The organism is uncultured Sphingomonas sp. (assembly GCF_913774285.1).
In the GTDB taxonomy this organism is placed as follows: Bacteria; Pseudomonadota; Alphaproteobacteria; order Sphingomonadales; family Sphingomonadaceae; genus Sphingomonas.
In genome coordinates this window covers 1-54,584 of sequence record NZ_CAJYHX010000020.1, presented here as the reverse complement: position 1 = coordinate 54,584, position 54,584 = coordinate 1, and the positions used below count along the sequence as shown (strand labels likewise).

Here is a 54,584-nt window from a genome sequence, read left to right as displayed (position 1 = left end):
GTTCATGCTGCTGCGCGAACGCCCCTTTGGCGAGGTACGATCGCAGACGCTACGGGCGGTGGCGAAGGGCGGAGAGGCCCAGATCGGCCAGAAGGTGGAGATTGCCGGCAGCAAGCTCGTCATTACCGACGCCCGCCGGGCGCTGTGCATCAGTGCCGAGGGCGAACTCCCCTTCGTCGCGCCGAGCGGCTGGCAGGTCTACAATGTCGATCTGCGCGGGTCCGACGGCGAATGCGTCAGCCTGCAGCGCGACGGCGCCACGACGAGCTTCTACCAGGGCCGCTATGTGGCGCTCGCCGAACTCGCGCCGCGCGGCCTGCGCGCGATCGAAGGATGGGCGCTGCCCGATTATGCAGCCTGAAGCGCCGCTTGCCCCGCCGCCCGCACCGGCGGTGCGCGCGCTGTCCTGCCCGAATTGCGGCGGCACGGTCGAGCTGCGCGCGGCCGGCCATACCGTGCACGTCGGCTGTCAATATTGCGGCTCGATCCTCGACACGACCGATGGGCTGGTGAAGCTGGTCACCCAGGCGCATGCCGCGCAGGTGCCGCCGGACATCCCGCTCGGCAGGCGCGGCACGCTGTTCGGCGTGGAGTGGGAGGCGATCGGTTATCTCCAGCGCTCGCAGGACTATTACCGCTGGGACGAATATCTGCTGTTCAATCCCTATCACGGCTATCGCTGGCTGGTGAACGCGCGCGGCGGCTGGAGCTTCGGCACCATGCTCACCCGCGTTCCGATCTGGCAGACGTTCAGTAGCTACACGCTGGGCGGTGCCGCCTATACGCGCTTCTTCGCCGGGACTGCGACCGTCGATCGCGTCGTCGGCGAATTCTACTGGCGCGTGGCGGTGGGCGAGACGGTCAAGACCGGCGACTGGGTTCGCCCCGGCTTCATGCTGTCGCGCGAGACGAGCGACCGCGAGGAGAGCTGGACGCTCAACCAGTGGGTGCCGGACCGGGTGATGGTTCGGGCCTTCGGCGTGGCCCCCGCAGGCAAGGTCTGGCCGCCGCTGCCGCACCAGCCGTCGCCCTGGGGCACGTGGCTGAGCGAAGGTGCGATGATCGGCGGGATGGCGCTGGTGTTCCTCCTGGCCTTGTCGATCGTGCTTGGCGGGACGCGCTGGATTACCTCGCAGTCGCTGCCGGTAGCGGTGGACGGACGCGAGCAGAACGCAACGATCGGGCCCATTCATTTGAGCGGCAGGTATCAGCGGGTGCAGGTCCGCACCACCGTGCCGCGGCTGGAGAATGGCTGGGTCGACCTCGACTATAGCCTGGTCGACCGGCGGACGCAGCAGGTCTTCGCGGCCTCGGGTGCCGCGGAGCGTTACGAAGGCAGGGACTCGGATGGTCCCTGGACCGAGGGGTCGCGCGACTCCGACGTGTCGATCGCCGCGGTGCCGGCCGGGGATTATGATCTCGTTGTCGATTACAAGGGCAATCGCTGGAGCGAGAACGGCACCTTCTACCCCGAGGGCGGCTGGATGGAGCCGACCAACGCGCCGCAGATCGTCGTCGAGGTCGGAAGCGGAACGCTCTACGGCTCCAATGTCTTCCTCGCGATGCTGATGGCCGCCTTGCCTTGGATCATCGGTCTGCTGCTCCACCTCCGCTTCGAGAAGGCGCGCAAGGGCGAAAGCGATTTCCGGCCGAAACCCAGCGAGGGGAGTGACGACTGATGAATAGGCGCAGCATTCTCTACGCGTTCTGGTCGATCGGCATCGTCGGCCTATTCCTTGCCGCGACGAGCTATGGTTGGTCGCCGTTCGCCGAGGGTGGCCGCACCGATAGCGCCGCCTATAGCAGCGGCGACCATGGCGGGGGCCATGCCGTGTTCTACGGACCGCATCACAAGTAGGAGGACGCATCATGGTCACTACCCTTCCGGCGCTGCTCGCGACGCTGCTCTATGCCGTGGTCGGCATCCTCGTCTTCGTGGTCGGCTTTGTCGTGCTCGACCTGCTGACCCCGGGGAAGCTGTGGGAGGAGATCCGCGACAAGCAGAATGTCGCCGTTGCGATCTTCTCCGGCGCGGTCGCAATCGGGCTCGCCATCATCGTTGCCGCCGCCATTCATGGCTGAAGGCGATCCTGCGCATCCCAGATCCCGCGCGTCGGCACCCGCCGCCGCGCTGCTTGCGTCTGCGTTCGTCGTTTCCACCTGCGGGCTGATCTACGAACTGCTCGCCAGCACGCTGGCCAGCTATCTCCTCGGCGACAGCGTCACCCAGTTCTCGACCGTGATCGGCACCTATCTATTCGCGATGGGGCTGGGCAGCTGGTGCTCGCGCTATGTGACCCGCGACGAACTGCGCCTGTTCATCCGCGTCGAGCTGCTGATCGCGGTGCTGGGCGGCGCCTCGGCCGCGGCGCTGTTCGTGCTGTTCCCGCTGGTCGAGCATTTTCGGGTGGCGCTGTACGGGCTGGTGCTCGGAATCGGCTTCCTCGTCGGGCTCGAGATCCCGCTGCTGATCCGCATCCTCCGCGGCTTTGATTTCCGCGAGACCGTGTCGAACGTGCTGACCTTCGACTATGTCGGGGCGCTGGTCGCCAGCCTGCTGTTCCCGCTGCTGCTGATGCCGCACCTTGGCATGATCCGCACCGGCTTCCTGTTCGGCATCCTCAACGCCGGGGTGGCGCTGGCGGTGCTGCTCGCGCTGCCGCGGGCGAGCCGGTATCGCAGCGAAACCGTGTCCGCCGTGATCGTGCTGCTGGCGCTCGCCGCGGGCTTCGTCGCGTCGGACCGGCTGCAGCGCTGGGCCGAAGTGGCGAGCTACGGCGAGCCGGTGATCTACGCGGTCAGCACCAAGTACCAGCGGATCGTGCTTACCCGCCGCGGGGACGATCTGCGGCTCTATCTCAACGGCAACCTGCAATTCTCCTCGCGCGACGAGTACCGCTATCACGAGGCGCTGGTGCAGCCCGTGTTGGGACGGGTGGCGAACCCGCGCAACGTGCTGATCCTGGGCGGCGGGGACGGACTCGCCGCGCGCGAGGTGCTGCGGCACCCTGAAGTGCAGCATCTTACGCTGGTCGATCTCGACGACGAGATGACCGGCCTGTTTTCCAAGACCTCGATGCTGACCGCGCTCAACAAGGGCGCGCTGACCGATCGCCGGATGACCGTGATCAACGCCGACGGCTTTCGATGGGCGCGCGAGGCGGCGGCGACACGGGCGGGATCGTTCGACGCGATCATCGTCGATTTCCCCGATCCGGTCGATTACTCGGTCGGCAAACTCTATACCGAGACCTTCTACCGCGCGGTGCGCCGGCTGATGGCGCCCACCGGCGCGATGGTGGTGCAGAGCACCTCGCCGCTGGTCGCGCCGATGGCCTATTGGACCGTGGCGACGACGCTGGAGGCAGCCGGGCTGCAGACGCGCGGCTATCATGTCTATGTCCCCAGCTTCGGCGAATGGGGCTTCATGCTTGCTGCCGCGCACCCGATCCCGGATCGCGCGCGCATTCCCGCCGGCGGGCGGTTCCTGACGCCCGCCGGCGACGCCGCGTTGTTCGACTTCCCGCCCGACATGGCACGCCGCCCGACCCCGGTGAACCGGCTCGACAACCAGGTGCTCGTCCGCGAGTTCGCCGATGCCTGGAGCCGCTATGAAGGCTGACCGGCGGAGGGTGCTGGGGCTGGGGGCAGGGGCGGTCGCCCTCGCCGGCGGCGGACTGGCGGCGGCGCTGGAACGCGGGGCGCCGCTGCCGCCCGGCGCTTTGGGCGGCGCCGATCTCGCGCGCGGGCATCGTCTGCGCGACGGCGGCTTTCCGGCACCCAGCCGGTTCGAGGAGGTCGATCTGGTGATCGCCGGGGGCGGCATCGCGGGGCTGTCGGCCGGTTGGCGCCTGCACGATGCGGGGTTCACCCGCTTTCGCCTCCTGGAACTGGAGGATGCGGTCGGCGGCAATGCCAGGGGCGGCCGCAATGCGGTGTCGGCCTATCCGCTGGGCGCACATTACCTGCCGGTGCCCAATCGTGAGGCGAAGGCGGTGCGGCATCTGCTCGGTCAGCTGGGCATCCTCGTCGGCGAGCGCGACGGCGTGCCGGTCTACGATCCCGAGCAGCTCTGCGCCGATCTGCAGGAGCGGCTGTTCTGGCAGGGACGCTGGCAGGAAGGGCTGGTGCCGCGCACCGGCCTCACGTCCCAGGACCGCGCCGACCTCGCGGCCTTCGAGAAGGCGATGGCCGGCTATTCGGCGCGGATCGGCAACGACGGCAAGCCGGCCTTCGCGGTGCCCCGGGCCTATAGCTCGGGCGATCCCGACCTGATCGCGCTGGACGCCGTGGATTTCGCGCGCTGGCTGGATCGACAGGGATGGCATTCGCCGGTGCTGCGCGCCCATGTCCGCTACGCGATGCGGGACGATTACGGCACCGAGCCGCACGAGGTCTCCGCCTGGGCGGGCGTGCATTATTTCGCCGGTCGGCGCGGCTGGACGGTCGACGGCGCGGGCGACAATGAACTGACCTGGCCCGAGGGCAATGCCCGGCTGGCGCGCGGTATGGCGGGCTTCTTCCCCGATCGGATCGCAAACGGGCATATCGTCCACCATGTCGCGCAGGACGGGCAAGCCGTGCTGGTCGACAGCTTCGACGTCGCCGCGAACGCGACGGTGCGGACGCGCGCCCGCGCCGCGATCCTCGCCATGCCCCACTTCGTTGCCGCGCGGGTCTGTCCCGCCGTGGCGCCGGACAAGGCGTTCAGCTACGCGCCCTGGCTGATCGCGAACGTCACCGTCGATCGGCTGCCCGGCGGACGCGGGGTGCCGCTCGCCTGGGACAATGTATCGAGCACCAGCGAGTCGCTCGGCTATGTCGTCGCCACCCACCAGGCGCCGGAGGCGCACCCCACCGCGTCGGTGCTCACCTGGTATCTGCCGCTGTCGGACATGCCGCCGCCGGTGGCGCGGCGCCTGCTGCTGGAGCGGCCGGCCGAAGAATGGAAGAAGATGGTGCGCGACGATCTGCTGGCGATGCACCCCGATCTGGAGGAGGCGATCCTGCGCATCGACCTCTGGCGCTGGGGACATGCGATGATCCGGCCGACCCCCGGCTTCCTCGCGCGCGGCGGTACGGCGAGGCCCAAGCCACCGCTGTTCCTCGCCCATTCCGACCTGAGCGGCCTCTCGCTCTTCGAGGAAGCCCAGTATCAGGGCGTGGCCGCGGCCGAGCAGGCGATGGCGCTGCTTGGACATCCCCATGAGAGCCTGTTGTGATCGGCCATCACCTCATCGCCGATCTCGCCGATGCGACGCAGCTCGCCGATGCGGCGCAGATCGAAGCCTGTCTGGTCGCGGCGGCGGCGGCGACGGGCGCCACGCTCCTGGAAGTGCGACTGCACAGCTTCGGGGTGGGGCAGGGCGTCACCGGGGTGGCGCTGCTGGCGGAATCGCACATTTCGATCCACACCTGGCCCGAATATGGCACCGCCTGCGTGGACATCTTCCTGTGCGCGGCGGCGCATGACCTGCAGGCCGGGCTCGATGCGATCGTGCGGCGGCTGGATGCCAGGGTCGTGCGATCCACCGTGATGGAGCGGAGCTTCCAGCGCTAAGCAACACGCATCGCACGCAAAAACCCTGAAGCCTTGGCAGGCCTGCCAACACTGGATACGGTTGCTGCGTGGCCCGATTTCCGTTCTTCCAACGCGTATCCGTTGCTCCGACCGTGCCGAGATCGGCGCCTGTAGCCCGGAATTTCGATGTCGCCGATCTTTACCAGGGGCCCTTGGCCGCTGCCGCGACGACGGAGCCCGACGCGGTGCGGCTCGACGAGAAGCTGCGCCAGGCCTATTTCTGGATCGTCAACACCGCGATCATCAGCCCGCATTACGACATCGAATATCAGAACGGCCCGTCGCCCGAATTCCGCGTCGGCGACAGCCGGCGGCTGCTCACCCTACCGTCGGCGCAGAGCTATTCGAGCTATGTGCTCCTGCCGCTGCTTGCCTTCGCGACGCGCTCGAAGTGCCTGTTCGTCGGCGGCCCGGGGCGCGGCAAGACCTCGAGCGCGCTGCTGATGGGCGTGCTCGCCGGCTATCCGGTGCGCGAGGTGCGCCGCGCGATGCAGCACGGCCACCCGCAGATGACGATCGCCGATCTGCTCGGCAACCCGCTGCCCGCCGACCTCGTCGCGGCGCAGAGCGTCGAGGCGATCCGCATCGCCTGGCGGCCCTGGCTGGGCATGCGCGTCAAGATCGTCGACGAGTATAACCGCATTCCCACCCGCACGCAGAGCGCGCTGCTCACGGTGATGGGCGACAATTATGCCGAAGTGCTTGGGCAGATCTACGAATGCCCGCCGGCGGCCTGGTACCTCACCGCCAACGACGACGCCGGCGGCGGGACCTATCAAGTGATCGAGGCGCTGCGCGACCGTGTCGACGTCGTCGTTCAGGCGCTGTCGTTCAACCCGCGCTTCCTCGACGATCTGATCCTGCGCATCGAGGAGAATGTCCGCCCCGAGGACGTCGTCCCGAAGGAGATCGTCTTCGACGAGGACGAGGTCGATCAGCTCGTCGCGGCGGTGCGGGCGGTACCGCTGCCGCCGGAGGTCCGCCGCCGCATCGAATTCTTCGCCAGCCAGTTCGAGCTGATGGAGCCCGCGGGTGCCATCTTCGAGCATATGAGCAAGGATACCGCGCGGCTTTCCGGGGTCGACTGGGTCCAGGTCACCGCCGCCGATGGCGGGCGGGATCGGCTGAAGGACATCGGCACGCAGACGACCAACGGCCTGTCGGTGCGCAACCTGATGACGCTGATCGGCTTCGCCAAGGCGATGGCGTTCTTCCACGGCAGCGACGCGGTGTCGCTCGACGATGTGCGCCAGGTGCTGCCCTTCGTGCTGCGTGACAAGCTGCACCCCGATCCCGACGCGCCCTTCTTCGCCCTGCCCGAAAATGCGGCCTATCGCACCGACCCAATTGCCTGGCTGCGGCAGCTGTTCGATCTGTCGTGCGAGGAATATGACCGCCTCGATCTCGATCGGGACGATCCGGTGCGGGCGCTGGCCGAGCAGTTCGCGCAAGGCCTCGACGGCCTCACCGCGCGCGAAGTGCGGGCGCGGCTGACGCGGATCGAACGGCTGGTGGCCGAGCGCGTGCAGGGGCGCAAGCTCTACGGCCCGCTGCACGACGAGCTGCTCCACCTCAAATATCTCCACCAGCGCTACACTAACTATCTGGCCTGGCTCGGCGGCGGACGATGACGCTTTCGGCGGTGCTCGTCCGCGAACTCGCGGCGGCGCGCCCGCAGCTCAACGCGCGCGTCGCGGCGGCGCGGCGGGCGCGCAGCGGGTTCGATGTCGAGGCGCTGGCCGACGCGGTGGCGACCCGCCTCGATCCGCTGGCGCAAGCGGTGGAGGCGATCGCGCCCGATCGCACCGCAACGGTGGTGGACGCGGGCTTTGCCCTGACCGTCACGCTGGTCGATCACGCCTTGTCGATCGAGCGCCGGAAGCTGGTCGATCGGGTCTGGCGCGACGTGGCGGTGCCGCTGGCGCGGGTAGTGACCGAGCGGCCGGAGCCGGTGCTGGCGATGCTCACCAACGCCGCGCTCAAGCTGGCGTCGACGTCCGGCGCGCGCGTCGACGAATGGATGGCGCGGATGGCCGAGCTTGCGCCGCTGGCGGAGGCGGACACGCTCGCCGCGGTTGGGCAGGTCGTCGCATGGCGCGCCGGCATGGCGCATTATCGGGAAGGGGCGCTTGCAGCCGCCGACCAGTTGCCCGAAGCGACGGCACTTGCCGCGATCGGCGCCCATGGCAGCTGGGCGGAAAGCCGCGCGGCGCTGGCCGCCGATCGTTGGTGGACGCCCGAGGGCAGGGCGACGGGAACGCGCTTCGGCGGCTTCACCGGGTTCGGTGGTCCCTTCGCCGTGCCGCCCGAGCTTCGTGCGGGCACGGCGGGCGTGTTCGTCCGCGCCGGCGAGCGCATCGGTCTGCTCGTCGCCGATGCCTGGGGCGCGACGCTGCACCCGGCGAACGCCGCCGAATTCGACGCCGCCCGCCCGGCCGTGCCCGCACCCCGCACCCATCCCGGCCTGCCGGCGGACGATCTGCGTGCCGTCACCACCGCGGACACGATCGCCTTCGCCTCGCCGCGCAGCCATTTCGTCGAGATCCAGCCATGGACCGGCTGACCTCCGCCGAGCGCGTCGCCCTGTGGCAGGCGGCCTGGCCCGAGGCGCTCGCCGCCTGGAGCCGCTTCACCCGTCTCCACGATCCGCGCCTGTGCGCAAGCAGCGTCGCCGCGGCCGACGAAGGCCTGCAGAGCGCCTTCGCGATGATCCGGCTGGTCGACAAGAGCGTGGTGATCGACCTGGAGGCGATCGCCCGGGTCGATCTCGACGACCATGCCGTGGTCATCCTGGCGCACGAGATCGGCCATCACGTGCTTGCGCCCGCTACCGCCACCGACAGCTACCGGCTGATCGCGCGGCTGCGCGCTGCATTGCCGACGCTGGAGCGGCATGCGCCGATGGTCGCCAATCTCTATACGGACCTGCTGATCAATGATCGGCTCCAGCGCCAGGCCGGGCTCGACATCGCCGGGGTCTACGCCCGGATGAACGACCGGGAGCCGGGGCCGCGCAGCCGGCTATGGGCGCTGTACATGGGGATCTACGAGAGCCTGTGGGGCCTGGAAAAGGGCAGCCTCGGCGGCCCTGCGGGCGATCCGGCGATGGAAGGGGATGCCTGGCTCGGCGCGCGGCTGATCCGGGTCTATGCGCGCAACTGGCTGCATGCGGCCGGGCGTTTCGCCACGCTGGTGCTGCCCTATCTCGCTGAGGATGCCGAGCAGGACAAGGCGCTGCGCCGGCTGCACGATACGCGCGATGCCGCGGCGGGGGCGGCGCCCAGCGGCGCGCAGACGGTGGAGGCCGAAGAGGCCGAGGGCATCCTCCATCCGGCGCATGATCCGCGGATCACCGGCGAAGAGGCGGAGGGCGCTGCGCGGCCGGAACCGCCCGCGGCTGTCCCGGGTCGCCCAGGTGCCGGCCAGACGCGCGAGCCGTTCGACTATGGCGAGATCCTCCGCGCCGCCGGGCTGACGCTCAGCGACGAGGAGATCGCGATCCGTTATTATCGCGAGCGGGCATTGCCGCTGCTCGTGCCGTTCCCCGTGCAGCCTACGCCCGTTTCCGAAGAGCCGCAGCTCGAAGGCGTCGAGCCCTGGGCGCTCGGCGACTCGCTCGACGAGATCGACTGGCTTCAAACCGTGGCGCAGTCGCCCGTGGTGATCCCCGGCGTTACGACCGTGCGCCGCGTCTACGGGCACGAGCCCGGAGCGGCGCGCAAGCCGGAGCCGATCGATCTCGATCTCTATGTCGACAGCTCGGGGTCGATGCCCGATCCCCGCCGCTTCACCTCCTACCTGACGCTTGCCGGTGCGGTGATCGCGCTCTCCGCCCTCAAGGCCGGTGCGCGCGTGCAGGCGACGTTGTGGAGCGGCAAGCAGCAATGGATGTCGACGTCCGGCTTCGTTCGCGACGAGACTGCCATCCTCGATATCCTGGTCGGCTATTATGGCGGCGCGACCGCGTTCCCGATCCACCAACTGCGCGACACCTTCGCTCCGCGGACCCCGCGCGACCGCCCGGTGCACATCCTGATGATCTCCGACGACGGCATCACCACGATGTTCGACCAGGACGAGTGCGGCAACAGCGGCTGGGACGTCTCCGCCATGGCGCTGGCCAAGGGCCGTGCCGGCGGGACGATGGCACTCAACCTCGGCTCCTGGTTCCGATCCGACGGGAACGACGGCCAGCCGCTGGACCATGCGCGCGAACAGGGCTGGGACATCCACGCGATTGCCGAGCTGTCGGATCTCGTCGCCTTCGCGCAGGCGTTCAGCCGCCGCCGCTATGGCAGCCAGGCACAGGCACGCACGGCATGATCGTGCTGTGGCGCGTCTCGACCCGGTGCAACTATGCGTGCGGCTTCTGCGCCTATGACCGGCGGCTCCCCATCGCCCGGGGTGCGGCCGACAGGGCGGAGGTGCTGCGCTTCGGACGCCTGCTGGCGGAATGGTCGCGGGCGCGTGCCCGGCCGGTACTGCTAAGCTGGCTGGGCGGGGAGCCGTTGCTGTGGCCATCGGTGTGGGACGTCTCCGCCGCACTCGCCGGCGAGGGGATGGCCATCAGCGCCACGACCAATGGCAGTATGCTGCACCGGCCGGAGGTGCGCACTGCGATCCTTGCCGATTTCGCCGAGCTGACCGTCAGCATCGACGGCCCGGAGCCGGTGCACGATCGTCTGCGCGGCCGGGCAGGGGCCTGGGAGGCGGTGCGGGAAGGCGTGCGCGCGCTGGCCGCTGCGCGCGGCACCGCGGCGCTCAAGCTGCGCGCGAACATCGTCCTGATGCGCGAGACGATCGAGCATTTCGCAGCGCTTTGCGAGACGCTAGCCGACTGGGGCATGGACGAGATCACGTTCAACCAGCTCGGCGGGCGTGACCGTCCCGAATTTTTCCCGGCGCAACGGCTGCGGCCCACCGACGTGGCGCTGCTGGCGTTCCAGCTGCCCGCGCTGCGCGAGCGGCTGGCGGCGCGCGGCGTCACCCTTTGCGGCGATGCGCGCTATCTCGAGCGGCTGCGCGCCAGCGCTGCGGGCGATCCGCTGGCGGTGGAGGATTGCGGCCCCGGCAGCGACTTCCTGTTCATCGACGAACATGGCGTCGCAGCGCCGTGCAGCTTCAGCGGCGCGGCCTATGGCGTGCCGCTTGCCGCGCTCCGCACCATCGGCGATCTCGACGCGCTGCCCGCGCGCTTCGCTGCCGCTCGCGCGTCGCGGCGACTGGCAACCTGTGACGATTGTCCTTCGACCCAAAATTTCGCGAAGTTCTGCGCATGACCCAAGGTCCTCCTCTGGAACACGTCCTGCGCCGGCTCGCGGAGACGCCCGAGGATTTCCTCGGCGAACCGCGCATCGGCGCCGACGGTACGGTGGTGACGGCGGCCCTGGTGGCGGACCTGTTGCACCTGCGCGGTCATGGGCCCGAGGCGGGCGATATCCTCCCGCTCGCGCTACGCGATCGCAACCGGCTGCAGCTGATCGCGGTGGTGGTGTGGCTGCTCGCCGACGATTGGGTGGCGGCGGCGGCGCCCGACCGCCCCACGCTTGCCGCGCTGCTCGGCGACCGCGTCGGCGAGCTCGCCGGCTCGGGCCGCGCCGACCAGTTCGTTGTCGATGTCGAGCGGCGTGAGGAGCTGGCCCGCACGCTGATCGCGGCGCTCGGGCTGGTGCCGGCGGGGGAAAGCGCGGCGCAGGCAGCCGATCGGCTGTCCGCGGTCAGCATCGTCGAGCGTCGCCGGCTGCTGCGCGCTGCGCAGGCGGCCGAGGAGCGGGCCCGCGCGGTCCGCGAGGCGCTGATCCGCAAGGCGGCCGAGGAATCGGCCGACAAATATACTCGCGAATGACCGAGCCGACCGACGCCGATCGCTACCCGACGCTGAGCGATGCGGGCCGTGCGATACTGACCCGGATGACCGAGCATCCGGCGGCGCCCCTCTATCGCAATCGCAGCGGCAATCGCCTGCGCGCTACGGACCTGCCGGGCCTGGCAGCGTTCGAGGCGGAGACGCTAAGCGCGCCGATCGGGTGGCGGCCGGGAACGCCGCCCGCCTGGATCGCGCCCTATCTCGCGCAAATCTATGCCCGGGTGCCGCATTTCCGTGCGCGTGGGCTCGCGCCTGCCGATTTTGCCGAGGTGCCGACCACGGCACGCGCCGATCTCGCGCGCGACATCGCCGCGTTCGTACCCGACGACGTGCCCGTCGACCGCCTGATCAACTTCCGCACGACCGGCACCACCGGACATCCGCTGCTGATCGCCTCGCACCCCGTGGTCGCCGCGCGCTACCTCGCCTTTCACAAGCGCGCCCTGGCGCGGTTCGGCATCACGCTGCGCGCCGGGCCGGGCGATGTCGGCGTCGTGTTGCTGGGGCATCAGCGGCGATGCTTCACCTATGTCTCCGTCACGCCGACCATGGGGGAGGCGGGTCTCGCGAAGATCAATCTGCACCCGGATGACTGGCGCGACCCGGCCGATCGTGCGCGCTATCTCGATGCTATGGATGCGGAAGTGATCGCCGGGGACCCGATCTCCTTCGCCAGCCTGCTCGCCTTGCCGGTGCGGATCCGGCCGCGCGCGCTGCTGTCGGTGGCGATGATGCTTAGCGATGGTTTGCGCGATCGACTGGAGGCGCGGTTCGGCTGCCCGGTGCTCGATCTTTATTCGATGAACGAGGTCGGCCCGATCGCGGTTGCCGATCGCGCGGCAGGCGGCCGCGTGCTGCTCCAGCCCAATCTCTATGTCGAGATCGTCGACGCTGCCGGTCGTGCGCTGCCGCCGGGGGAGCTCGGCGAGGTGTGCGTCACCGGCGGGTTCAACTTCTGCCTGCCGCTCGTGCGCTACCGTACCGGCGACACGGCGCGGCTGGCGATGGCGGGCGACACGCCGATGCTCGTCGATTTCAGCGGCCGTCGCCCGGTCCGCTTCCGGACGGCGCAGGGCAGCTGGGTCAACAATGTCGACATCAGCCACGCGCTCGCCGGGCTTTCCGCCGCGCAGTTCGCGCTGCACCAGACCGCCGAAGGCGCGTGCGTGCTGCTGCTGTCGCACGGAGCGCTCGACGACGCCCCGTCGGCGCTGGCCGCCCTGCGGCGCGTGCTGGGGGACGTTCCCGTGCGGATTGGCCCCATCGAGAGCGAGGACAAGGTGCTGCAATATACGTCCGACCTGAGGGGCAGTACCGCGGAATGACCGCTCTCGAAATCGGCGCCAACGGGTTTGCCACCGCCTCGATCGTGCTGGCGGGGCGTAATTCGGTCCACACCTGGTGGACCGGCATCCTCGGCTGCGCGCTGTTCGCCTGGCTGTTTGCCGAAACGCGGCTCTACGCCGACGTCACGTTGCAGCTCGCCTTCATCGCCACCAGCGTGGCCGGCTGGCGATGGTGGGCGTTGGGGAAGGGCGGTGAACCCGCGCCCGTCACCCGTGCGCCGCCCCGCGGGCTGGCACTGCTCGGCGCGGTGAGCGTCGGCGTGGCCCTCGGTTATGGCGCGCTGCTGCACCACTTTACCGATGCCTATGCGCCGTTCATCGACTCCTTCGTACTCACGCTCAGCCTGTTCGGCCAACTGCTGCTCGTCCGCCGCCAAGTCGAGACCTGGCCGGTTTGGATCGCGGTCAACACGATTGCGGTACCACTCTATCTCTCGCGGGGGTTGACGCTGACCGGGTTCCTCTACGCTGCCTATTGGTGCAATGCCTGGTATGGCTGGTGGCGCTGGCACCGGGAGGCTTCGGCATGCTGACCGGGCTCGTCGTCGGCAAGTTCGCGCCGCTGCACAAGGGGCACGAAGCGCTGATCGCCTTCGCGCGGGCGCAGTGCGATCGGCTCGTGATCCTGAGCTACTCCAAGCCGGAGCTTCCCGGCTGCCCGCCAGAGCGGCGCGCGGCCTGGCTCGCGGCACTCTTTCCGGATGCGGTGCGGCTGGTGCTCGACGACGCAGCGCTGGCGGCGTTCGAGGCCCGCACCGGCGAGCCGCCGCGCAATCTCCCCGACAACGATGCCCCCGACGAAGCGCATCGCAGCTTTGTCGCCTGGGTATGCCGAAGGATGCTCGGCCACACGGTAGACCGCGTGTTCACCAGCGAAGCCTATGGCGACGGCTTCGCCGCCTCGCTTGCGCGGCATTTCGATCATCCCGTGGCGCATGTGCTGTTCGATCGTCCGCGTGCGCGCGTGCCGATCTCCGGCACGAGGCTGCGTGCCGATCCCGGGCTGCACGCCGACTTTCTGTCGCCCGTCGTCCGTCGGGACCTCATTCGCCGCGTGGTGCTGCTCGGCGGCGAGTCGACCGGCAAGTCGACGCTCGCGGCAGCTCTGGCCGAGCGTCTGGGAACATGCTGGGTCCCGGAATATGGCCGCGAGCTTTGGGAACTGCGCGGCGGCAATCTCGACTTCGTCGACCTGCTCGCCATTGCCCGCGAACAGATTGCGCGTGAGGACGCGGCACGCGATGGCGCAAGGCGCTGGTTGGTCTGCGACACCAGTCCGCTGGTCACGATGTTCTACTGCGAAGCGATGTTCGTCCGCGTGGATCCCGAACTGCGGAAGTTGGCCGGGCGCCCCTATGATGCGACGCTGCTGTGTGCGGGCGATTTTCCCTTTGTCCAGGACGGCACCCGGCAGGACGAGGCGTTCCGGGATCGCCAGGATTCCTGGTATCGGGATCGACTGGCTCGCGCCGGCACAGCCTATCGGGTGATGCGCGGGGCCTTGCCGGCGCGCGTCGAGACCGCCGCGTGCCATCTTGCCGATCTCGATCGCGAGCGACACAGCGAGGCGGCGCCCTCCGATCCTTCGCAGGCGTCCTGAAGATCGCCATTGCCGGCAATGGCGCGCCCGGCTGGATTCGAACCAGCGGCCCCAAGCTTAGAAGGCTCGTGCTCTATCCAACTGAGCTACGGGCGCGCACGGCATGCCTTTAAGCGCAGATTGCGCGGGGGGCAAACGCCTCGCATAGTGCACTGCAATGAACATGCCGTCCCGCCCCGCCCACGTCACCGCCCGTACCCTTGCCGGCGGGCATTTCCGCTATTTCGATTTCGTGATGGCCGCGTTCGTGGCGATCATCCTGCTGTCGAACGTGATCGGCGCAGGCAAGGTGGCGCAGATCTGGCTGCCGGGTGTCGGCTACTGGCCGTTCGGGGCGGGCATCCTGTTCTTTCCGATCTCCTACATCATCGGCGACGTGCTGACCGAGGTCTATGGCTATGCCCGCGCGCGCCGAGTGATCTGGGCGGGGACGGCGGCAGTACTCTTCATGGCGTTCATGTCGTGGGTGGTCGTGGAACTGCCGCCGGCGCCGGACTGGAAGAACCAGGCGGCGTACCAAGTCATCTTCGGCCAGGTGCCGCGGATCGTGCTTGCCTCGGTCTGCGCCTTCTGGGCGGGCGAGTTCGTCAATTCCTATGTGCTGGCCCGGATGAAGCTGTGGACCGGCGGGCGGATGCTGTGGACGCGCACGGTCGGCTCCACCGTGGCCGGGCAGGCGATCGACAGCCTCATCTTCTACCCGCTCGCTTTCTGGGGCGCCGAGGGCTGGACCAACGCGCTGGTCGTGAAGGTGCTGTTCACCCAATGGGCGCTGAAGGTCGGCTGGGAAGTGCTGCTGACGCCGCTCACCTATCTGGTCGTCGGCTTCCTCAAGCGTGCAGAAGGAGTCGACGTGTTCGACGAAGGGACCGATTTCACGCCCTTCGCGACGCGCGTCTGAGCAGCAGCCGGCCGCAAGCCGTAACCGGCGCGAAGGCCTGAAACCAATTCTTTCTGGCGTTCGGGGAAAATCCCCGCATGCTGGTGGGAAATCGGTTGCCAAGGATTCCCGTGCTCGCGTTCAATCCGCTTTATTCCATCGCCGGGGTGCTCGTCGGGCTGCTGGTCGGCATGACCGGGGTCGGCGGCGGCTCGCTGATGACGCCGCTGCTCGTCCTCGCCTTCGGCTTCCATCCGGCCACCGCAGTGGGCACTGACCTGCTCTACGCCTCTGCCACGAAGACCGTCGGTGCCGGGGTGCATGGCTTGCACGGCACGATCGATTGGAAGGTCGTGCGGCGGCTCGCTTATGGCAGCGTGCCCGCGACCATCCTGACGCTGCTGTTGCTGTCCAGCGCGCAGGAGCATGCCAGGAACAGCGGCGGGGTGATTACGGTCACGCTCGGCATCGCATTGGTGGTGACGGCGATCGCAACCTTCTTCCGCAGCCGGCTGGTGCTGTTCATGGCGCCCCGGTTCGAGCGGCTGGGCGATGCGCGGATCGGCTATGTCACCATCGCCCTGGGCGCGGTGCTGGGCCTGCTGGTGTCGCTGACCTCGGTGGGGGCGGGGGCGCTAGGAATGACCGCGCTGCTGATGCTCTATCCGCATCAGGCGGTGAACAAGCTGGTTGGGTCGGACATCGCGCATGCCGTGCCGTTGACCCTGCTCGCGGGGCTCGGCCACTGGATGCTGGGATCGGTGAACGGTTCGCTGCTCGTGTCGCTGCTCGCCGGTTCGATCCCCGGTATCATCGTCGGCAGCCTGCTGGCGACGCGCACCTCGGACAAGGTGCTCGTGCCGATCCTCGCCGCGACGCTCGCCGTAGTCGGACTGAAGATGCTCTTTTGACAACGAAAAGGGCCGCGGTTCTAGGACCGCGGCCCCGTATCCGGTGTCGCGACGGTCAGGCGACCGCGGCGAGCAGCCCTTCGAACAGCCGGCGGCCGTCGTCGCCGCCATGCGCGGCTTCGATCTTGCGCTCCGGGTGCGGCATCATGCCGAGCACGTTGCCGGCGGCGTTCATCACGCCCGCGATGTTCCGCGCCGACCCGTTGATGTTCTGGCCGTAACGGAAGGCGATGCGGCCTTCGCCTTCGAGGCGATCGAGCGTCTCGGCATCGGCGAAATAGTTGCCGTCATGATGCGCGACCGGGATCGAGAGGTGCTCGCCCGCCTGATAGGCGCTGGTGAAGATCGACTGGCTGTTGTCGACCACCAGCGGCACGTCGCGGCACACGAAGTCGAGCCCGGCATTGCGCATCAGCGCGCCCGGCAGCAGCCCGGTTTCGGTGAGGATCTGGAAGCCGTTGCAGATGCCGATCACCGGCGTGCCGCGATTGGCTGCCTCGATCACCGCTTGTACCACCGGCGAGCGCGCCGCGATGGCGCCGCAGCGCAGGTAATCGCCATAGGAGAAGCCGCCGGGCAGGGCGATCAGGCCCAGGCCTTCCGGCAGCTCGCTGTCGCCGTGCCACACCATGTGCGGCTTGGTGCCGGTCACGCTCTCCAGCGCGACCGCGATGTCGCGATCGCAGTTGGAGCCGGGGAAGACGATGACCGCGGTCTTCACAGCTTTTCGACCCGGTAGTTCTCGATCACCGTGTTGGCGAGCAGCTTGCGGCACATCTCGTCGATCGCGGTGTCGCTCGTCGAATCGGCGACCTCCAGTTCGAAGATCTTGCCGGCGCGGACATCCTCGACGCCCTCGAAACCGAGGCCGCCAAGCGCGTTCTGAATGGCCTTGCCCTGCGGATCGAGCACGCCGTTCTTCAAGGTGACGATGATGCGGAGTTTCATGGGCGGCGCTATGGCGCGAGAGGGCCGAAGTCGCAACGGTAAAACGTGCGGCGAGGCATGAAGATCCTCCCCTGCAAGGGCAGGTGTCGCGCAGCCACGGAGGGGTGAAAACGGAGAAGGGGCGTCCCGCCGTACCAGCGGGGACACCCCTCCGTTATGCCTGCGGCATGCCACCTCCCCTTGCAGGGGAGGATCGGTCGAAACTTACTTCCCCCGCTTCTTGCGGTGCGTCTCGAGGTCGAGCACGTCGGAGCCGTCGCCTTCCGGGAACAGGCCCAGGCGGCGGGCAACTTCCTGATAGGCCTCGACTTCACCGCCCAGATCGCGACGGAAGCGGTCCTTGTCGAGCTTCTCGCCCGAGGCGATGTCCCACAGACGGCAGCCATCGGGGCTGATCTCGTCCGCCAGGATGATCCGGGGATAGTCGTTTTCCCAGATCCGGCCGAACTCCAGCTTGAAGTCGACCAGGCGGATGCCGATGCCGGCGAACAGGCCCGAAAGGAAATCGTTCACGCGGATGGCCATATCGGCCATGTCGTGCAGTTCTTCCTGCGCGGCCCAGCCGAACGCCAGGATATGCTCGTCGGTGACCATCGGGTCGCCGAGCGCATCGTCCTTATAGTAATATTCGACGATCGTGCGGGGCAGCGGTGTGCCCTCCTCGATGCCGAGCTTCTTCGCCAGCGAGCCGGCGACGACGTTGCGCACCACGACCTCGATCGGCACGATCTCGACCTGGCGGATCAGCTGCTCGCGCATGTTGAGGCGGCGGATGAAGTGGGTGGGGATGCCGATGCCGCCGAGCAGGGTGAAGACATGCTCGCTGATGCGGTTGTTGAGCACGCCCTTGCCGTTGATCGTGCCCTTTTTCTGGGCATTGAAGGCGGTTGCGTCGTCCTTGAAATACTGGATCAGCGTGCCCGGCTCCGGACCCTCGTAGAGAATCTTAGCCTTGCCTTCGTAGATTTGCCGGCGGCGTGCCATGTCGGCCTAGTCCCTTGGAAATGCGTTGCCCCGGCTCCACGGGATTTCTCCGCGTGACCGCCGGGGCTCTGGAAGGCTTCGCGCTATACCGCAAGGGGGGCAGGGGTGCAATGCGGCGCCGCTCCCCTTGCGGGACGTGTTCACGCAACCGGTTTCGATCGACGGAGCAGCGTCGCCACGCCCACGCCCGCGCCGAACACCGCGGCCCAGGGCACCAGGTAGATCGCCAGCGAGAGCAGCAGCTGCATGCCCCAGACAAAGGCCGAGGCCGAGCCCTGCGCCGCCTCGCCGAGCGCGGCGCCGACGCTGGCACCCGAGGCGGGGGCGGCGAGCGCCTGGTAGCGGATCTCGACGTCCGCCATCGCCACGCGGCCCTGGAGCTCGCGTTGCCAGCCGCGTGCCTTGTCGAGCTCTTCCTGCGCGGCGGCGACCTGGTGCTCGGCAGCCACAAGGTCGGTCACCGATCCCTTGCGCGTGCGCAGCGTCTCGGTCAGGCGGGCGACGAGCAGCTCGCGCTGGCGGATGCGCGCCGCGGTATCGGTCAGGTCCTTCGACACGTCCTCGCCGGCGACATCGGTATTCGCCGCGCGACCGCCCGCCGCCGACACCTGCCGCGCCGCTTCGCCGGTGAAATAGCCCGCATCGGCAGCCGCGACGCGCAGCTTGAGAAGCGCCTCGCCGGTACGACCCTCGGCATCGTTGCGGGTCAGCGTGACCAGCTGGCAGCGCGCCGGCCCGAGCCGCTCGCAGAGCGCGCGATGCCCGTCCTGAGTCTCGGCCACCCGCGCCTCGGGGAGCAGGAAGCTGAGCGTGTAGCGGTAGCTGAGCTGGGGCAGGGCGACCTTGAGCGGCTCGGCTCCCGGCGTTGCCGGCGCCTCCGCTCGCGCCACCGTCTCCCCGGCGCTGCCCTCCTGGTTGGAGGAACAGGCGGCGAGCAGCGCCACACAACCCAGCACGAGAAAATTGCGCATCGACATCCCCTTTGATGGTGACGCGCAAATCCCATCATCCAGCTAGGACAAAGTCAAGCCACATTTCTGCCGTATTTGCGGCGGAACTAAGGCGTTGGCGCTTCCGCATGACAACCCGGCAAATTTTGCCGCCCTGCGCCCGGTCGAGGCGGCCACGTCCTAAAATGGGAGGGGCAAGGAGCAGGACGGAAGATCACGATGACGCGCTTCGGCAAGGCAATGCTGGTGGGGCTGGATCACACCCCCGAAGCGGGCATCAAGCCGTACAGCGCGCAAGTTCTCGAAGGCATTCGCCGCGATACGCCGCTGGGGCGGCTGCGCCACATGGCCTTCTACAACTATGCCTACAACTACATCTTCTGGCTGCGCGCCAAATCCAACGACCCTGCTCGCCTCCGCAAGCTGGGCCGCATCGAGCGGATACTGCGCGCACCGCTGGCGCGCATCGGCCGCACACCTCGCGCCGCCGAGTTCCACGACATCGACCTCCACTTCGCCGAGAAGATGCTCGAGCCGGCGCTGGTCGATCGTATGGCGGCATCGATGTTCGCGCCGCAGACCTTCACCGATCCCTATCTGCCGGGCTTCGAGCATCGCGGCGCGCCCGAGGCGACCGATCATCCCTTCCTCTACATGGATGCGCAGCGGCTGTTCGAGGATCCCGCCTTCTTGGAAATCTGCAGCAATCCCGATCTGATCGCCTTCTGCCGAGAATCGCTGGGCCCGCGCGCGGCGCTCAGTTGGGCCTGGGCGTGGATTTCGCAGCCGACCGGCTTCGCCTATCAGAACCAGAACTGGCACCGCGACTGTGCCGAGCCGCTGAACTTCATCCGCGTGTTCGTGCCGCTGTCGCCGATCGCGACGCGCGAGGACGGGCCCTTGGAAATGATTCCTAAGACCTCGGGCCTGCGCGACTTCTGCGAGGTGCGTCGCTTTCGCGACGAGGACCTGGAGCCGCTCAAGCAGGCGATGGGGGCAGGGGTGGTGCTGGCGGACAAGGGGGACGTGTATTTCGTCAACACCTTCGCGCTCCATCGCGGCACGCCGCCGGCACACCGCCGCGGCATGCTGTCGCTGCTCGTCTCGATTGGGCCGTCGCATCGTACGCCTTCGATCCGCAAGCTCAAGCTGCGCGAGGTGCCGGAGCATCTGCGGCCGCTGATCCGGAAGAACCGCAGCTTCTTTCGGCATCTGGTGGGCTGATCCCGAAACAATTCGCGGCATCGAGTGGATCATAAGGGGAACGCCCTTGGCGTTTCCCCCTCTCGCCTGCTATCCGGGATGGCGATGAGCCTCGACACCGACGTTTCCGAACCTTCCGGCGCCTCCGATGTGCCCTTCGACAGCGCACTTTCCGAGCGCTACCTGGTCTATGCGCTGTCGACGATCACCGCGCGCTCGCTGCCCGATGTCCGTGATGGGCTGAAGCCGGTGCACCGCCGGCTGCTGTGGGCGATGCGGCTGCTGCGGCTCGATCCGGCAAGCGGGTACAAGAAGTGCGCGCGCGTCGTCGGCGACGTGATCGGTAAATACCACCCGCATGGCGACGCTTCGGTCTATGACGCGATGGTCCGCCTCGCGCAGACCTTTGCGCTCCGCTATCCGCTGGTCGACGGGCAAGGCAATTTCGGCAATATCGACGGCGATAACGCCGCTGCGTATCGCTACACCGAGGCGCGGCTGACCCAGGTCGCCATCGACCTGATGGACGGGCTCGACGAGAATGCCGTCGACTTCCGCCCCACCTATAATGGCGAGGACGAGGAGCCGGAGCTATTCCCCGGCCTGTTCCCCAACCTACTCGCCAATGGCGCGGCGGGCATCGCGGTCGGCATGGCGACCAGCATCCCGCCGCACAATGCCGCCGAACTGATGCAGGCAGCCGTCGCGCTGATCGACAATCCGCAGGCGAACGTCCTCGACTTCGTCAAAGGTCCGGACTTCCCGACCGGCGGCATCGCGGTCGACAGCCCTGCCGCCATCGCCGAAGCCTATGCCACCGGCCGCGGCAGCTTCCGGGTGCGCGCCAAGATCGAGAAGGTGATCGAGAAGGGCGGCGGCTGGCATCTCGTCGTCAGCGAGATCCCGTACGGCGTGCAGAAGGGCAAGCTGATCGAGGGCATTGCCGCGCTGGTCAACGACAAGAAGCTGCCGATCCTGGGCGATGTGCGCGACGAGTCGGCCGAGGACATCCGCATCGTCCTCGAACCGCGCAGCCGCACGGTCGACGCCGACACGCTGATGGACAGCCTCTACCGCCTGTCCGACCTCGAAGTGCGCGTGCCGCTCAACCTCAACGTGCTCGACAAGAACCGCACGCCGCGGGTGATGAGCCTGGCCGAGGCGCTGGCCGGCTGGCTCGAGCACCAGTTCGTGGTGCTCCAGCGCAAGTCCCAGCACCGGCTGGAGAAGATCGCCGACCGGCTGGAGCTGCTGCGCGGCTATATCCTCGCCTATCTCAACCTCGACCGTGTGATCGAGATCATCCGCACCGAGGACGAGCCCAAGCCGATCATGATGGCGGAGTTCTCCTTAACCGAGCGCCAGGCCGAGGCGATCCTCAACATGCGCCTCCGCTCCCTGCGCAAGCTGGAGGAGATGGAGCTCCGCCGCGAGCAGGAGAAGCTGGAGAAGGAACAGGCCGAGCTGGAGACGCTGCTCGGCTCGGAAGCCCGCCAGCGTACCTGGATGAAGCGCGCGCTCGGCAAGATGATCACGCGCTATGGGCTCGATACCCCGCTCGGGGCCCGCCGTACCGCGATCGTCGAGATGGCGCCGGCCCGCGAGATCCCGCTGGAGGCGATGATCGAGCGCGAGCCGATCACCGTCATCCTCTCGCAGCGCGGCTGGATCCGCGCGATGAAGGGGCATGTCGAGGATCTCGGCGGCGAGGCGCTGAAGTTCAAGGAAGGCGATGGGCCCTTCCTCGCCTTCCACGCCCAGACCACCGACAAGCTGCTTCTTGCCGCCGACAACGGCCGTTTCTACACGCTGGGTGCGGACAAGCTGCCGGGCGGCCGTGGCTTCGGCGAACCGGTGCGACTGCTGATCGACCTGGAGGCGGAGCGGCACATCGTCACGCTGCTGCCCGCCAGCGCCGCGCCCAAGCTGCTGGTCGCGGCGAGCGACGGGCGCGGTTTCATCGTGAGCAGCCAGGAAGTGGTCGCCGAGACCCGCAAGGGCAAGCAGGTGGTCACCCCGCGGCCGGGCGCCCACCTCAAGCTCGTGCGCCCGATCGGTGCCGAGGATGATTTCGTCGCGGCGATCGGCGACAATCGCAAGATGCTGGTCTTCCCGCTCTCCGAAGTGGCGGAGATGACGCGCGGGCAGGGGGTACAGCTCCAGCGCTACCGCGACGGTGGTCTGTCCGACGTGATCACCTTCAAGTTCGCCGACGGCCTCCGCTGGCGGATGGGCGGCGAGCAGGAGCGTTATCGCTCCGAGCCGGATGTGATGCCGTGGCGCGCTGCACGCGGCGCAGCGGGGCGGATGCCGCCCACCGGCTTTCCCCGTGATAACAAATTTTGATTGATAAAACCTGCGGATGCGTTCCGGTCCTTCAGGACGCTTTAACTAGTTTGCGGCTATGCCAGAGGGGATGGCGTTTCGAAGGGTCCGGGCTCTGAGTATGCGTACCGCGGAGCCTGCTCCGCGGATCGACGATCTGTCGACGGCGCTGCCGCCGGGAACCGACGGGTTGCTCGAGCTGATGCCGATCCCGGCCGCGGTGCTGGAGATCCAGGACGGGCGTTATGTCTTCTCGGCAGTCAATGGCAATTTCCGCGTCGCGGGGCTCGGCTGCACCGCGCAGGAATCGCCGGTGATCCAGCTGCTCGGCGCGCGGATCGGCCAGTTTCTCGCTTCCGACCTGCAGCAGGAGGAAATCGCCTGGCGCTTCGGCGGCGAGGTCGACAGCCGCCATTTCCGCGTGGTGCTCGCTCGCCGTGCGCCGAGCGAGCCGCGCTGCCTGATCACGCTGGTCGACCAGACCTCCGAACTCCGCACCGAGCAGAGCCTGCGCCGCGAAATGGCGACCGACAGCCTCACCGGGCTGCCCAATCGCGCCGGCTTCTCGGACGAGCTCGAAACGCGCACCGGCGAGGGCGATGCCGCGGCGCATGCGGTGCTGGTGATCAACCTCGATCGCTTCAGCCGCGTCAATGCCTGCATGGGCGCGCTGGCCGGCGACGAGCTGCTGATCTCGGTCGCGCGCCGGATCAAGGGCGCATTGCGCGGCCGCGACGTGCTGGCCCGAATCGGCGGCGACGAATTCGGCGTGCTGATGACGCTCGACGACGGCGCGGACGACGCGGTGCAGGTCGCCAAGCGGGTCCATGCCGCCTTCACCAACCCGTTCCGCCTTTCCAATTTCGAGATCCGCATCGATTGCTCGATCGGGATCGCGCTGGGCACCGATACCGACGGGGATCCCGAGGATCTCGTGCGCAACGCCCAGCTAGCGGTTCGCCGCGCCAAGAAAAGCGGCCACACCGAATTCTACCATACCCGCGCCTTCGACCTGGCGCGCGAGCAGTTCGCGATTGAGACCGAGCTGCGCCGCGCCATCGAAAATGGTTGCATGACGCTGAATTTCCAGCCGATCTGCGATCTCGGTACCGGCCGGATAACGTCGTTCGAGGCGCTCGCCCGCTGGACCAATGACGACGGCGTGCTGATTTCGCCCAACGCCTTCATCCCCGTGGCCGAGGAATCCGGCCTTATCGTGCCGCTCGGCCGCTGGGCGATGGAAGAGGCCGCGCGCACGCTCGCCGAATGGGATGCGCGCGCGGGCGGTGATTGCGGCGTGAAGATCGCGGTCAATCTCTCTGCGATCCAGCTGCAGCGCGACCAGATCGGCGCGATGGTGAAGACCGCGCTCGATCGCCACGCCATGCCTGGCTCGCGCTTCACGCTCGAGCTGACCGAAAGCGCCATTGTCAGCGATCCCGATCGTATCGCCCAGACCATGACGGCGCTGAAAGATCTCGGCACCACGCTGGCGATGGACGATTTCGGCACCGGTTATTCGAACCTGGCCTATCTGCAGAAGCTGCCGATCGACGTGCTCAAGATCGACCGCAGCTTCGTCACCGGCATGCTTGCCGATCGCGACAAGGTGGCGATCATCCGCGCGATCCTCAGCCTCGCCTATGCGCTGGGCATGCAGACGACCGCCGAGGGCATCGAGACGCCCGAGCTTGCCCAGACTCTAGGCGCGCTGGGTTGCACCTATGGCCAAGGCTATCATTATTCCCGGCCGGTGCCCGGTGACGCGGCCTTTGCGCTGATCGAGGCGTTCAAGGCGTGAGCCACAACGGCGTCGGCGATCGCGTCGACCCGTGCAGCTTCGGGAAATCCCTCCGCGATCCACTGGTCCTCGATTGCTCGCAGTGCGCGGGCGATGTCGGGGCCCTTGGCGAGCCCGCGTTCGACCAGTGCGCCGCCGGTGATCGGCAGGCGCGGGATATCCCATCCGGCGATCGCTGCCCAGCCGCGGGCGGCTTCTTCATCGTCCAGCGCGGCGAGCAGCAGCCGGTCCTCGGCGGCTTCGCGGCCGATTCGATAGGCAAGGGCACGCGCGTCGGCGGTGCCGCCGTCCGTCAGCGCGAGGACAAGCCGCTTGCGCTGGGCATTGGAGAGCTTGAGCCGGGCACCGATCAGATCGCCTGCGGCCGGATCGCGTGGCAGCAGCGCGGCGAGGCGACGGATGGGGTCGGGCGTGGCGCCGAGCCGCGCTTCGCGATCGGCCAGGTCCGCCAGCCTTGCTGCCGTCGTGATCTCCGGCACCACCGGCTCAAGGATGCCGCGCTCGAGCATCAGGGCGGTCACGCCCACGGCGTCGCGGGCGACCAGCAGCTTGAGCAGTTCGTCGCGGATCCGTTCGCGGCTGAGCGCCATCAGGTCGCGCGCGCGGGCGGTGCAGGCGTCGAGGCCTTCGGTGTCGGGCGTATCGCCGAAGCGGGCGAGGAAGCGGAAAAAGCGCAGGATGCGCAGATGGTCCTCGGCGATTCGCCGCAGCGGATCGCCGATGAACCGCACCCGCCGCGCCGCCAGATCCGCCAGCCCGCCGAAATAGTCGAACAGCGCGCCGGTGTTCGGATCGGCGTAGAGCGCGTTGATCGTGAAGTCGCGGCGCGCGGCGTCCTCGCGCCAGTCGTCGGTGAAGGCGACGGTGGCATGGCGGCCGTCCGTGGAGACGTCGCGCCGCAGCGTGGTGACCTCAACCGGTCCGCTGTCGAGCACCGCGGTGATCGTGCCATGCTCGATGCCGGTCGGTACCGCGCGAATATCCGCGGCGCGCAGCCGGGCCAGCACGTCGTCGGGCGAAAGCGCGGTTGCGAGGTCGAGGTCGGCAACCGGAATGCCCAGCAGCGCATCGCGCACCGCGCCGCCGACGAAGCGGCACAACCCTTCGTCCGCACCCAGCACCTTGGTCAGCGCGTCCAGGCCGGGGCGGCTCCGCCAGTCGGTTTCCGGCAGCGTCAGCGCGGCCATGCCATCCGCCGCGACAGGTTGACCAGCATCGCCGCCGTAGCGCCCCAGATTCGATAGTCGTTCCACATGATCTCGTAATAATGGCGCTCATGACCTTGGTAGAGCGCGCTTTTCTTCTGATGATTGGCGTCGTTGAGGAGGAAGGCTAGGGGCACTTCGAATACCTCGGCGACCTCGGCCTCGGACGGTACCAGGGTAAGGTCCGGCGGTACGACCCCGATCACCGGCGTCACCTGGTAGCCGGTGACGGTGCGGTACTGCTCGACCGTGCCGACCACCTCGACCAGCCGACGGGGGAGGGCGATCTCTTCCTCAGCCTCGCGCAGCGCGGCGTCGATCGGATCCTTGTCTTCGGCGTCGATGCGGCCGCCAGGAAAGGCGATCTGCCCGGCATGTCGGCGCAGATTGGCGTTGCGGCGGGTGAGCAGCACGCCGGGCGCATCGCGATCGGTGACTGCCAGCAGCACCGCGGCGGCGCTCGTCACCTCCGCGGGATCGAAAAAGCCGTGGTCGCCGGGGAGCAGCGTGGTCGCCTGGGCCGGGCGGCTGTCCAGCGCGCGCCGCAGCTGGTCGGCAAGCCTCATGCTTCCGGCTCGAGCGGGAAAAACACGCCCTGGCTCCACACCCCCGGCGGGGTTTCGTCCTGGGTGAGCGCGAGCTGGGCGAGTTCGTAATAGACGCTGCGGACAATCAGGGCGTCGAGTCCGCCGCGGACCTTCAGATAGGGATGGGGGCCATCCTCGTGAGATTCGATCCGCAGTGGATGCTCGGGGCCGGCGACGACGACGTCGCCGGTGTTCAGCCGAAAGGCCAGCCGCATGGCCTCGTCTTCGCCCTCGACCTTCAGCTCGACCGCCACGAACGGCGCGTCCTCCACAAGAATGTCGAGCTTCTCGACCGGCGTCACCAGGACGAAGCGGCCGTCGGGCTCGCGCCGCAGGATCGTGGAGAAGAGCCGCACCATCGCCGGGCGGCCGATCGGGCTGCCCTGGTGGTACCAGCTGCCGTCGCGGGCGATGCGCATCTCGCTGTCGCCGCAATGCGCCGGGTTCCAGCTTTCGACCGGCGGCAGGCGATGCTCTTCCGCCAGGCGGGCGATCTCGGCGAGCGACAGGCTGGCGAAATCGGGGGGCGGCGTGTTCGGCATGGACTTCCCTTAGCGCGCGGCGCGGCTTTGTCGAACCCTTGCGCGCTCAGGCGACCTTGCGCAGGCGCGGTACGAGCATGCCCGAGCAATTGGGGACCGCCGCACCGCGCGCGAGCAGGCGACGCGGCTCGAAGGGTCCCGGCAGGCGCCACCGCGTGGTGCGGTTCGCATCGAATCCGAAGAAGCGGCCATAATATTCGGGATCGCCGATCAGCATCAGCGCCTCGGCGCCCGGCAGCGCACTCACGTCCGCGGCGTCCAGCATCTCCTGCATCAGTCGCCGGCCGATGCCCCCCTGCTGCAAAGCGGGCTCCACCGCGACCGGCCCCACCATCACCAGCGGTACCATCGGCCCCGAATCGCTGGCGAGTGCCACCGGCCAGCTCTGGATCGTGCCGGCAAGCTTGCCATCGTCGCCCAGCGCGGCAAAACTGAACGGGCGAATCGGCTGAGTACCCAGGCGGACGCGATAGGCGGTACGCAGATGCCGCTCGGGGCCGAAGGCTCGGTCGAGCAGCGCCTCGACGGCGCGCGGATCGACCGCATCGAGCGCAACTATCTGAACCACCGCTAATCCTTCCCCGCCCTCGGAATCGATGCCGAAAGGCGCGCGCCTTAGCCGTACCATCGCGCAGCGCAAGCGCGGATTTCGCCGATGGACATGCAGATTGTGCACGGGAAGTGCCCGGGCTTTCGGATGCGGTGCGATCTGCTATGGCGCGCGCCTGTTTTGCCCCAGGAAAGGCCGTTCGATTGCCCGATTCATTGCAGCTTCAGGTCATGGACCTCGAGGTGGAGGTGCTCACCGGAGTCTATTCCGAGGAGACGCACCTGCCGCAGCCGCTGCGCATCTCCGTCATCGCCGATCTCGATCTGCCCGAGCGATTCCTGCCGGATACCCCGCTCAGTGCTTCCAAAAGCTATATCGACCTGAAGCATGCCGCGACCGACGCGCTGCCCAAGGATGTCCACTTCACGCTGATCGAAGCCGTGGCGGATCATATCTGCGAGACGCTGTTCGTCTCCGATTCGCGCGTTCGCCGCGTCGAGGTGCGGATCGTGAAGCTGGCGATCGCCGAAGCCGACGAATCGATCGGCATCACGCTGGTGCGCCACCGGCGCTGAGCGCCGGCGGCGGGGTGCTGCTCAGGTGCAGGGCCCCAGGTCGCGCAGCACGACCTGATAGTCCTCGCGTGCGGCCTGCGCGTTCTCGGGCGTCTCTGCGGTGATCGCACTGTCGGGCAAGGTCTTGGGCAGCCCGCAGGCGAGCCGGTACCAGGCGAGCGTCTCGGGCTTCGGTGCGCCGGCATTGGGATCGACGATATCGCCCAGCGATACCCCCCAATGCGGCTTCTCTCCCGGGCGTCGCAGGATCTGCAGCGAGATCGGCGCGCCGCTCGCGGTCTTGACGAACACCTGGGTCTCGCCCTCGCCGGGCAGGGCGCCGGGCACATGGAAGGCGTTGCCGATGCCGGTGACCGCGGGCGGGGCGTCGCTCGCCAGTACCTCGCGGGTGATGCCGCGGGTGCGGGCGTCAAGCTCGGGACTCCACAGATACTGACTGTCGACTCCGGTCAGCTGAACCTCGCCGGGCTTGTTGCCGACGGGGCGAGCGAACAGCAGCACCCGCTGCTTTTTCAATTTGGGTAGCTTGCCGCGAGAATCGAGCGGCACGTCCGCCAGGTACGAGATCTGCGTCGGAAGCGCGCTGCTACCGCGAATCAGTGCGAGCACATCGGCGGTGACGTAGAGGCGGGCCCGTCCCGATGCGAGACCGGGGGCGGCATTTTCCTTGATCCGGATCATGTCGCTGATCCGCGCGTCGATCACGAGCGGCGCGTTGACAATAGCCGTCGCGACGGTGGCGTAACTGGGTAAGCCACTTTGCGCTTCTTGGCGGATTTGCGCGGTTTGCGGGGCGGGTTGCGCAAGCGCAGGAAATGCCGCAGCGCAACAAAACAGCAGGGGTAGAGCGGTTTTCATGCCGGTGCCGGTACCGGATTGTGCCGATCTTATACAGAAATAATTCTGCCATGGGCGCATTGTACGACCAATTCGTCCGACAAAGAGTTTGCGTCGTCGGAAGGCCCACGATACAGACTCGGTGCTCTCGCCATCAGGGGCGCAGTGTGACCCGAGGCGAGCGGACTTGTGCGCGGCTGCCAGCCGGCCAGGGTCGCAAGCAGGATTAGAGGGAGTGACGTTGCCGAATGGCTTACGCTGACCGGAATGTAAGTGGCAGTCGTGTGGTAGCGATCGTAATCGTCGCTATCATCGTGGCTGGCATGGGTTATGCCTTCGTCACAGGTCTGGCATACCAATATATCAAGAAGAAGGCGGAAGAGCTGAAGACCTTCGAGGTCGAAGAGCCGCCGCCCCCGCCGGAGGAGATTCCGCCGCCGCCGCCACCGCCCGACACGCCCGTGCCGCCGCCGCCGACCCAGGTCGTGACGCCGCCGGCCGTCGTGCAGACGGTGTCGCCTGCGCCGCAAGTCGCCACCACCAACATCATCCCGCCGCCGCCGCCGGTCGCGCCGCCTGCGCCTCCCGCGCCGCCGGCTCCCCCTGCGCCGCCGGCCCCGCCGCGTATCGCAAAGGCGCTCAAGCCGCGTACGCCCCCGGGTTCGTGGGTGACGAACGACGATTATCCGTCGGAGTCGCAGCGCGCGGGTGAAGAGGGTGTCACCGGCTTCCGCCTCGACGTCGACGCGTCGGGCAGGGTGGTCTCGTGCACGATCACGTCGTCGAGCGGCTCGAGCCGTCTGGATAGCCAGGCGTGCAACCTGCTCAAGCGCCGCGCACGCTTCGATCCGGCCGAGGACGCGAGCGGCGCCAAGATTCCGGCTGCGTACAGCAACCGGTTCAGGTGGCAGATCCAGAAGTAACTCTCCGGTTTCCGGTCCGCCGGGCAAGGCGGACCGGCTTGCGCAAGAAGCTATCTTTTAGAGGAAAGACCCAAAATGCTCACGACCATTCTCGCTGCCGGTGCCGCCGCAGCTAAGGGCGGCGAAAGCCCCTACGGCCTCCAGCAGGCGCTGAAGGAAGGCGGCCTGATCTCGCAGTCGGTGTTCACCATCCTGGTGCTCATGCTCTTCGTGTCGCTCTACATCCTCTTCACCAAGCTGTTCGAGCAGCAGAAGATCATCAACCAGGCGAAGCGCGTCCGCGCTACCTTCTGGAGCTCGTCGAGCCTGCGCGAAGGCGCTGCCAAGCTCGAGAAGAACTCGGCCTACCGCCAGATCGTCGATGACGGCCTGGAAGCCCAGGAGCAGTACAAGCTGCTGACCGATCCGGTCGAAGCGCATGACTGGCTGCACGGTTCGCTGGCCCGTTCGGAAGGTTCGATCAACTCGGCGCTGGGCGGCGGTCTCGCCTTCCTCGCGACCGTCGGTGCGACCTCGCCGTTCATCGGTCTGTTCGGTACCGTTATCGGCATCTACCGCGCGCTCATCAAGATCGGTTCGGCCGGTCAGGCTTCGATCGACGCCGTCGCCGGCCCGGTCGGTGAAGCGCTCATCATGACCGCACTCGGCCTCGTCGTCGCCGTGCCGGCCGTGCTCGCCTTCAACTTCCTGCAGCGCCGCAACAAGGCGATCGCCGAGAACCTGAACGCGTTCTCGAACGACGTGCTCGGCTATCTGGCCTCGGACGGCCGCGTGAAGCCGGCGACTGCCGCTGCTGCGAAGAAGCCGGCCGTTGCCGCCGCTGCGAAGCCGGCGACCACGACCGCTGGCCAGACCGGCGGCGCCCCGACCCGCCCGTAAGACCAAGGTCGCAGGGCTGCGCATGTGGCGTAGCCCTGCCGCCGGATCGCGATCCGGCGCACAAGAGGATAGGATAGCGCCCAATGGCGATTAGCACAGGCAGCGGCGGCGACGACGCACCGATGTCGGACATCAACACCACGCCCCTCGTGGACGTGATGCTGGTTCTTCTGATCATCTTCCTCATCGCCGTTCCCGTTGTGGTCCAGACGATCGACCTCGCGTTGCCGAAGGTGCAGTTCGAACCGACGACCACGAAGCCGGAGAACGTCTCGCTCTCGGTCAAGGGCGGTCCGGACGGTTGTGAGATCTACTGGGGTCTGACCCGGGTCAACCACACCGAGCTGCTCGACAAGGCGGTTGCCAAGCTGAAGGCCGAAATCGACCGTCAGGGTGGCCCGAACGCCGCAGGTCTCGAACTTCCCGAAGTTCACATCCGCGGTGACGTCAACACGCCCTATCGCTGCATCGGCGGCACCATCTACACGATGCAGATGGCAGGGTTCGTGAAGGTCGGCTTCATCTCGGAACCGGAACCCGGTTCCAACACTGCCCGGCTCTGAACGGCCTCGCTTAAGGAGTTACGACAATGGCAATGAGCGCAGGCCGTGATGACGGCGAGCCGATGATGGACATGAACACGACGCCGTTGATCGACGTCATGCTCGTGCTCCTCATCATGTTCATCATCACCATTCCGGTCCAGACGCATGCGGTGAAGGTCGACCTGCCGCAGCCGAGCAGCAACCCTTCGCAGCCCGTCGAGCCGGACAAGAACAAGGTCTATATCGACGCGCAGGGCCAGGTGTTCTGGAACAGCATGCCGATCAACGACGTGATGCTGCGCCAGTATCTGGACGCATCGCTGCAGCGTTCGCCGGAACCCGAGCTGCACTTCCAGCCGGATCCGGCAGCACGCTACGACGTGGTCGATCGCGTGCTGGCGATCATCAAGCGGGCGAACGTCACGAAGCTCGGCTTCGTCGGCAACGAGCAGTACCGCAACGATTTCTGATCCGCGGCGCGGTCAGGGTATTTTGGGAAGGCGGCCCTTCGGGGCCGCCTTTTTTTGTGCCTCGGTCAAGCCGCTGGGCAGCAGGCGCGCGCGCATTCTTCTGTACGTGTGCGCCGGTGGTTGAACGCCCTCCACGGCGCCCCGACCGGCAAACGATCGCCACCGCTCCTAGGCGCAAATGCGGGGTTGCGAGCATGTCGCGAACATGTCACCTATCAGTCATCCAAGTGTCATAAAAATGCAACCTTGGTGTAACGACTGAAAGGAGAGCGTTATGTCGATCAAACTTGTCGCTGCGGCCGCGGTGTCCCTCCTGGCCCTGGCTTCGCCGGCGTTCGCCCAGGACAGCAACCTCGCGGCCCGCGAAATCATGACCGGTTCCTATGCTACGGCGGAGCAGAAGCTCCTCAACCAGATGCGCCTCGACCAGCGCCCCGAGTTGCAGCTGAATCTTGCCGCCGTCTATTATGCCACCGGCCGGGTCGACGAAGCGCGCGCGCTGTACCAGCAGGTGCTGCAGAAGGACGACGTGCCGATGACGGTGACGACCGATCGCGTCGCCGGTTCGCACGCCATTGCGCAGACCGGGTTGCGCTATCTGAGCCAGCGCCAGCATATCGCGTCTCGCTGAACGGCGAGCGAGCGGGTCGTAGTCCCGATCCGCTCTCGCCCCAGCTGAAAAGGTAAAAGCGCGCCAGGCACTGCCGGCGCGCTTTTCCTTTGTGCAGTTCAGGTGGCCTAGAAGCTGGCCCAGTCGTCGCCATCGGCCATGGCCTGGACCGGAACGGCGCGGGTGCCGCCCGACGCTCTGGCCGCTGCCGATTGCGACGGCAGGACCGGCCTGCGTAGCGGTGCTTGCTGGCCACCGGTCTGGAAGGTCGCGGCATGGGCATCGAGCCGCGCGACCTGCTCGGTGAGCTGGCGTGCTGCGGCCGAGGTCTCCTCGACCATTGCGGCATTCTGCTGGGTCGCGCGGTCCATGTCGCCGATCGCGCTGCTGATCTCGCGGATTGCACTCGACTGGGCACGGTTGTCCGCCGCGATGCCGCCGAGCAGCTGGTGAACCTCGCCGACCGTGTCGACGATGGCGGCAAGGGCGTTGTCCACCCGTTCGACCGCGCCGCGCGCGACAACGACTTCGGACTGGGTGACGGTGAGCTGGTCGCGAGCGCGCTTTGCCTCTTCCTCGGCGCGCATGGCGAGGGCCGAGACGAGGTCGGCGACGACCGCGAAGCCGCGACCCGCTTCGCCCGCGCGGCCGGCTTCGACCGCGGCGTTCATCGCGAGAACGCGAGTCTGAAACGCGATCTTGTCGAGACCTTCGATCACGCTGTCGATGCCCTTGGCGCTGTCCGACACGCGCGTCATCGCCTGCACCGCCTCGTCCGCGGTAGCGCGGCCCGATCCGACGACGCCGATGGCCTGGTCGGCGCGCTCCACCGTCACCCCGGCGGCGGCGGCAGTAGCGTCGATCCGCTGGTTCATCTGGGTGATTGCGGCAGCGGTCTGTTCGAGGCTGGCGGCGTTGCCTTCGGTGCGGCGGGCCAGATCCTCGGACGCGCTGGCGATTTCGTTCGAGCCGGTGCGGATCGAGGCGGTACCCTCCAGCACCGTCCCGATCAGCTCGCGCAGGCTGCCGATCGCCGAGCGGAAATGGTCGGCGAGCTTGGCATAGTCCGTGGGGAAATCATGGCCGATGTCCGCGGTCAGGTCGCCGCCCGCGACCTTGGCGAGGGCCTGGCCGAGTACCTCCATCGCATGCTCACGCGCTGCCTCGGCCTCGCGGTCGCGGCTTTCGGCCTGCTGGCGGGCGATTTCGGAGGTGCGGAAATGCTGGAGCGCCTCGGCCATCGCGCCGATCTCGTCGGTGGCGGCATGTTCGGGGATGGCGATGTCGACCTTGCCGGCGGCGAGCGCGCGCATCGCGGCGGTCATCTGCACCAGCGGCGAGAACATGCGGCGGCCGGCATACCAGGCGGCGCCTGCGACGAGCAGCGAGATCAGCGCCGCCGACAGTGCCAGCGTCCAGCGCGCGCCACCGATCGCACCCATCACGTCGCTTTCGGGAATGCCGACGAACAGGATGCCGATCGTCTTGCCCGAGGCATCCTTGATCGGGTCATAGCCGGTGAAGAAGGGCTTGCCGAGGATATCGGCCTTGCCGCGATAGGGCTGGCCCTTGACGAGCACCGTCTCATAGGCGGCGTTGCGGGCGAGCGGCGTGCCCACCGCGCGGCTGCCGTCTTCCTTCATGACGTTGGTCGCAACGCGCATGTCGCCGCGAAAGATCGTCGCGGTGCCGCCGACGAGGCGCTTCACTTCGTCGACCGGTGCGTCTGAATTGTTGAGCTTGTGGCTGCCCACATAGAGGTTGTCACCGTCGACACGGAAGTCCGCGCCATAGCCCTTGAGCACACTCCACGCGACGCGCATGTTCACTTCCTGGCGCTCGGCCGCGGTCTGCGCGGCCTGCTGCATCAGCGCGCGATCGGCGACGAAGAAGGTCGCGACGGCGAGCAGGAGCATGCCGCCGACGGCAAGGACCGTCGTCTTGGAGGCGAGCGAAAGGTTGTGAAAGCGCTTGAGCATGTCGATCCCGTCAAAATGGCCCCGCGGCGCCAAGATGCGCTCAATGCGGTAATCTCCGTATTCATTATAGTGCAGGGGTCGGGTCGGCGGGTTGCGCATGACCTAAGGGCAAGTACGGAGACTTGTGCGTTACGCACGGGGCTGTTTCGCGAGGAGTAGACGATGGGCGAAGAAGTCACAGGTGGATGCCAGTGCGGTCGCGTTCGCTACCGGGTGCAAATCGACAATGACGATGCTTATCTCTGCCATTGCCGCATTTGCCAGCGCGCCACCGGCGGCGTCTCGATCGCGTTCAAGGGCGTGGCCAAGGCGAACGTGACCTGGGAGCGACAGCCCGACCGCTACCGCTCCTCGCCGATCGCCGAGCGCGGTTTCTGCCGGAACTGCGGCACGCCGCTAACCTTCGAGTTTCTCGACGGCGAGACCATGGACCTGACGATCGGCAGCTTCGATGCGCCGGGCCGGTTCCAGCCTCGCCACAACTACGCCGTGGAGAGCATGCACGAACAGTGGCTCGACACGACCGCGCTGCCCCGATACCGCACCGAGGACAACCCGAACGTCGTCAAACGATGGATGGACAGCATTGGCCGACTACCCGACTGAAACGCACCGCTTCGCCAGCTTCGACGGGCAGGAGATCGCCTGGACCGAGATGGGGGCGGGGCGCCCTGTGGTGCTGATCCACGGCTATTTCTCCAATGCCGAGGTCAACTGGGTCAAATACGGCCATGCCGCAAAGCTCGCCGCGCGCGGACGGCGGGTGATCCTGCCCGATCTGCGCGCGCATGGGCACAGCGCCAAGCCGCACGATCCCGCCGCCTATCCGCCCGACGTGCTGATGCGCGACAATTTCGCGCTGATCGAACATCTCGGTCTCGCCGACTATGACCTGGGCGGCTATTCGCTCGGCGCGCGCACGGTGGTGCGGATGCTCGCCAACGGCGCCACGCCGGACAAGGTGGTGCTCTCGGGCATGGGCCTCGACGGGCTGGTCGCGACCAAGGGGCGGGGCGCCTATTTCCACCGGGTGCTGACCAATCTCGGCAGCTTCCAGCGCGGCAGCTCCGAATGGCTCACCGAGGCGTTCCTCAAGACCACCAAGGGCGATCCCGTCGCGCTGCTGCGCATCCTCGACACCTTTGTCGACACGCCGCGCGACGAGATCGCGGCGATCACCCAGCCCACCGCGGTGATCTCGGGCGCCGAGGACTACGACAACGGCTCGGCCAAGGAAGTGGCGGACCTGCTGCCCTATGGCCTGTTCGTCGAAATTCCGGGCAATCACATGAGCGCGGTCACCCGGCCCGAGCTCGGCGATGCGCTGGTGGAGTTCCTCGCTGGTTGACGGGGGAGGGGTGGCGCGGCAGGGTCCGCGCCATTCATGTTTTCCGGGGACTTAGCATCATGATCCGTACCGGCCTTTCGCTCGCGGCGCTCGCCGCGATGCTCGCCGCGCCCGCCCAGTCGCAGACCAGCACGACGCCCGCCGCCGCGCCGACCGCGTCCGAAGCTGCCGCCTTCCTCGATCGTGCCCAGCAGGAGATGACGGCGTTCAACCTGACCGCGCAGCGCGTCGCCTGGGTCAACGCCACCTACATCACCGACGATACCGACGCGCTTGCTGCCGATTACGGCGCCAAGGGCACCGAGATGGCGGTCCGTTTCGCGCTCGACGCCGCCCGCCTCCAGAAGGCGCCGGGCCTGACCACGGAGCAGCAGCGCCAGCTGACCATGCTCCGCGCCGCTTTGGTGCTGCCTGCGCCGACCACGCCGGGCGCCGCCCAGCAGCTGAGCGATATCTCGACCAAGCTCGGCTCCTTCTACGCGAAGGGAAAGGGCACGCGCGGCGGCAAGCCGATCAACGGCAGCGACATCGAAGCCGCGATGGGCACCAGCCGCGACCCTAACGAGCTCAAGGAGATGTGGGTCAGCTGGAACGACAATGTCGGCGCGCCGATGCGCCCCGACTACACCAAGCTGGTCGGCATCGCGAACCAGGGTGCCAAGGAACTGGGCTTTGCCGACACCGGCGCGCTGTGGCGCTCGGGCTATGACATGCCGCCGGCCGAATTCGCGGCGATGACCGACAAGCTTTGGAATGAAGTAAAGCCGCTCTACGTCGCGCTCCACACCTATGTGCGTCACAAGCTGAACGAGAAGTACGGCGACGCGGTGCAGGCCAAGACCGGCCCGATCCGCGCCGACCTGCTCGGCAACATGTGGGCGCAGGAATGGGGCAATATCTACGACGTGGTCGCGCCCAAGGGCGCCGGCGACCTCGGCTATGATGTGGGCGACCTGCTCAAGGCCAAGAACTACGACTGGAAGAAGATGGTTCAGACCGGCGAGGGCTTCTACTCCTCGCTCGGCTTCGCAGCGCTGCCGGGCACCTTCTGGGAACGCTCACTGTTCGTGAAGCCCGCGGATCGCGAAGTGCTGTGCCACGCCTCGGCCTGGGACATCGACGAGAAGAACGACGTCCGCATCAAGATGTGCATCAAGGTGAATTCGGACGATTTCGTCACGATCCACCACGAGCTCGGCCATAATTACTACCAGCGCGCCTATCAGGCGCAGCCGGCGCTGTATCGCAACGGCGCGAATGACGGTTTCCACGAGGCGATCGGCGATTTCGTCGCACTTTCGATCACGCCCGAATATCTGGTGCAGATCGGCCTGCTCGATCGCGCCCAGGTGCCGAGCGCCGACAAGGATATCGGCCTGCTGCTCCGCCAGGCGATGGACAAGGTGGCGTTCCTGCCGTTCGGCCTGCTTGTCGACAAATATCGCTGGCAGATCTTCGACGGCACCATCCCCGCGAACCAGTATGAGGCAGGCTGGAACAAGCTGCGCCTCCAGTATCAGGGCATCGTGCCGCCGGTGGCGCGCGACGAGACCAAGTTCGATGCGGGCGCCAAGTATCACGTCGCCGGCAGCGTGCCCTATACGCGCTACTTCCTCGCGCGGCTGCTTCAGTTCCAGTTCTACAAGGCGGCGTGCGACCAGTCGGGCTGGAAGGGCCCGCTGCATCGCTGCAGCTTCTACGGCAACAAGGAAGTCGGCGCGCGGCTGAACAAGATGCTGGAGATGGGCGCCTCCAAGCCCTGGCCCGACGCGCTGCAGACCTTCACCGGCAGCCGCGAGATCTCGGGCAAGGCGATGATGGAATATTTCGCGCCGCTCAAGAAGTGGCTGGACGAGCAGAACAAGGGCCAGCCGCAGGGCTGGTAACTTCTGCAAGACTTTTCCCTCCGATTTGTGCAGGTACGCGCGCAAATCGGAGGAGAAGTTGATGCGTACCAAGAGCTTCGTTCTGGCACTGGCCCTTATCGTCCCCGGCGTTGCAAGCGCCCAGGGGGGTCAGCCGGTCACGCTGGAAATCGTCGGCAATGGCTGGGCCGATGTGAAGCCGGGCAAGGTGACCCTTGAGGTCGGCTATATCGGCAAGGGCAAGACCGAGGCGGAGGCGAAGCGCGACAGCGCCGCGTTGCTCGCCAAGATCGAGGAGACGCTGAAGGCGCAGGGGCTTTCGGCAGCGGCGATCACCAATGGCGAGGTAGATAGCCTCTCCAAGCTGCGGGCCGAGCAGATGCAGACCGAGGACGCGGACAGCGCAAGCGATGCCGCACCGATCGTCACCGATGCCCAGGCACGGCTGCTGATCTTCAGCACGACGGCGCAAGCCGATGCAGTGAAGGAAAAGCTGCACGCGATGGACTTCACGATCGGCACGCTGAGCGCCCAGCCCGATATCGCCGGCGTGGATGCCGCGTTCAAGCAGGTGAAGGCAATGGCGCTGCGCAATGCCCGTGCCGATGCGGAGCTCTACGCCAAGGAAATGGGCCTGCGCGTGGCCCGGGTGGTGCGGATCAGCGAAACCGGCAGCGGCCCTATCACGCCGGGTCTGCAAACCAAGCTCGAGCTGGCGATGAGCCAGGGGCCGCAGGCGGTGTTCCGCAGCTTCAAGCGAGAGGATGCCTCCACGCATGTCGAGAAGGCGCTCGTCGTTACCTTCGAACTGCAGTGAACCAAGACTTCAATCCTCCCCCGCAAGGGGGAGGTGGCGCTCAACGCGCGACGGAGGGGAGGAAGCACAGCGCGTCGTTCTGGCATCCTCCCCCTCCGAGCCGCTGCGCGGCCCACCTCCCCCTGGCCGGGGAGGATCAACAAGGGCTCAGTCCTCCGGGTGCTGATCCGGGATCATGTTCTCGTCGGCGATTTCGGCATTCCACTCCGCCGAGCTGTCGGTGCCGTCGGGCTGATGCGCGGTGCCGGGTTGCGTATCGGGCGTCTCGCGGGTCGGTTCGGGGTTCATGGCATTCTCCTCTAACGGAGAAACGCCCTGGCCGCGTCCCGGTTCAGCTCTGCGTGCGGAACAGGAAGAAGGCGCCCGCCGCGATCAGCGCGAAGCCGATCAGATGGTTCAGCGTGATCCGCTGCCCCAGATACAGCACCGAGAAGGCGGCGAAGACCGTGAGGGTGATCACCTCCTGCATGCCCTTCAGCTGCGCCGCCGAATAGACCGCGCTGCCCAGCCGATTGGCAGGCACGGCGAAGCAATATTCGATCAGCGCAATGCCCCAGCTGGTGAGGATGACCAGCAGGATCGGCGCGTTCTTGAACTTCAGATGCCCGTACCAGGCGAAGGTCATGAAGATGTTGGAGACGAACAGCAGCCCGATCGGCAGCAGGCGGTCCATCATCGGCACGCGCGTTCAGCCCGAATAGGCGCCGCGCAGCCGATCCATCGACTCGCGGTGGGTGAGGTCGAGATGCAGCGGCGTGACGGTGACGAACCCGGCCTCGATCGCGTCAAGATCGGTATCGGGCGCCGCCTGGTGCGGCATGCGGCCCATCGCCAGCCAGTAATAGGGGAAGCCGCGCGGATCGAGCCGTTTGTCGAGCGCGACCCGGCCATAGTCGCGGAAGCCCTGCGACACGACCTTGATGCCCTGTACCACATCCGCCGCGACCGGCGGGAAGTTGATGTTGACCAATGTGCGCGGCTCCATCGCGACATCGAGCAGCGGGCGCAACACGCGCTCGCCCCAGGCCTCGGCGGTGTCGAACGGCACCGCGTCGCCCATGCCGCTGCGCGCATAACGCTGGCTGAGCGCGATCGAGCGGATTCCCGCCAGCGCGCCTTCCATCGCAGCCGAGACGGTGCCGGAGTAGCTGACGTCCTCGGCGAGGTTGCCGCCGCGATTGACCCCCGAAAGGATCAGGTCGGGCTTGGCATCGGCCATCACCTCGGCGAGCGCGAACATCACGCAGTCGGTCGGTGTGCCCTTGACCGCATAGCGACCTTCGCCGCGGCGCCGGACGCGGAAGGGCTCGGTGAGGGTGAGCGAGCGGCCCTTGCCCGACTGCTCTTCCGCCGGCGCGACGACGGTGATGTCATCGGACAGCGTCCGTGCGATCCGTTCCAGCACCGCGAGGCCGCGGGCGTGATAGCCGTCGTCGTTGGTTAGGAGGATCCGCATCAGCCGCGCGGTTCGAGCACGGTGAGCCCGCCCAGATAGGGCTGGAGCACCGCCGGCACCGCGACCGCGCCATTCTCCTGCTGGTAGTTCTCCAGCACCGCGACGAGCGTGCGGCCGACCGCCAGGCCCGAGCCGTTGAGCGTGTGGACGAAGCGCGTGCCCTTCTCGCCCTCGGGGCGATATCGCGCGTTCATCCGACGCGCCTGGAAGTCGGCGCAGGTCGAGCAGGACGAGATCTCGCGATAGCGGTCCTGGCCGGGCAGCCACACTTCGAGGTCGTAGGTGCGGGCAGCCGTAAAGCCCATGTCGCCGCTGCACAGCTTCATCCGGCGGAAGGCGAGGCCGAGCTTGGTCAGCACGTCCTCGGCCGCCGCGGTCATCCGCTCATGCTCGGCTTCGGACTGGTCGGGCGTGGTGATCGAGACCATCTCGACTTTCTCGAACTGGTGCTGGCGGATAAAGCCGCGGGTGTCGCGGCCCGCCGCACCGGCCTCCGAGCGGAAGCAGGCGGTGAGCGCGGTGAGGCGGAGCGGGAGCTCCTCCTCGCTCAGGATCTTCTCGCGCACCGCGTTGGTGAGGCTCACCTCGGCGGTGGGGATCAGCCAGCGGCCGTCGGTGGTCTGGAACAGGTCCTCGGCGAACTTGGGCAGCTGGCCGGTGCCGAACAGCGCCTCGTCGCGCACCAGCAGCGGCGGTACGCATTCCTCATAGCCATAGCTGCCGGTCAGCGTGTCGAGCATGAACTGGCCGAGCGCACGGTGCAGCCGGGCAGCGGCGCCGCGGACGAAGGTGAAGCGCGCGCCGGACATGGCGGCGCCGGTCTCGAAGTCGAGGCCGAGCGCGGGGCCGATCGCGTCATGCTCCTTGGGCGCGAAGGCGAAGGCAGGAACGGTGCCGCGCTCGTGCACGAACACATTGTCGTTCTCGTCGGAGCCAAGCGCGACGTCCGGATAGGGCAGATTTGGCAGGGCGGCGAGCCGGCCTTCCAGTTCCTCGCCTACCGCCTTTTCTTCGGCCTCCAGCGCGGGCATCCGCTCCTTGAGCGCGGCCACTTCCGCCATCAACGCGGCGGCGGCTTCCTCGTCCTTCTTCGCCTTGGCGGCGCCGATCGCCTTCGAGGCTTCGTTGCGGCGCGCCTGGCCGGCCTGCAGTTCGGTCACCAGCGCGCGGCGGCGCTCGTCGAGCGCCAGCAGCGCCTCCGACTGCGGCTCCAGGCCGCGCTTGGCCAGGCCCTGGTCGAAGGCTTCGGGATGTTCGCGGAGGAAGCGGATATCGTGCATGGCGCGAACCTATGGCCGGGGCCCGTGCCCCACGCAACCCCGCCGCCGCCCGCCCGTTGGTTGCTCCCCAAGTGAACAGCGACAAGGAGAGCGCGATGCTGGTTCCCCATGATGCGATGGTGGTGGTCGCCGATGGCCGCAAACTGCTGATGCTGCGCAACCAGGGCGATGCGGAGTATCTGAACCTCCAAGTGGTGCGGAAGGAACTTCACCCCAATCCCAAGGACTCCGACCAGAAGACCGATTCGTCCGGCAGGTCCTCCTCGACTCAGTCCGGCGCCGGCGCGCCCGCGGTGGCGCAGGGCGGATCGATGCAAGCGCAGGGCGGCGGGGCGCAGTTCGCCCCGGCGCGCGGCACGATGGGCGAAACCGATTTCCACCAATTGGAAGAAGATCGCTTCGCCGCCGAGGTCGCGGACATGCTCAAGGAAGAAGCGCTGCGCAACAGCTTCGAGTCGCTGATCATCGTCGCGCCGCCCAAGACGCTGGGCGAGTTGCGCAAGCATTACCATGTCAGCGTCAGCGATCGGCTGAAGGGCGAACTGGCCAAGGACCTGACCGATCATCCGGTGCCGGACATCGAAAAGGCGCTGCAGGCCGCCTGAAGACTCGTGGCGGATGCAGCACCTACCGCGTCCGCCACGGCCCCTTACATTGTTTCGCCCAAAAGCCCGCCCCATGTTCGAATTCAGGACAAGAGCCTCAATCCGGAGGGCGTCTGTCTCGCCCCTGAACCGGAAAAAACGCAAGTGGTTCAGGTGGTGGTAATTTCTACCGAACTATAGGGAATTCCCGCCAAAAAGCTTTCGCGGCATTGGCTTGTTAATGGCTGCTTGCGAAAGTATAGCGCCTGCGGGCAATGCAGTCTCTCGAGCGGCACGCCACCGGGGACTGGTGTGGAGAGTGGGAATGGCAACTGTTTTGGGCCGTTTTGACGAGCACGATAAAAGCGTTCCTCCGGCCGCGAATGACGGCGACGACGGGTATCGGCCGAGCGACGACGAACCCTTCATGAACCCGCGGCAGCAGGAATATTTCCGCAACAAGCTGAATGCCTGGAAGGACGCGATCTACCGCGAGGCGGCAGGCACGCTGAACCAGCTCCAGTCCGAGCCCCTGCGCGAGGCGGATCTCACTGACCGCGCCTCCAGCGAGACTGACTGGTCCATCGAACTGCGCACCCGCGATCGCCAGCGCAAGCTGATCGCCAAGATCGACGCGGCGCTGCGCCGCATCGAGGAAGGCGAATATGGCTATTGCGAAGTGACCGGCGAGCCGATCCCGCTGGGTCGCCTCGAGGCCCGTCCCACTGCGACGATGACGGTCGAGGCGCAGGAGCGGCACGAACGCAACGAGAAGATCAGCCGGGACGAGTGAAATCTACGTTAGAATCCGCTCCGGCAAAATACCGGGGCGGATTTCGGTTAATCCTTTCGTTAAGAGTTGTTGGTCTACTCCCTGCGGGTGCGAATCCGCCATTGAGAGCCAATCATGGACCAGCAGTCTTACATCCCCGCTACCCCGCTTTCCGCCGATGACTTTGCGGGCAAGCGCAGTGGTGTCCGCGACAGCCTGTTGCTAACCGCGCAGTTCCGCGTGGAAGGCGAGGATGTTGGCACGGTGCGGGTGCGCAATCTCTCGGCGGGCGGGCTGATGGCCGAATATGCCGCGCCGGTGGGCCTGCGAACGCCGGTGGAGATCGAAGTCCGCGGCGTCGGCTGGGTGAAGGGCAAGATCGCCTGGGCGGCCGAAGGACGCGTCGGCGTCGCCTTCGACAACGAGATCGATCCGAAGCTGGCACGAAAGCCGGTAGGCGGCGGCACCCAGACCCCGGTCTATGTGAAGCCGATCTTCACGCGCCGCTAAGCGGCAACACGCAAATGATCGAATATCTGGGCTGTTGCCCGCGTCGCTATGGTTGCCGGGGCGTATGTCCTTGGCTCGCGCGGCAAGTTTCTACCGCGCGAGTCCAAGGTTTCGGTAAATAGTCCGTGAATGGGACGGCTATCGCTGCATCTCTTCCTTGACCCGCAGCTTCTCTTTCTTCAATTGCGCTAGGAGTAAGTGATCGGGGAGGGGGCGCTGCGCTTCAGTCGCGATTCGCTGGTCCAGCTGCGAATGTTTGGCGTTAAGTGCCGAAAGATGCCCGGTGTGCATGAAGCATTCCTCCTTCGATGACTCTGAGGGGAGCGAACTACATCATGTTTTGCGCCGCTTGTCGCGTGCAGAATCAACACTGATCGACAGACTGCGGAAAAGCCGCGATGGTTCGCAGGTCGGGCAACGACCCGGCGAGTCGGGCGCACTGGGGGCACAGAATGGACGAAAGCGAGATCCGGCGCCGGTTGGAGCCCCTGCGTGCCGAGCATCGCGACCTGGATGCCGCGATCGCGGCGCTGGCCGAGACGGGCACCGGCGACCAGCTGCAGATCGCGCGCCTCAAGAAGCGCAAGCTCAAGCTACGCGACGAGATTTCCCTCCTCGAGGACCAGCTGATTCCGGACATCATTGCATGACTGTTCCGTTTTGCTGCGTCGCGGCAAAATTGGCGCTTTCCGTGCGGCGCGATCCTGTGGCAGCTAGAAGGGTATGAAGCGCCCGGACGCCCTTACCTTGCATCGTCGGTTGGTCGACTCGCTCTATGTCGAGGCGATGGTGCTTGCGGATGAAGCGCGCGGCTATTTCGACCAGCTCGGCCGCGACGAGCGCGATGCCCTTGCGGCGCTGAGCCGCGTGGCCTTTTCGTGCGAGTCGCTCAAGGTCACGACACGGCTGATGCACGTCATCGCCTGGCTGCTGACCCAGCGCGCGGTCGATGCCGGCGAACTCCAGCTGGCCGATGCGCGCGCGCCCGGGCGTCGACTGGGTCCGGCGCCGGAGACGGACGCAGCATTGCTCGAGGGCATGCCGCTCCAGGCGGTAACCATCGTTCGTGCCAGCATGGACCTGTATCGTCGGGTCGCCCGGCTGGATTCCGCGTTCGACGCGCCGATGGTGGCGGTGCCGAGCCCCGCGCGACGGATGCTCGACCGCCTCGCCGGGGCCTTCTGAACCGCTAGAGCGCCAGTCGCGTCCGCGCCGCGGCATATTCCGCGCGCAGCCGTTCGATCCGCGCAGCCGCCGGCTCGATCGCATGCACGGCGCCAATGCCCTGGCCCGAACCCCAGATGTCCTTCCACGCCTTGGCGCCGCCGAAGTTCATCGCACTGGGATCGCTCTCGGGCAAATTCTCCGGATCGAGCCCGGCATTGACGATCGAGGCGCGGAGGTAATTGCCGTGCACGCCTGTGAACAGGTTCGAATAGACGATGTCCTCGGCGCGGCCATCGACGATCGCCTGCTTGTAGGCCTGGACGGCGTTGGCTTCCTCGGTGGCGATGAAGGGCGAGCCGATATAGGCGAGGTCGGCACCCATCGCCTGTGCCGCCAGCACCGCGCCGCCGGTGGCGATCGAGCCCGAAAGCGCGACCGGGCCGTCGAACCATTCGCGCACCTCCTGGACCAGCGCAAAGGGGCTTAGCCGGCCGGCATGGCCCCCGGCGCCCGCAGCGACCAGGATCAGGCCGTCGGCGCCCTTTTCGATCGCCTTATGCGCGAAGCGATCGTCGATCACGTCGTGCAGCGTGATGCCGCCCCAGCCATGCACCGCCTCGTTGAGTTCCGGGCGGGCGCCCAGCGAGGTGATGACGATCGGCACCTTCCACTTGGCGCAGCTCGCGACATCCTCCTCTAGCCGCGGGTTGGAGCGATGGACGATCTGGTTGACCGCAAAGGGTGCGGCGGGCGTCTCCGGATGGTCGCGGTCCCAGGCCGCGAGTTCCTCGGTAATCTGGTGGAGCCATTCGTCGAGCTGGCTCTGCGGCCGCGCGTTGAGCGCCGGGAAGGAGCCGACGATCCCTGCCTTGCACTGCGCGATGACCAGTTCGGGGCAGGAGATGATGAACAGCGGCGAGCCGATGACGGGAAGCCGCAGACGATCGAAGAGAGCCGGTAGCGCCATGCCAAAGTGATACCGCAGCTACGAAGCCTGTCTAGACGGGGCTCAGCGACGCTACGGCATGCGGGGGCGGCTGCAGCATCCGCGCGCAACCCGATCTCGGAAAGCGTGCGAATCAGTCGATTCGGGTGAGGCCCGTGGCGTATTCGCGCTGCTTGGCGGCATAGAGCGCGGCGCTCGCCCGCAGCATCGCCCGCTGCGCCGCGTCAAGCGGCCGCACGGCGCGGGCCGGGCTGCCGACGATAAGGTGGCCGGCGGGAAATTCCTTGCTCTCGGTGACCAATGCCCCGGCGCCGACCAGGCACTCGGCGCCGATCACCGCGCGGTTGAGGATGATGGCGCCCATGCCGATCAGCGTGCCGTCCCCGATCGTGCAGCCGTGGAGCACGGCATGATGGCCCACCGTCACCTCGTCGCCGATGGTCAGCGGCGCGCCGGGATCGGAATGGAGCAGCGCCCCTTCCTGGATATTGCTGCGCGCGCCAATGAGGATCGGGGTGTTGTCGGCGCGGATCACGGCACCGAACCAGACGCTGGCGCCGCTGCCCACTTGCACATCGGCGATCAGCTCGGCACTCGGCGCGACCCAAGCATCCTCTGCGACGTGGGGCGCCTTTCCCCCAAAGGCGTAGAGCGGCATGCGGCTTAGAGCGCGAAGCTCTCGAAACCCGCTGGCAGCGGCATGTGCATGCCGAGCGCGAGCGCCAGGGCGACGGCGCCCAGCAGCAGCGCGAGTGTCGAGGAGAGCGAGAACAGGCCCCAGCCGACCAGCGTCACGATCGGTGCATCGGCGCGCTGCTCGCGGCGGTTGCGCTGCATCGTCAGCAGCACGAAACCTGCGGCCATCGCATACATGAACACGAAGAATTCAGCCATTGCATCCACCCGATCTCTGCTCGCTTTCAGGGCTAACCTGTTCAGCTTTCAGCATCAATCCAGGGGAATTGCGGATCGCCGCGACGCAGCATGCATTCGCCGCATTTTCTTGGGAACAAATCGCCTGTCAGAGCGTAACGCCGCGTTTCCAGATCGCGATCTCCCGCTCGCCATTGCGCTCGGCGGCCGTTGGACTGCCCGAGGCGATGGTCACGATCCGCTCTAGCAGGGCGGCGCCAGCGGCGTTCATGTCTTCGGCGAGGACCTGCCCGGCGTCGAAATCGATCCAGCCCGGCTTGCGCGCCGCGAGGTCGCTGTTCGAGGCGATCTTGATCGTCGGCACCGGAAAGCCGAGCGGCGTGCCCCGGCCGGTGGTGAACAGGATCACCGTCGCGCCCGCCGCCGCCAGCGCGGTGGAAGAAACCGCGTCGTTGCCCGGCGCTTCGAGCAACGCAAGGCCCGATCGCTGCACGCGCTGGCCATAGCCGAGCACGTCGGTGACCGTCGCGTGCCCCGCCTTCTGCACCGCGCCGAGCGATTTCTCCTCCAGTGTGGTGATGCCCCCGGCGAGATTGCCGGGGGAGGGGTTTTCCGAGACGGGTTCGCCGTGCCGGGTGAAATAGGCTTTGAAGCCGTTCACCAGTTCGACAATCTTCTCGAACACCGTCTCGCTTTCCGCCCGCGCCATAAGCAACTGCTCGGCCCCGAAGATCTCGGGGATTTCGGTGAGGATCGCGGTGCCGCCTGCGGCCGTGACGGCATCGCTCATGCGGCCGACCAGCGGGTTGGCGGTCAATCCTGAGAATCCGTCCGAACCACCGCATTTCACCCCCAGGACCAGCGAAGCGAGCGGCTCCGGCGTTCGGATCGCCCGTTCGGCCTGTTCAATGAGCTGCTCGACCAGCGCGATGCCTTCCTCGACCTCGTCGCCCGCCGCTTGCGCGCCGATCGTGCGGAGGTTGGGCTGAGAAATACCTTCCAACATGCCGCGCATCTGATTGGATTCGCAGCCAAGTCCCACGAGAAGCACGCCGCCGGCATTGGGGTGGCTGGCGAGCGCGGTGAGGATTGCGCGCGTACCCTCCAGATCATCGCCGAGCTGCGAGCAGCCGAAGGGATGGGCAAAGGCGTGGATGCCGTCGACCCGACCTTCGAACCGCTTGGCGGCGCGCTCGGCGATCTTTTCGGCGGTGCGACCGACGCAGCCCACCGTCGGCAGGATCCAGATCTCGTTGCGGGTGCCCACGCGACCGTCGGCACGCCGATAGCCGAGAAATGCAGGTCCGGGGTCTGCCGGTGCGGCCTCGAAGGCGGGCTGGTAGGTGTAGCTGCCGGTTGTCGCGAGCGCCGTCGTCACATTATGGGTGTGGACATGCTCGCCCGCAGCGATGGCGCGGGTCGCGCTGCCGATCGGGAAGCCGAACTTGTACACCGGCGCGCCCGCTGCGATCGGCTGCAGTGCGACCTTGTGGCCTTGGGGGATGTTCGCGCTGACGGTGACCCCCAGGGCCGTCTCCCCAGCGTGCAGCGGGCGCAGGGCGGTGGCGACGGGATCCCTCGGGTCGATCTGGAACAGGGCTAGGGTCATAAACTCCGAGTATAGGCTGGCAATACCGATCCTTCTAGGGATATTGCCCCGGGCTTGTGTTTCAAATGCGACGATATGCCCTCGCAAATCCGCACTCGTACTATTCCGGAGCGGCAAGAACCGGCCGCCTGTGTTTCGGGGGCGTTAAGCCATTGGGCTTTAAAGGGGTATCCAAGCCGTGGGGGAGTTGGATCGCGTGAAGGCACCACCGCCGCAGTCGGCCCTGATCAGGGCGATGATGCGCAGTTTTCGTTGGACGATGCGGTTGAGCCGCCTGCAGGCTTGGGTTGCGGTCTGCCTGGCGATGGTCGTGACGATTTTCGCCGACTGGGCAACGGGACCGATGGTGTCGATGACGATCGGCTACCTGTTCGTCGACATTCTCACAGCGTGGACGCTGCGTGAGCGGGCGGGCATCATCGTCGTGCTCTTCTCGATCGGGCTCGGTTCTGCCCTGAACGGATTTGGCGCGATCCCTGCGGCCGACCTGCATGCGCTTTCCGCGTCGGTGGTGATCTGGAACACGGTAACGCGCGTCGCGGGTGCGATCATGATCGTGCTGATGGTGGCGACGCTGCGTCACACCATTGACGGCGAATTGTGGCGCGCCTCCACCGATTATCTCACGCGCTCGCTGAATGGCGGTGCGTTTCGCAGCCAGCTGGAGCGGGTGGCGCAGCTCGGCCGCCGCCGCGGTTCCACGCTGTTGCTTCTCTACATGGATCTGGACGGCTTCAAGGCGGTCAATGATCGCCACGGCCATGCCGCGGGTGACCTGGTGCTGCGGCGATTCGCCGACGAAGCGCGGGCACGGATGCGGCCCGATGATCTGTTCGCGAGGCTGGGCGGCGACGAGTTCTGTGCCTTTCTTGCGATCGAGCGTGGCGTGCCGCCCGAGCAGGTCGCCGAGAGCCTGCATGCGCGGCTCAGCGAGGCGCTGCGCTCGACCGGCCATGCGGTCACCTGCAGCATGGGGGCGGTGGTGATCGACGCCCACGCGGCGGGGGATACCGAACGGATGATCGGATTGGCGGACGAGGCGATGCTGGAAGTGAAGCGCAACGGCAAGAACGCGATCCGCATCGCGTTCGACGAACCCGGCACCGTGCGGCGGGCAGCATGACGCTCCACTTCTTCTCCGCTGCTTTCCGGCCCGAGGACGAGTCGCGCCGCCAAGGCGCGGTCGACGGGCTGCCCGTCGTCTCGCCCAGCGATCCCTTGCTGCACGAACTGCTCGGCGAGGTCTGCATGGTGCTGCGGACGCCGATCGCGATGGTGACGGTCACCGACGGCGACGTGCAGCGGATGATCAGCGCGGTCGGGATCGAGCCGGTGGTGCTGCCGCGTTCTATCGCCTTTTGCGCGCATACCATCGCGGCGCCGGGCGGGCTGCTCAGTGTCCCCGATCTCCATGCCGATCCACGTTTCCGCGCCAATCCGCTGGTCGCGGGCGGCCCGCGCGTGCGCTATTATACCGGCGCGGTGGTGCGTAGCGGGCCGTTCCCGATCGGCGCGCTGTGCGGGCTCGACCGGCGGCCCCATGGGCCTGCCTCTTTCCGGCAGCGCGCGCAGTTGCGCAAGCTGGCCGATGCGGTTGCCGACCGCATCGGGGTGGTGCCTCGCACCTGCTGAGCGGACCGGTTTTCCGGGCGACTGCCGCGGCTTGCTTGGAATGGCGGGGCCGATGCGGCTAGGCCGCAGCCTCACGGCAACGGGAGAACGCCATGATCCGCACCGGCCTAATCGGCTTCGGCCTAGGCGGCACCGCCTTTCACGCACCGCTGATCGACGCGGTCGACGGGCTCGAACTGGCAGCCGTCGGCAGCTCGCGCAGCCAGGCTGTCGCGAAAGCCTATCCGGGGGTGCCGGCCGTCAGCCCCGAAGCGCTGATCGCCGATCCCTCGATCGCGCTGGTGGTGGTGTCGACGCCGAATGCCACGCATTTCCCGCTCGCGAAGGCAGCTCTCGAAGCGGGCAAGCATGTCGTAATCGACAAGCCGCTGACGCCCAGCGCTGCCGAGGCCGAGGCGCTGATCGCGCTTGCCGAGGCACGGGGGCGGCTGCTGGTGCCGTTCCACAACCGCCGCTGGGACAGCGACTTCCTGGCGGTGCAGGCGCTGGTCAAGAGCGATCGCCTGGGCGAGATCCTGCTGTTCGAGGCGCATTGGGATCGCTTCCGCCCCGAATTGTCGCAGGCCTGGAAGGAGGCCGAAGGCGGCGGGCAGCTGCTCGACCTCGGGCCGCACATGATCGATCAGGCACTGGTGCTGTTCGGCATGCCGGAGGCGGTGCAGGGCGATGTCGCCCGCCAGCGCGGCAACAGCCCGGTCGACGATTATTTCAGCGTGACGCTGTTCTACGGCACGCGCCGCGTGGTGCTGGCGAGCTCACGGATGATCGCGGCAGCGCGACCGCGCTTCGCGCTGCACGGGCGCGGCGGCAGCTTCGTGAAGTACGGGCTGGATCCGCAGGAGGCGGCAATGCGGTCCGGCGGCTCGGTGCGGGATCCCAACCATGGGCTGGAGGACCCAGCACATTATGGCGTGCTGACGCTGCCGAACGGGGCGACCGAGACCATTGCGTCCGAGCGCGGCGACTATCGGCGCTTCTATGCCGGCGTGGCGGCGGCGATCCGCGAGGGCGCAGCGCCGCCGGTTAAAGCGAAGGATGCGCTTCCCGGGCTCCAGCTGATCGAACTTGCCCGCCAGAGCGCCGAAGAGGGGCGGCGTATCGCTGTCGGTTAAGCGGACGGCCCCGCGCGACGTTCGCAGCGCGCGGGGCCATACCGATCAGGGATGCCAGCTCACCGGCAGCGTGCGCGCGGGCACAGTGACGGTCGTGGTGGCGACGATGTCTTCCGCCGACTGGCCGAGCAGCACCTTGTAGCTGCCCCCGGCGATCTTCCACTGGTGCGCCGCGCCGTCGAACACGGCGAGCAGGCGCGGATCGACGGTGACCGAGACGGTCTTAGACGCGCCCGGTGCCAGCGACACCTTCTGGAACGCACCCAGCCGCTTCGGCGCTTCCCAGCCCGCGCCCGAGACATAGACCTGCGCTACGTCGGCGCCGGCGCGGGTGCCGGTGTTGCGCAGCGTGAAGGTCACGGTCACCTGGCCCTTGGGCGCGCTGGCCTTCAGGCCCGAATAGGCAAAGCGCGTGTAGGACAGGCCATGGCCGAAGGCGAATTGCGGCTTGTCGCCCTTCGCGTCGTACCATTTATAGCCGACCGCAGCGCCCTCGGCGTAGCGCGTCTCGCCCTCGTTGGGTGCGCTCGGCTTGGGCAACTGCGAGACGCTGCGCGGGAAGCTGGCGGGGAGGTGGCCCGAGGGGTTCACCTTGCCGGTCAGCACATTGGCGATCGCCTCGCCGCCGGCCGTACCGGGATACCAGGCTTCGAGGATTGCGGCGGTCTTGTCGGCCCAGGGGGTGAGTACCGGCCCGCCGGTCTCCAGCACCACCACCGTCTTGGCGTTCGCACCCGCGATCGCCTCGATCAGGGCGTCTTGGTTGTCGGGCAGGCCGAGCGAGACGTCAAAGGACTCGCCGGTCCATTGCGTCGCGAACACCACCGCCACATCGGCCTGCTTCGCAGCGGCGGCCGCCGCCGCGGCATCGGTGCCGTCGACATAGCTGATCTGTGCGCCCGGCAGCTGGCGGCGCAGTGCCTCCAGCGGCGAGGAGGGGTGGTACATGACCGGGCCCGGCCAGATCTTCGGCTCCAGGCCCGGCACCGCATTGCCGCCCACCGGATAGACCAGCGACGAACCGCCGCCGGCCAGCACGCCCTTGTCGGCATGACCGCCGATCACGACGATCCGCTTGGCGCTGCCCACTAGCGGCAGCACGTCGCCCTTGTTCTGAAGCAGGACGATCGCCGCCTCGGCATCGGCACGAGTGACGTCGGCATGCGCCTTGAGCATCGCCGGGGCGAGATCGAGCGGCGCGCCGGTGATCGGGTGATCGAACAGGCCGTGGGCGAACATCGAGCGCAGGATGCGATGCGCCATCTCGTCGAGCCGCGCCTTGCTCACCTCGCCCTTCGCGATCGCGGCCTTGAGCGGCTCGCGGAAATAGGGCTGCTCGTCGAACGGCCAGCCGGACTGCTGCTCCAGGCCGGCATTGGCGGCGGCGACCGTCGTGTGGGTCGCGCCCCAGTCGGACATCACGAAGCCCTTCCAGCCCCAGTCGCGACGCAGCACGTCGGTCAGCAGCCAGGGCTGTTCGCACGCCCACAACCCGTCGACCTTGTTGTAGCTGCACATCACCGAACCCGGATCGGACTTCTCAATCGCGATGTTGAAGGCGAGCAGGTCGCTCATCCGCGCAGCGGTGCGATCGAGCACCGCGTTCATCTTGTTGCGATCGGTCTCCTGGTCGTTGATCGCATAATGCTTCACGGTGGAGATGATGTGGTTCGACTGGATGCCGGCGATCTGCGCGCCGACGATCGTGCCGGCGAGCAACGGGTCTTCCCCGCCATATTCGAAGTTGCGGCCGTTGCGCGGCTCGCGCAGCAGGTTGACGCCGCCCGCGAGCATCACGTTGAAGCCCGAGGCGCGTGCCTCCGCGCCGATCATCGCGCCGCCCTTGTAGGCGAGCGCCGGATCCCAGGTCGCGGCGGTGGCGATGCCCGACGGGAGCGAGGTGCGGCCGCGCTTGTTGACGGCGCTGCCTTGGGTCGCGACGCCCACGCCCGCATCGGTCTGCCACTGCGCCGGGATGCCCAAGCGCGGGATGCCGGGGACATAGCCCGCGGAGCCCGGACGGGCTTCGGCGGGGGTCTTGAAGTTCTTCGGCGCGAAGTCGGTGCCGAACAGGCCGAACACCAGCGTCAGTTTCTCGTCCTCGGTCATCTGCGCGAGGATCGCCTTGGCGCGCGCGTCGGGCGAAAGCTTGGCGTTGGTCCAGGGGCGCGAGGCCTGCTGCTGGGCCAGCGCGGGCGCGGTGAAGGCGGTGGTGGCGGCGAGCGCCAGCAGCGGGGCTGCCAGCTTCAGAGCGTGTCGTTTCATGTCGTCCTCTCCTCCCGGATCACTTGTCAACGTTGTCCGCTGCCTAGCACAAGAACGGCCGCCGACAAGAGCCGGCGGCCGTTCTCTGCGGCACGCGATCTATATCAGGCGCGAATGCGCACCGGCACCGATTTCGCCGCCGGGGTCTTGGAGGCGCCGTCGTGGTGGCGAAGTGCAATGAGCGGGTTGAGCTCGGGGTAATAGCCGGCCACACAGCCCTCGGGCAGGTTGAAAGGCAGAACTTCCAGCCCCTCGACGGTGCGGTCGACACCGTCCGAATCGTCGCCTACCAAGGCGACGCGCTGGCCTTCCTTCAGCCCGGCGCGCTCCATTTCCTTGGGACTGATCAGCAGCACGTCGCGCTTTCCCTCGATGCCGCGCAGCCGGTCCGAATAGCCATAGACGGTGGTGTTGAACTGGTCGTTCGAGCGCAGCGTCATCAGCCGGTAGACGCCATCGGCATCGGCGAAGCCGGTGGCGTTTAGGTGGCTGGGCACGGTGAATTCGGCCTTGCCGCTCTCGGTCTGCCATTTGCGATCGCGGGCGCTGTTGCCCTTGAAGAAGCCGCCGGGGGTGAACAGCCGCTGGTTGAAGTCCTTGAACTTGTCCGGATAGGTCGTCTCGATCGCATCGCGGACCAGCGCATAGTCGTTCGACCAAGCGTCCCACGGAACGTTCGGGTTGGGGTCCAGCGTCGCCTTCGCGATGCCGGCGACGATCGCCAGCTCGGGCTGGAGGTGCGGGCTGGCCGGCTTGGCCTCGCCGATCGAGCCATGGATGCAGCTGAGGCTGTCCTCCATTGTCACCACTTGCGGGGTCCCGTCGCGGACGTCGCGTTCGGAGCGGACCAGGGTGGGCAGCAGATACGCGGTCTCACCGCAGAACAGATGCCCGCGGTTGAGCTTGGTGGCGATCTGGACGGTGAGACCCATCTGGGTCCACGCCTTCTCCATCACCCGGTGGTCGGGAATGGCGCGCAGAAAATTGCCACCGAGCCCAAGGAACGCGTTGATCTTGCCCTCGGCGATCGCCTCGCAGCCGGTGACGGTGGTGTAGCCCTCGTCACGCGGCGGCTGGAAGCCATATTGCTCGGAGAGCTGATCGAGCGGCACCAGGTCCGGCTTCTCGGAGATGCCGACGGTGCGCTGACCCTGCACGTTGGAATGGCCGCGCACCGGCGATACGCCCGCACCCAGCCTGCCGATATTCCCGCGCAGCAGCATTAGGTTCACCACGCCCGCGACATTGTCATAGCCGCCGACATGCTGGGTGAGCCCCATGCCCCAGATGCCGATCGAACGCTCGGCCTGGATGTAGATCTCCGCCGCTTCGATCAGGTCCGTGCGCGGCAGGCCGGTCTCGGCCTCGATCGTCTCCCAGCTGGTGCTCCGTACCTTCTCCGCAAACGCTTCGAAGCCGTGCGTGTGCTCGGCGATGAAAGCACGGTCAATCACGCCGCCCCGGCGATCCTCCTCGGCCAGGACATGCTTGGCGATGCCGAGCATGGCGGCGATGTCGCTGCCCGGCTTGAGCTGATAATAGTGGTGCGAGATCTTGGTCTTGCCGCCCGTCACCATCTGGATGCTCTGCGGGTTGCGGAACTCCAGCAGGCCCTTTTCGCGGATCGGATTGAACGTCACGATTTTGGCGCCGCGCTTGCGGGCGGCGGTCAGCGTGTGAATGAAGCGCGGGCTGTTGGTGCCGGTATTCTGCCCGAAGAAGAAGATCGCGTCGCAATGCTCGAAATCCTCGAGCACGCAGGTGCCGACCGGCGCGCCGATCGTCGACTTGAGCGCGACCGACGTGGTCTCGTGGCACATGTTCGAGCTGTCGGGCAGATGATTGTTACCGTAGACCCGCGCCATGAGCGCATAAAGATACGACGCCTCCAACGACGCTTTGCCCGACGCGTAGAAAACGGCCGCGTCAGGATCCATCGCCTTCAATTCGGCCGCGATGCCCTGGAAAGCGTCGTCCCAGCTGCACCGTACATAGGTATCGAGCGTCGCGTCGTAGCGCATGGGTTCGGTCAGCCGCCCGACCATCTCCAGGTCGTAATCCTGCCAGGTGCGTAACTCGGCCAGGGTGTGCGCCTCGAAAAACTCAGGAGTGCAGCGGTCCCGGGTCAGGTCCCACAGCGTGGCCTTCGCGCCGTTCTCGCAAAACTCGAAGGCGTGGGGATGGGCGGGCTTTCCCCACGCGCACGACGAGCACATGTAGCCACGCGGCTTGTTCTGGCGCTGGAGCGTCA

59 protein-coding genes and 1 tRNA gene (1 of these 60 running past the window's edge) are annotated in these 54,584 nt (G+C 67.2%); 38 read left to right on the top strand and 22 right to left on the bottom strand.

Annotation, left to right across the window (positions count from 1 at the left end; all coding sequences use genetic code 11):
* From QZ670_RS09365 to QZ670_RS09295, 15 genes are all read left to right on the top strand, one after another.
* Positions 1-361 carry the 3' portion of a DUF4178 domain-containing protein gene (locus QZ670_RS09365; protein WP_294254277.1) on the top strand. 314 nt of this gene lie to the left of the window's left edge, so only the last 361 of its 675 coding nucleotides appear in the window; its start codon lies beyond the left edge, outside the window; its stop codon occupies positions 359-361.
* Positions 351-1,679, top strand: coding sequence for a DUF4178 domain-containing protein (locus QZ670_RS09360; protein WP_294254275.1), 1,329 nt, complete (start codon positions 351-353; stop codon positions 1,677-1,679). Before QZ670_RS09365 ends, QZ670_RS09360 begins: the two co-directional genes overlap by 11 nt.
* Complete coding sequence (locus QZ670_RS09355) at positions 1,679-1,858, top strand: hypothetical protein (protein ID WP_294254273.1); 180 nt, start codon at positions 1,679-1,681, stop codon at positions 1,856-1,858. The genes QZ670_RS09360 and QZ670_RS09355 overlap by 1 nt, the downstream gene beginning before the upstream one ends.
* An 11-nt stretch (positions 1,859-1,869) precedes the next feature.
* Positions 1,870-2,082: a DUF350 domain-containing protein gene (locus tag QZ670_RS09350; protein ID WP_084584334.1), complete on the top strand. Its 213-nt coding sequence runs from the start codon at positions 1,870-1,872 to the stop codon at positions 2,080-2,082.
* Entirely contained in the window at positions 2,075-3,622 is a 1,548-nt protein-coding gene (locus QZ670_RS09345; protein WP_294254266.1) for a polyamine aminopropyltransferase, read from the top strand. The genes QZ670_RS09350 and QZ670_RS09345 overlap by 8 nt, the downstream gene beginning before the upstream one ends.
* A complete protein-coding gene (locus QZ670_RS09340; protein ID WP_294254264.1) occupies positions 3,612-5,222 on the top strand; it encodes an FAD-dependent oxidoreductase in 1,611 nt (536 codons plus the stop codon). The genes QZ670_RS09345 and QZ670_RS09340 overlap by 11 nt, the downstream gene beginning before the upstream one ends.
* On the top strand, positions 5,219-5,560 hold the full coding sequence (gene speD, locus QZ670_RS09335) for an adenosylmethionine decarboxylase (RefSeq protein ID WP_294254261.1): 342 nt from the start codon (positions 5,219-5,221) through the stop codon (positions 5,558-5,560). Before QZ670_RS09340 ends, speD begins: the two co-directional genes overlap by 4 nt.
* A 113-nt stretch (positions 5,561-5,673) precedes the next feature.
* Positions 5,674-7,212 (top strand): AAA family ATPase, encoded by a 1,539-nt coding sequence (locus QZ670_RS09330; RefSeq protein WP_294254257.1) that lies wholly within the window; start codon positions 5,674-5,676, stop codon positions 7,210-7,212.
* Entirely contained in the window at positions 7,209-8,144 is a 936-nt protein-coding gene (locus tag QZ670_RS09325) for a hypothetical protein (RefSeq protein WP_294254253.1), read from the top strand. Before QZ670_RS09330 ends, QZ670_RS09325 begins: the two co-directional genes overlap by 4 nt.
* Positions 8,132-9,904 carry a hypothetical protein gene (locus QZ670_RS09320; RefSeq protein ID WP_294254251.1) on the top strand — a complete coding sequence of 591 codons (1,773 nt, stop codon included), beginning with the start codon at positions 8,132-8,134 and terminating at the stop codon, positions 9,902-9,904. The genes QZ670_RS09325 and QZ670_RS09320 overlap by 13 nt, the downstream gene beginning before the upstream one ends.
* Positions 9,901-10,860 (top strand): radical SAM protein, encoded by a 960-nt coding sequence (locus tag QZ670_RS09315; protein ID WP_294254248.1) that lies wholly within the window; start codon positions 9,901-9,903, stop codon positions 10,858-10,860. Before QZ670_RS09320 ends, QZ670_RS09315 begins: the two co-directional genes overlap by 4 nt.
* Positions 10,857-11,426 carry a hypothetical protein gene (locus QZ670_RS09310; protein ID WP_294254246.1) on the top strand — a complete coding sequence of 190 codons (570 nt, stop codon included), beginning with the start codon at positions 10,857-10,859 and terminating at the stop codon, positions 11,424-11,426. Before QZ670_RS09315 ends, QZ670_RS09310 begins: the two co-directional genes overlap by 4 nt.
* Positions 11,423-12,772: an AMP-binding protein gene (locus QZ670_RS09305; protein WP_294254242.1), complete on the top strand. Its 1,350-nt coding sequence runs from the start codon at positions 11,423-11,425 to the stop codon at positions 12,770-12,772. Before QZ670_RS09310 ends, QZ670_RS09305 begins: the two co-directional genes overlap by 4 nt.
* Complete coding sequence (gene pnuC, locus QZ670_RS09300) at positions 12,769-13,326, top strand: nicotinamide riboside transporter PnuC (protein ID WP_294254240.1); 558 nt, start codon at positions 12,769-12,771, stop codon at positions 13,324-13,326. Before QZ670_RS09305 ends, pnuC begins: the two co-directional genes overlap by 4 nt.
* Complete coding sequence (locus tag QZ670_RS09295; RefSeq protein ID WP_294254237.1) at positions 13,272-14,393, top strand: AAA family ATPase; 1,122 nt, start codon at positions 13,272-13,274, stop codon at positions 14,391-14,393. Before pnuC ends, QZ670_RS09295 begins: the two co-directional genes overlap by 55 nt.
* A gap of 19 nt (positions 14,394-14,412) precedes the next feature.
* On the opposite strand, the gene QZ670_RS09290 is transcribed toward QZ670_RS09295, so the two are convergent.
* Positions 14,413-14,489: transfer RNA gene (locus QZ670_RS09290), tRNA-Arg, on the bottom strand.
* Positions 14,490-14,550: 61 nt separating this feature from the next.
* On the opposite strand from QZ670_RS09290, the gene QZ670_RS09285 reads away from it, so the two are divergent.
* A complete protein-coding gene (locus QZ670_RS09285; protein ID WP_294254234.1) occupies positions 14,551-15,294 on the top strand; it encodes a queuosine precursor transporter in 744 nt (247 codons plus the stop codon).
* A 110-nt stretch (positions 15,295-15,404) separates the two neighbouring features.
* Positions 15,405-16,184, top strand: coding sequence for a sulfite exporter TauE/SafE family protein (locus tag QZ670_RS09280; RefSeq protein WP_240610149.1), 780 nt, complete (start codon positions 15,405-15,407; stop codon positions 16,182-16,184).
* Between the two features lie 55 nt (positions 16,185-16,239).
* Here the strand turns inward: QZ670_RS09280 and purQ are convergent, their stop codons facing one another.
* The 4 genes from purQ to QZ670_RS09260 all read right to left on the bottom strand — a co-directional run bounded on the left by purQ (position 16,240) and on the right by QZ670_RS09260 (position 19,087).
* Positions 16,240-16,905, bottom strand: coding sequence for a phosphoribosylformylglycinamidine synthase subunit PurQ (purQ, locus tag QZ670_RS09275; protein WP_294254218.1), 666 nt, complete (start codon positions 16,903-16,905; stop codon positions 16,240-16,242).
* Complete coding sequence (gene purS / locus QZ670_RS09270) at positions 16,902-17,132, bottom strand: phosphoribosylformylglycinamidine synthase subunit PurS (protein WP_121077568.1); 231 nt, start codon at positions 17,130-17,132, stop codon at positions 16,902-16,904. The genes purQ and purS overlap by 4 nt, the downstream gene beginning before the upstream one ends.
* Before the next feature lie 204 nt (positions 17,133-17,336).
* Positions 17,337-18,116 (bottom strand): phosphoribosylaminoimidazolesuccinocarboxamide synthase, encoded by a 780-nt coding sequence (purC, locus tag QZ670_RS09265; protein ID WP_093295430.1) that lies wholly within the window; start codon positions 18,114-18,116, stop codon positions 17,337-17,339.
* A 140-nt stretch (positions 18,117-18,256) separates the two neighbouring features.
* A complete protein-coding gene (locus QZ670_RS09260; protein WP_294254208.1) occupies positions 18,257-19,087 on the bottom strand; it encodes a DUF4349 domain-containing protein in 831 nt (276 codons plus the stop codon).
* Positions 19,088-19,285: 198 nt separating this feature from the next.
* Between QZ670_RS09260 and QZ670_RS09255 the strand changes: the two genes are divergently transcribed.
* From QZ670_RS09255 to QZ670_RS09245, 3 genes are all read left to right on the top strand, one after another.
* A complete protein-coding gene (locus tag QZ670_RS09255; protein ID WP_294254205.1) occupies positions 19,286-20,290 on the top strand; it encodes a hypothetical protein in 1,005 nt (334 codons plus the stop codon).
* Between the two features lie 84 nt (positions 20,291-20,374).
* Positions 20,375-22,615 carry a DNA topoisomerase IV subunit A gene (parC, locus tag QZ670_RS09250; protein ID WP_294254202.1) on the top strand — a complete coding sequence of 747 codons (2,241 nt, stop codon included), beginning with the start codon at positions 20,375-20,377 and terminating at the stop codon, positions 22,613-22,615.
* Positions 22,616-22,715: 100 nt separating this feature from the next.
* A complete protein-coding gene (locus QZ670_RS09245; protein ID WP_294254199.1) occupies positions 22,716-24,395 on the top strand; it encodes a bifunctional diguanylate cyclase/phosphodiesterase in 1,680 nt (559 codons plus the stop codon).
* On the opposite strand, the gene QZ670_RS09240 is transcribed toward QZ670_RS09245, so the two are convergent.
* Genes QZ670_RS09240 through QZ670_RS09225 form a run of 4 tightly spaced genes read right to left on the bottom strand, consistent with a single transcriptional unit; the run spans position 24,335 to position 27,297 of the window.
* A complete protein-coding gene (locus QZ670_RS09240; RefSeq protein ID WP_294254196.1) occupies positions 24,335-25,582 on the bottom strand; it encodes a CCA tRNA nucleotidyltransferase in 1,248 nt (415 codons plus the stop codon). The two genes, QZ670_RS09245 and QZ670_RS09240, sit on opposite strands and share 61 nt — an antisense overlap.
* Positions 25,570-26,166: a CoA pyrophosphatase gene (locus tag QZ670_RS09235; protein WP_294254193.1), complete on the bottom strand. Its 597-nt coding sequence runs from the start codon at positions 26,164-26,166 to the stop codon at positions 25,570-25,572. Before QZ670_RS09235 ends, QZ670_RS09240 begins: the two co-directional genes overlap by 13 nt.
* Entirely contained in the window at positions 26,163-26,729 is a 567-nt protein-coding gene (locus tag QZ670_RS09230; RefSeq protein WP_294254191.1) for a DUF1285 domain-containing protein, read from the bottom strand. The genes QZ670_RS09235 and QZ670_RS09230 overlap by 4 nt, the downstream gene beginning before the upstream one ends.
* 46 nt (positions 26,730-26,775) lie before the next feature.
* On the bottom strand, positions 26,776-27,297 hold the full coding sequence (locus QZ670_RS09225; RefSeq protein ID WP_294254189.1) for an N-acetyltransferase: 522 nt from the start codon (positions 27,295-27,297) through the stop codon (positions 26,776-26,778).
* A 185-nt stretch (positions 27,298-27,482) separates the two neighbouring features.
* Between QZ670_RS09225 and QZ670_RS09220 the strand changes: the two genes are divergently transcribed.
* Complete coding sequence (locus tag QZ670_RS09220) at positions 27,483-27,854, top strand: dihydroneopterin aldolase (protein ID WP_093295416.1); 372 nt, start codon at positions 27,483-27,485, stop codon at positions 27,852-27,854.
* A 21-nt stretch (positions 27,855-27,875) separates the two neighbouring features.
* On the opposite strand, the gene QZ670_RS09215 is transcribed toward QZ670_RS09220, so the two are convergent.
* A complete protein-coding gene (locus tag QZ670_RS09215; RefSeq protein ID WP_294254186.1) occupies positions 27,876-28,559 on the bottom strand; it encodes a hypothetical protein in 684 nt (227 codons plus the stop codon).
* A gap of 380 nt (positions 28,560-28,939) precedes the next feature.
* Here QZ670_RS09215 and QZ670_RS09210 point away from each other — a divergent pair, with 380 nt between their 5' ends.
* The 5 genes from QZ670_RS09210 to QZ670_RS09190 all read left to right on the top strand — a co-directional run bounded on the left by QZ670_RS09210 (position 28,940) and on the right by QZ670_RS09190 (position 32,139).
* On the top strand, positions 28,940-29,614 hold the full coding sequence (locus QZ670_RS09210; protein WP_294254185.1) for a TonB family protein: 675 nt from the start codon (positions 28,940-28,942) through the stop codon (positions 29,612-29,614).
* A gap of 75 nt (positions 29,615-29,689) precedes the next feature.
* Complete coding sequence (locus tag QZ670_RS09205; protein ID WP_125974232.1) at positions 29,690-30,493, top strand: MotA/TolQ/ExbB proton channel family protein; 804 nt, start codon at positions 29,690-29,692, stop codon at positions 30,491-30,493.
* 83 nt (positions 30,494-30,576) lie between these two features.
* On the top strand, positions 30,577-31,056 hold the full coding sequence (locus tag QZ670_RS09200) for a biopolymer transporter ExbD (RefSeq protein ID WP_294254182.1): 480 nt from the start codon (positions 30,577-30,579) through the stop codon (positions 31,054-31,056).
* A 26-nt stretch (positions 31,057-31,082) separates the two neighbouring features.
* Positions 31,083-31,508, top strand: a complete 426-nt coding sequence (locus tag QZ670_RS09195) for a biopolymer transporter ExbD (RefSeq protein ID WP_294254180.1) — start codon at positions 31,083-31,085, stop codon at positions 31,506-31,508.
* 274 nt (positions 31,509-31,782) lie between these two features.
* Complete coding sequence (locus QZ670_RS09190; RefSeq protein ID WP_294254177.1) at positions 31,783-32,139, top strand: tetratricopeptide repeat protein; 357 nt, start codon at positions 31,783-31,785, stop codon at positions 32,137-32,139.
* 107 nt (positions 32,140-32,246) lie between these two features.
* Here the strand turns inward: QZ670_RS09190 and QZ670_RS09185 are convergent, their stop codons facing one another.
* Positions 32,247-34,097, bottom strand: a complete 1,851-nt coding sequence (locus QZ670_RS09185; protein WP_294254174.1) for a cache domain-containing protein — start codon at positions 34,095-34,097, stop codon at positions 32,247-32,249.
* A gap of 162 nt (positions 34,098-34,259) precedes the next feature.
* Between QZ670_RS09185 and QZ670_RS09180 the strand changes: the two genes are divergently transcribed.
* The 4 genes from QZ670_RS09180 (at position 34,260) to QZ670_RS09165 (ending at position 38,127) form a co-directional block, all read left to right on the top strand.
* Positions 34,260-34,703 carry a GFA family protein gene (locus QZ670_RS09180; protein WP_294254172.1) on the top strand — a complete coding sequence of 148 codons (444 nt, stop codon included), beginning with the start codon at positions 34,260-34,262 and terminating at the stop codon, positions 34,701-34,703.
* 49 nt (positions 34,704-34,752) lie between these two features.
* Positions 34,753-35,445 carry an alpha/beta fold hydrolase gene (locus QZ670_RS09175; protein WP_294254311.1) on the top strand — a complete coding sequence of 231 codons (693 nt, stop codon included), beginning with the start codon at positions 34,753-34,755 and terminating at the stop codon, positions 35,443-35,445.
* 59 nt (positions 35,446-35,504) lie between these two features.
* Positions 35,505-37,331 (top strand): M2 family metallopeptidase, encoded by a 1,827-nt coding sequence (locus QZ670_RS09170; RefSeq protein ID WP_294254170.1) that lies wholly within the window; start codon positions 35,505-35,507, stop codon positions 37,329-37,331.
* A 61-nt stretch (positions 37,332-37,392) separates the two neighbouring features.
* The gene (locus QZ670_RS09165; RefSeq protein ID WP_294254168.1) at positions 37,393-38,127 is read left to right on the top strand and encodes an SIMPL domain-containing protein; all 735 of its coding nucleotides are present in this window, start codon (positions 37,393-37,395) and stop codon (positions 38,125-38,127) included.
* A gap of 147 nt (positions 38,128-38,274) precedes the next feature.
* Here QZ670_RS09165 and QZ670_RS09160 read toward each other — a convergent pair whose 3' ends face one another.
* Genes QZ670_RS09160 through serS form a run of 4 tightly spaced genes read right to left on the bottom strand, consistent with a single transcriptional unit; the run spans position 38,275 to position 40,863 of the window.
* Positions 38,275-38,415 (bottom strand): hypothetical protein, encoded by a 141-nt coding sequence (locus tag QZ670_RS09160; protein WP_294254165.1) that lies wholly within the window; start codon positions 38,413-38,415, stop codon positions 38,275-38,277.
* 43 nt (positions 38,416-38,458) lie between these two features.
* Positions 38,459-38,803 (bottom strand): DMT family protein, encoded by a 345-nt coding sequence (locus QZ670_RS09155; RefSeq protein WP_294254161.1) that lies wholly within the window; start codon positions 38,801-38,803, stop codon positions 38,459-38,461.
* A gap of 12 nt (positions 38,804-38,815) precedes the next feature.
* Positions 38,816-39,583, bottom strand: a complete 768-nt coding sequence (gene surE / locus QZ670_RS09150; protein WP_294254158.1) for a 5'/3'-nucleotidase SurE — start codon at positions 39,581-39,583, stop codon at positions 38,816-38,818.
* Positions 39,583-40,863, bottom strand: coding sequence for a serine--tRNA ligase (serS, locus tag QZ670_RS09145; RefSeq protein ID WP_294254155.1), 1,281 nt, complete (start codon positions 40,861-40,863; stop codon positions 39,583-39,585). The genes surE and serS overlap by 1 nt, the downstream gene beginning before the upstream one ends.
* A 95-nt stretch (positions 40,864-40,958) precedes the next feature.
* Here serS and QZ670_RS09140 point away from each other — a divergent pair, with 95 nt between their 5' ends.
* The 3 genes from QZ670_RS09140 (at position 40,959) to QZ670_RS09130 (ending at position 42,729) form a co-directional block, all read left to right on the top strand.
* On the top strand, positions 40,959-41,468 hold the full coding sequence (locus QZ670_RS09140) for a host attachment family protein (protein WP_294254153.1): 510 nt from the start codon (positions 40,959-40,961) through the stop codon (positions 41,466-41,468).
* A 304-nt stretch (positions 41,469-41,772) separates the two neighbouring features.
* Positions 41,773-42,240: an RNA polymerase-binding protein DksA gene (gene dksA / locus QZ670_RS09135; RefSeq protein ID WP_121077530.1), complete on the top strand. Its 468-nt coding sequence runs from the start codon at positions 41,773-41,775 to the stop codon at positions 42,238-42,240.
* Positions 42,241-42,354: 114 nt separating this feature from the next.
* A complete protein-coding gene (locus tag QZ670_RS09130; RefSeq protein ID WP_294254143.1) occupies positions 42,355-42,729 on the top strand; it encodes a PilZ domain-containing protein in 375 nt (124 codons plus the stop codon).
* Positions 42,730-42,867: 138 nt separating this feature from the next.
* Here the strand turns inward: QZ670_RS09130 and QZ670_RS09125 are convergent, their stop codons facing one another.
* Positions 42,868-43,020 carry a YdcH family protein gene (locus tag QZ670_RS09125; protein WP_294254141.1) on the bottom strand — a complete coding sequence of 51 codons (153 nt, stop codon included), beginning with the start codon at positions 43,018-43,020 and terminating at the stop codon, positions 42,868-42,870.
* A gap of 161 nt (positions 43,021-43,181) precedes the next feature.
* Here QZ670_RS09125 and QZ670_RS09120 point away from each other — a divergent pair, with 161 nt between their 5' ends.
* Positions 43,182-43,379 (top strand): DUF465 domain-containing protein, encoded by a 198-nt coding sequence (locus QZ670_RS09120; RefSeq protein ID WP_294254138.1) that lies wholly within the window; start codon positions 43,182-43,184, stop codon positions 43,377-43,379.
* A gap of 73 nt (positions 43,380-43,452) precedes the next feature.
* Complete coding sequence (locus QZ670_RS09115; protein WP_294254135.1) at positions 43,453-43,914, top strand: DUF1465 family protein; 462 nt, start codon at positions 43,453-43,455, stop codon at positions 43,912-43,914.
* 4 nt (positions 43,915-43,918) lie between these two features.
* On the opposite strand, the gene QZ670_RS09110 is transcribed toward QZ670_RS09115, so the two are convergent.
* From QZ670_RS09110 to QZ670_RS09095, 4 genes are all read right to left on the bottom strand, one after another.
* Positions 43,919-44,863 carry a nitronate monooxygenase family protein gene (locus tag QZ670_RS09110; protein ID WP_294254132.1) on the bottom strand — a complete coding sequence of 315 codons (945 nt, stop codon included), beginning with the start codon at positions 44,861-44,863 and terminating at the stop codon, positions 43,919-43,921.
* A 112-nt stretch (positions 44,864-44,975) separates the two neighbouring features.
* Positions 44,976-45,500, bottom strand: a complete 525-nt coding sequence (locus QZ670_RS09105) for a gamma carbonic anhydrase family protein (RefSeq protein WP_294254130.1) — start codon at positions 45,498-45,500, stop codon at positions 44,976-44,978.
* A 5-nt stretch (positions 45,501-45,505) separates the two neighbouring features.
* Positions 45,506-45,736 (bottom strand): hypothetical protein, encoded by a 231-nt coding sequence (locus QZ670_RS09100; protein WP_093295391.1) that lies wholly within the window; start codon positions 45,734-45,736, stop codon positions 45,506-45,508.
* Between the two features lie 127 nt (positions 45,737-45,863).
* Positions 45,864-47,324 carry an altronate dehydratase family protein gene (locus QZ670_RS09095; RefSeq protein WP_294254125.1) on the bottom strand — a complete coding sequence of 487 codons (1,461 nt, stop codon included), beginning with the start codon at positions 47,322-47,324 and terminating at the stop codon, positions 45,864-45,866.
* 196 nt (positions 47,325-47,520) lie between these two features.
* On the opposite strand from QZ670_RS09095, the gene QZ670_RS09090 reads away from it, so the two are divergent.
* From QZ670_RS09090 to QZ670_RS09080, 3 genes are all read left to right on the top strand, one after another.
* Complete coding sequence (locus QZ670_RS09090) at positions 47,521-48,447, top strand: GGDEF domain-containing protein (protein ID WP_294254309.1); 927 nt, start codon at positions 47,521-47,523, stop codon at positions 48,445-48,447.
* Entirely contained in the window at positions 48,444-48,956 is a 513-nt protein-coding gene (locus QZ670_RS09085) for a GAF domain-containing protein (protein WP_294254122.1), read from the top strand. Before QZ670_RS09090 ends, QZ670_RS09085 begins: the two co-directional genes overlap by 4 nt.
* A gap of 92 nt (positions 48,957-49,048) precedes the next feature.
* Positions 49,049-50,068, top strand: coding sequence for an oxidoreductase (locus tag QZ670_RS09080; protein WP_294254119.1), 1,020 nt, complete (start codon positions 49,049-49,051; stop codon positions 50,066-50,068).
* A 45-nt stretch (positions 50,069-50,113) separates the two neighbouring features.
* Here QZ670_RS09080 and QZ670_RS09075 read toward each other — a convergent pair whose 3' ends face one another.
* A complete protein-coding gene (locus tag QZ670_RS09075; RefSeq protein ID WP_294254116.1) occupies positions 50,114-52,333 on the bottom strand; it encodes a beta-glucosidase in 2,220 nt (739 codons plus the stop codon).
* 104 nt (positions 52,334-52,437) lie between these two features.
* On the bottom strand, positions 52,438-54,584 hold a 2,147-nt coding region (locus QZ670_RS09070; RefSeq protein WP_294254114.1), incomplete at its 5' end, for an FdhF/YdeP family oxidoreductase.

Bases quoted from the DNA above. Each gene is read 5' to 3' on its own strand.
- QZ670_RS09190 (WP_294254177.1), top strand. From the start codon at position 31,783: ATGTCGATCAAACTTGTCGCTGCGGCCGCGGTGTCCCTCCTGGCCCTG.
- QZ670_RS09125 (WP_294254141.1), bottom strand. From the start codon at position 43,020: ATGCACACCGGGCATCTTTCGGCACTTAACGCCAAACATTCGCAGCTG.
- QZ670_RS09155 (WP_294254161.1), bottom strand. From the start codon at position 38,803: ATGATGGACCGCCTGCTGCCGATCGGGCTGCTGTTCGTCTCCAACATC.
- QZ670_RS09080 (WP_294254119.1), top strand. From the start codon at position 49,049: ATGATCCGCACCGGCCTAATCGGCTTCGGCCTAGGCGGCACCGCCTTT.
- QZ670_RS09105 (WP_294254130.1), bottom strand. From the start codon at position 45,500: ATGCCGCTCTACGCCTTTGGGGGAAAGGCGCCCCACGTCGCAGAGGAT.
- QZ670_RS09350 (WP_084584334.1), top strand. From the start codon at position 1,870: ATGGTCACTACCCTTCCGGCGCTGCTCGCGACGCTGCTCTATGCCGTG.
- QZ670_RS09185 (WP_294254174.1), bottom strand. From the start codon at position 34,097: ATGCTCAAGCGCTTTCACAACCTTTCGCTCGCCTCCAAGACGACGGTC.
- QZ670_RS09315 (WP_294254248.1), top strand. From the start codon at position 9,901: ATGATCGTGCTGTGGCGCGTCTCGACCCGGTGCAACTATGCGTGCGGC.
- surE (WP_294254158.1), bottom strand. From the start codon at position 39,583: ATGCGGATCCTCCTAACCAACGACGACGGCTATCACGCCCGCGGCCTC.
- QZ670_RS09195 (WP_294254180.1), top strand. From the start codon at position 31,083: ATGGCAATGAGCGCAGGCCGTGATGACGGCGAGCCGATGATGGACATG.
- QZ670_RS09320 (WP_294254251.1), top strand. From the start codon at position 8,132: ATGGACCGGCTGACCTCCGCCGAGCGCGTCGCCCTGTGGCAGGCGGCC.
- QZ670_RS09085 (WP_294254122.1), top strand. From the start codon at position 48,444: ATGACGCTCCACTTCTTCTCCGCTGCTTTCCGGCCCGAGGACGAGTCG.
- QZ670_RS09355 (WP_294254273.1), top strand. From the start codon at position 1,679: ATGAATAGGCGCAGCATTCTCTACGCGTTCTGGTCGATCGGCATCGTC.
- parC (WP_294254202.1), top strand. From the start codon at position 20,375: ATGAGCCTCGACACCGACGTTTCCGAACCTTCCGGCGCCTCCGATGTG.
- QZ670_RS09120 (WP_294254138.1), top strand. From the start codon at position 43,182: ATGGACGAAAGCGAGATCCGGCGCCGGTTGGAGCCCCTGCGTGCCGAG.
- QZ670_RS09260 (WP_294254208.1), bottom strand. From the start codon at position 19,087: ATGCGCAATTTTCTCGTGCTGGGTTGTGTGGCGCTGCTCGCCGCCTGT.
- dksA (WP_121077530.1), top strand. From the start codon at position 41,773: ATGGCAACTGTTTTGGGCCGTTTTGACGAGCACGATAAAAGCGTTCCT.
- QZ670_RS09100 (WP_093295391.1), bottom strand. From the start codon at position 45,736: ATGGCTGAATTCTTCGTGTTCATGTATGCGATGGCCGCAGGTTTCGTG.
- QZ670_RS09130 (WP_294254143.1), top strand. From the start codon at position 42,355: ATGGACCAGCAGTCTTACATCCCCGCTACCCCGCTTTCCGCCGATGAC.
- QZ670_RS09095 (WP_294254125.1), bottom strand. From the start codon at position 47,324: ATGACCCTAGCCCTGTTCCAGATCGACCCGAGGGATCCCGTCGCCACC.
- purS (WP_121077568.1), bottom strand. From the start codon at position 17,132: ATGAAACTCCGCATCATCGTCACCTTGAAGAACGGCGTGCTCGATCCG.
- QZ670_RS09115 (WP_294254135.1), top strand. From the start codon at position 43,453: ATGAAGCGCCCGGACGCCCTTACCTTGCATCGTCGGTTGGTCGACTCG.
- QZ670_RS09360 (WP_294254275.1), top strand. From the start codon at position 351: ATGCAGCCTGAAGCGCCGCTTGCCCCGCCGCCCGCACCGGCGGTGCGC.
- QZ670_RS09210 (WP_294254185.1), top strand. From the start codon at position 28,940: ATGGCTTACGCTGACCGGAATGTAAGTGGCAGTCGTGTGGTAGCGATC.
- QZ670_RS09285 (WP_294254234.1), top strand. From the start codon at position 14,551: ATGAACATGCCGTCCCGCCCCGCCCACGTCACCGCCCGTACCCTTGCC.
- pnuC (WP_294254240.1), top strand. From the start codon at position 12,769: ATGACCGCTCTCGAAATCGGCGCCAACGGGTTTGCCACCGCCTCGATC.
- QZ670_RS09160 (WP_294254165.1), bottom strand. From the start codon at position 38,415: ATGAACCCCGAACCGACCCGCGAGACGCCCGATACGCAACCCGGCACC.
- QZ670_RS09170 (WP_294254170.1), top strand. From the start codon at position 35,505: ATGATCCGTACCGGCCTTTCGCTCGCGGCGCTCGCCGCGATGCTCGCC.
- QZ670_RS09240 (WP_294254196.1), bottom strand. From the start codon at position 25,582: ATGGCCGCGCTGACGCTGCCGGAAACCGACTGGCGGAGCCGCCCCGGC.
- QZ670_RS09175 (WP_294254311.1), top strand. From the start codon at position 34,753: ATGGGGGCGGGGCGCCCTGTGGTGCTGATCCACGGCTATTTCTCCAAT.
- serS (WP_294254155.1), bottom strand. From the start codon at position 40,863: ATGCACGATATCCGCTTCCTCCGCGAACATCCCGAAGCCTTCGACCAG.
- QZ670_RS09245 (WP_294254199.1), top strand. From the start codon at position 22,716: ATGCGTACCGCGGAGCCTGCTCCGCGGATCGACGATCTGTCGACGGCG.
- QZ670_RS09230 (WP_294254191.1), bottom strand. From the start codon at position 26,729: ATGCCGAACACGCCGCCCCCCGATTTCGCCAGCCTGTCGCTCGCCGAG.
- QZ670_RS09325 (WP_294254253.1), top strand. From the start codon at position 7,209: ATGACGCTTTCGGCGGTGCTCGTCCGCGAACTCGCGGCGGCGCGCCCG.
- QZ670_RS09200 (WP_294254182.1), top strand. From the start codon at position 30,577: ATGGCGATTAGCACAGGCAGCGGCGGCGACGACGCACCGATGTCGGAC.
- QZ670_RS09140 (WP_294254153.1), top strand. From the start codon at position 40,959: ATGCTGGTTCCCCATGATGCGATGGTGGTGGTCGCCGATGGCCGCAAA.
- purC (WP_093295430.1), bottom strand. From the start codon at position 18,116: ATGGCACGCCGCCGGCAAATCTACGAAGGCAAGGCTAAGATTCTCTAC.
- QZ670_RS09110 (WP_294254132.1), bottom strand. From the start codon at position 44,863: ATGGCGCTACCGGCTCTCTTCGATCGTCTGCGGCTTCCCGTCATCGGC.
- QZ670_RS09075 (WP_294254116.1), bottom strand. From the start codon at position 52,333: ATGAAACGACACGCTCTGAAGCTGGCAGCCCCGCTGCTGGCGCTCGCC.
- QZ670_RS09305 (WP_294254242.1), top strand. From the start codon at position 11,423: ATGACCGAGCCGACCGACGCCGATCGCTACCCGACGCTGAGCGATGCG.
- QZ670_RS09235 (WP_294254193.1), bottom strand. From the start codon at position 26,166: ATGAGGCTTGCCGACCAGCTGCGGCGCGCGCTGGACAGCCGCCCGGCC.
- QZ670_RS09180 (WP_294254172.1), top strand. From the start codon at position 34,260: ATGGGCGAAGAAGTCACAGGTGGATGCCAGTGCGGTCGCGTTCGCTAC.
- QZ670_RS09345 (WP_294254266.1), top strand. From the start codon at position 2,075: ATGGCTGAAGGCGATCCTGCGCATCCCAGATCCCGCGCGTCGGCACCC.
- QZ670_RS09340 (WP_294254264.1), top strand. From the start codon at position 3,612: ATGAAGGCTGACCGGCGGAGGGTGCTGGGGCTGGGGGCAGGGGCGGTC.
- QZ670_RS09205 (WP_125974232.1), top strand. From the start codon at position 29,690: ATGCTCACGACCATTCTCGCTGCCGGTGCCGCCGCAGCTAAGGGCGGC.
- QZ670_RS09165 (WP_294254168.1), top strand. From the start codon at position 37,393: ATGCGTACCAAGAGCTTCGTTCTGGCACTGGCCCTTATCGTCCCCGGC.
- QZ670_RS09310 (WP_294254246.1), top strand. From the start codon at position 10,857: ATGACCCAAGGTCCTCCTCTGGAACACGTCCTGCGCCGGCTCGCGGAG.
- QZ670_RS09255 (WP_294254205.1), top strand. From the start codon at position 19,286: ATGACGCGCTTCGGCAAGGCAATGCTGGTGGGGCTGGATCACACCCCC.